51 protein-coding genes and 4 tRNA genes (1 of these 55 only partly in view) are annotated in these 57,671 nt (G+C 53.7%); 37 read left to right on the top strand and 18 right to left on the bottom strand.

All coding sequences use genetic code 11. The features are described 5' to 3' along the window. A protein-coding gene (gene ilvC, locus ACLBVC_RS20415; RefSeq protein ID WP_410151145.1) for a ketol-acid reductoisomerase crosses the window boundary here: on the top strand, positions 1 to 1,046 show its 3' portion. Its footprint begins 430 nt before the window's first position; only the last 1,046 of its 1,476 coding nucleotides appear in the window; its start codon lies off the left edge, out of view; it ends in the stop codon at positions 1,044 to 1,046. 103 nt (positions 1,047 to 1,149) lie between these two features. Here the strand turns inward: ilvC and ppiC are convergent, their stop codons facing one another. Next, positions 1,150 to 1,431 (bottom strand): peptidylprolyl isomerase PpiC, encoded by a 282-nt coding sequence (gene ppiC, locus ACLBVC_RS20410; RefSeq protein WP_015690589.1) that lies wholly within the window; start codon positions 1,429 to 1,431, stop codon positions 1,150 to 1,152. Between the two features lie 177 nt (positions 1,432 to 1,608). Between ppiC and rep the strand changes: the two genes are divergently transcribed. After that, positions 1,609 to 3,633 carry a DNA helicase Rep gene (rep, locus tag ACLBVC_RS20405; RefSeq protein WP_410151144.1) on the top strand — a complete coding sequence of 675 codons (2,025 nt, stop codon included), beginning with the start codon at positions 1,609 to 1,611 and terminating at the stop codon, positions 3,631 to 3,633. Between the two features lie 60 nt (positions 3,634 to 3,693). Here the strand turns inward: rep and gppA are convergent, their stop codons facing one another. Together gppA and rhlB are read right to left on the bottom strand one after the other, a co-directional pair. Then, positions 3,694 to 5,187: a guanosine-5'-triphosphate,3'-diphosphate diphosphatase gene (gppA, locus tag ACLBVC_RS20400; RefSeq protein WP_195816088.1), complete on the bottom strand. Its 1,494-nt coding sequence runs from the start codon at positions 5,185 to 5,187 to the stop codon at positions 3,694 to 3,696. 6 nt (positions 5,188 to 5,193) lie between these two features. Then, positions 5,194 to 6,486, bottom strand: coding sequence for an ATP-dependent RNA helicase RhlB (rhlB, locus tag ACLBVC_RS20395; protein WP_410151143.1), 1,293 nt, complete (start codon positions 6,484 to 6,486; stop codon positions 5,194 to 5,196). A gap of 118 nt (positions 6,487 to 6,604) precedes the next feature. Between rhlB and trxA the strand changes: the two genes are divergently transcribed. From trxA to ACLBVC_RS20310, 17 genes are all read left to right on the top strand, one after another. Beyond that, entirely contained in the window at positions 6,605 to 6,931 is a 327-nt protein-coding gene (trxA, locus tag ACLBVC_RS20390; RefSeq protein ID WP_013577537.1) for a thioredoxin TrxA, read from the top strand. A gap of 416 nt (positions 6,932 to 7,347) precedes the next feature. Continuing rightward, positions 7,348 to 8,607, top strand: coding sequence for a transcription termination factor Rho (gene rho, locus ACLBVC_RS20385; protein WP_195816086.1), 1,260 nt, complete (start codon positions 7,348 to 7,350; stop codon positions 8,605 to 8,607). Between the two features lie 288 nt (positions 8,608 to 8,895). Next, the gene (gene wecA, locus ACLBVC_RS20380; protein ID WP_152324758.1) at positions 8,896 to 9,981 is read left to right on the top strand and encodes a UDP-N-acetylglucosamine--undecaprenyl-phosphate N-acetylglucosaminephosphotransferase; all 1,086 of its coding nucleotides are present in this window, start codon (positions 8,896 to 8,898) and stop codon (positions 9,979 to 9,981) included. Between the two features lie 44 nt (positions 9,982 to 10,025). Next, positions 10,026 to 11,078, top strand: coding sequence for an ECA polysaccharide chain length modulation protein (gene wzzE / locus ACLBVC_RS20375; RefSeq protein WP_410151142.1), 1,053 nt, complete (start codon positions 10,026 to 10,028; stop codon positions 11,076 to 11,078). Then, positions 11,075 to 12,199 (top strand): non-hydrolyzing UDP-N-acetylglucosamine 2-epimerase, encoded by a 1,125-nt coding sequence (gene wecB / locus ACLBVC_RS20370; protein ID WP_410151141.1) that lies wholly within the window; start codon positions 11,075 to 11,077, stop codon positions 12,197 to 12,199. The genes wzzE and wecB overlap by 4 nt, the downstream gene beginning before the upstream one ends. A gap of 2 nt (positions 12,200 to 12,201) precedes the next feature. Then, on the top strand, positions 12,202 to 13,464 hold the full coding sequence (gene wecC, locus ACLBVC_RS20365) for a UDP-N-acetyl-D-mannosamine dehydrogenase (protein ID WP_410151140.1): 1,263 nt from the start codon (positions 12,202 to 12,204) through the stop codon (positions 13,462 to 13,464). 2 nt (positions 13,465 to 13,466) lie between these two features. Next, a complete protein-coding gene (gene rffC, locus ACLBVC_RS20360) occupies positions 13,467 to 14,156 on the top strand; it encodes a dTDP-4-amino-4,6-dideoxy-D-galactose acyltransferase (protein ID WP_410151157.1) in 690 nt (229 codons plus the stop codon). A gap of 4 nt (positions 14,157 to 14,160) precedes the next feature. Further along, positions 14,161 to 15,291: a dTDP-4-amino-4,6-dideoxygalactose transaminase gene (gene rffA, locus ACLBVC_RS20355; protein ID WP_195816081.1), complete on the top strand. Its 1,131-nt coding sequence runs from the start codon at positions 14,161 to 14,163 to the stop codon at positions 15,289 to 15,291. Between the two features lies 1 nt (position 15,292). After that, positions 15,293 to 16,543, top strand: a complete 1,251-nt coding sequence (gene wzxE, locus ACLBVC_RS20350; RefSeq protein WP_410151139.1) for a lipid III flippase WzxE — start codon at positions 15,293 to 15,295, stop codon at positions 16,541 to 16,543. After that, positions 16,540 to 17,622 carry a TDP-N-acetylfucosamine:lipid II N-acetylfucosaminyltransferase gene (locus ACLBVC_RS20345; protein WP_410151138.1) on the top strand — a complete coding sequence of 361 codons (1,083 nt, stop codon included), beginning with the start codon at positions 16,540 to 16,542 and terminating at the stop codon, positions 17,620 to 17,622. The genes wzxE and ACLBVC_RS20345 overlap by 4 nt, the downstream gene beginning before the upstream one ends. Further along, positions 17,619 to 18,992 (top strand): ECA oligosaccharide polymerase, encoded by a 1,374-nt coding sequence (gene wzyE / locus ACLBVC_RS20340; RefSeq protein WP_410151137.1) that lies wholly within the window; start codon positions 17,619 to 17,621, stop codon positions 18,990 to 18,992. The genes ACLBVC_RS20345 and wzyE overlap by 4 nt, the downstream gene beginning before the upstream one ends. Further along, entirely contained in the window at positions 18,982 to 19,722 is a 741-nt protein-coding gene (gene wecG, locus ACLBVC_RS20335) for a lipopolysaccharide N-acetylmannosaminouronosyltransferase (protein ID WP_410151136.1), read from the top strand. Before wzyE ends, wecG begins: the two co-directional genes overlap by 11 nt. A 255-nt stretch (positions 19,723 to 19,977) precedes the next feature. Then, positions 19,978 to 21,372, top strand: a complete 1,395-nt coding sequence (thrP, locus tag ACLBVC_RS20330; protein ID WP_218523030.1) for a bifunctional threonine/serine APC transporter ThrP — start codon at positions 19,978 to 19,980, stop codon at positions 21,370 to 21,372. A gap of 143 nt (positions 21,373 to 21,515) precedes the next feature. After that, a tRNA-Arg gene (locus ACLBVC_RS20325) sits at positions 21,516 to 21,592 on the top strand. A 63-nt stretch (positions 21,593 to 21,655) separates the two neighbouring features. After that, a tRNA-His gene (locus ACLBVC_RS20320) sits at positions 21,656 to 21,731 on the top strand. Positions 21,732 to 21,760: 29 nt separating this feature from the next. Next, positions 21,761 to 21,846, top strand: a tRNA-Leu gene (locus ACLBVC_RS20315). A 59-nt stretch (positions 21,847 to 21,905) separates the two neighbouring features. Continuing rightward, positions 21,906 to 21,982 (top strand) — tRNA-Pro (locus ACLBVC_RS20310). A gap of 608 nt (positions 21,983 to 22,590) precedes the next feature. Here ACLBVC_RS20310 and hemY read toward each other — a convergent pair. Genes hemY through hemC form a run of 4 tightly spaced genes read right to left on the bottom strand, consistent with a single transcriptional unit; the run spans position 22,591 to position 26,643 of the window. Continuing rightward, on the bottom strand, positions 22,591 to 23,787 hold the full coding sequence (gene hemY / locus ACLBVC_RS20305; protein WP_410151135.1) for a protoheme IX biogenesis protein HemY: 1,197 nt from the start codon (positions 23,785 to 23,787) through the stop codon (positions 22,591 to 22,593). Between the two features lie 3 nt (positions 23,788 to 23,790). Continuing rightward, positions 23,791 to 24,942: a uroporphyrinogen-III C-methyltransferase gene (gene hemX, locus ACLBVC_RS20300; RefSeq protein ID WP_410151134.1), complete on the bottom strand. Its 1,152-nt coding sequence runs from the start codon at positions 24,940 to 24,942 to the stop codon at positions 23,791 to 23,793. Between the two features lie 13 nt (positions 24,943 to 24,955). After that, positions 24,956 to 25,705, bottom strand: coding sequence for a uroporphyrinogen-III synthase (gene hemD / locus ACLBVC_RS20295; RefSeq protein ID WP_410151133.1), 750 nt, complete (start codon positions 25,703 to 25,705; stop codon positions 24,956 to 24,958). Continuing rightward, on the bottom strand, positions 25,702 to 26,643 hold the full coding sequence (gene hemC, locus ACLBVC_RS20290) for a hydroxymethylbilane synthase (RefSeq protein ID WP_410151132.1): 942 nt from the start codon (positions 26,641 to 26,643) through the stop codon (positions 25,702 to 25,704). Before hemC ends, hemD begins: the two co-directional genes overlap by 4 nt. A 330-nt stretch (positions 26,644 to 26,973) precedes the next feature. Between hemC and ACLBVC_RS20285 the strand changes: the two genes are divergently transcribed. From ACLBVC_RS20285 to uvrD, 7 genes are all read left to right on the top strand, one after another. Further along, positions 26,974 to 29,532, top strand: a complete 2,559-nt coding sequence (locus tag ACLBVC_RS20285) for a class I adenylate cyclase (RefSeq protein WP_195825718.1) — start codon at positions 26,974 to 26,976, stop codon at positions 29,530 to 29,532. A 158-nt stretch (positions 29,533 to 29,690) separates the two neighbouring features. Beyond that, positions 29,691 to 29,894 carry an LPS translocon maturation chaperone LptM gene (gene lptM, locus ACLBVC_RS20280; RefSeq protein ID WP_152324774.1) on the top strand — a complete coding sequence of 68 codons (204 nt, stop codon included), beginning with the start codon at positions 29,691 to 29,693 and terminating at the stop codon, positions 29,892 to 29,894. Between the two features lie 97 nt (positions 29,895 to 29,991). Next, on the top strand, positions 29,992 to 30,816 hold the full coding sequence (gene dapF, locus ACLBVC_RS20275; RefSeq protein WP_410151131.1) for a diaminopimelate epimerase: 825 nt from the start codon (positions 29,992 to 29,994) through the stop codon (positions 30,814 to 30,816). Then, complete coding sequence (locus ACLBVC_RS20270) at positions 30,813 to 31,517, top strand: DUF484 domain-containing protein (protein WP_101079448.1); 705 nt, start codon at positions 30,813 to 30,815, stop codon at positions 31,515 to 31,517. Before dapF ends, ACLBVC_RS20270 begins: the two co-directional genes overlap by 4 nt. Continuing rightward, positions 31,514 to 32,425 carry a tyrosine recombinase XerC gene (gene xerC, locus ACLBVC_RS20265; protein ID WP_410151130.1) on the top strand — a complete coding sequence of 304 codons (912 nt, stop codon included), beginning with the start codon at positions 31,514 to 31,516 and terminating at the stop codon, positions 32,423 to 32,425. Before ACLBVC_RS20270 ends, xerC begins: the two co-directional genes overlap by 4 nt. Continuing rightward, positions 32,425 to 33,141 carry a 5-amino-6-(5-phospho-D-ribitylamino)uracil phosphatase YigB gene (gene yigB / locus ACLBVC_RS20260; protein ID WP_410151129.1) on the top strand — a complete coding sequence of 239 codons (717 nt, stop codon included), beginning with the start codon at positions 32,425 to 32,427 and terminating at the stop codon, positions 33,139 to 33,141. Before xerC ends, yigB begins: the two co-directional genes overlap by 1 nt. A 96-nt stretch (positions 33,142 to 33,237) precedes the next feature. Next, positions 33,238 to 35,400, top strand: coding sequence for a DNA helicase II (uvrD, locus tag ACLBVC_RS20255; protein ID WP_410151128.1), 2,163 nt, complete (start codon positions 33,238 to 33,240; stop codon positions 35,398 to 35,400). Between the two features lie 141 nt (positions 35,401 to 35,541). Here uvrD and ACLBVC_RS20250 read toward each other — a convergent pair whose 3' ends face one another. Next, complete coding sequence (locus ACLBVC_RS20250; protein ID WP_410151127.1) at positions 35,542 to 36,018, bottom strand: WbuC family cupin fold metalloprotein; 477 nt, start codon at positions 36,016 to 36,018, stop codon at positions 35,542 to 35,544. A gap of 420 nt (positions 36,019 to 36,438) precedes the next feature. Between ACLBVC_RS20250 and corA the strand changes: the two genes are divergently transcribed. Together corA and ACLBVC_RS20240 are read left to right on the top strand one after the other, a co-directional pair. Next, positions 36,439 to 37,389 carry a magnesium/cobalt transporter CorA gene (corA, locus tag ACLBVC_RS20245; protein WP_410151126.1) on the top strand — a complete coding sequence of 317 codons (951 nt, stop codon included), beginning with the start codon at positions 36,439 to 36,441 and terminating at the stop codon, positions 37,387 to 37,389. Positions 37,390 to 37,528: 139 nt separating this feature from the next. Next, the gene (locus tag ACLBVC_RS20240; RefSeq protein WP_410151125.1) at positions 37,529 to 38,596 is read left to right on the top strand and encodes an AbrB family transcriptional regulator; all 1,068 of its coding nucleotides are present in this window, start codon (positions 37,529 to 37,531) and stop codon (positions 38,594 to 38,596) included. On the opposite strand, the gene rarD is transcribed toward ACLBVC_RS20240, so the two are convergent. Further along, positions 38,561 to 39,475 (bottom strand): EamA family transporter RarD, encoded by a 915-nt coding sequence (gene rarD / locus ACLBVC_RS20235; protein ID WP_410151124.1) that lies wholly within the window; start codon positions 39,473 to 39,475, stop codon positions 38,561 to 38,563. The genes ACLBVC_RS20240 and rarD overlap by 36 nt on opposite strands. 101 nt (positions 39,476 to 39,576) lie before the next feature. Next, positions 39,577 to 40,059: a thioesterase family protein gene (locus tag ACLBVC_RS20230; RefSeq protein ID WP_410151123.1), complete on the bottom strand. Its 483-nt coding sequence runs from the start codon at positions 40,057 to 40,059 to the stop codon at positions 39,577 to 39,579. A 251-nt stretch (positions 40,060 to 40,310) separates the two neighbouring features. Here ACLBVC_RS20230 and pldA point away from each other — a divergent pair, with 251 nt between their 5' ends. From pldA to rhtC, 3 genes are all read left to right on the top strand, one after another. Beyond that, positions 40,311 to 41,189 (top strand): phospholipase A, encoded by an 879-nt coding sequence (gene pldA, locus ACLBVC_RS20225; protein ID WP_410151122.1) that lies wholly within the window; start codon positions 40,311 to 40,313, stop codon positions 41,187 to 41,189. A 128-nt stretch (positions 41,190 to 41,317) separates the two neighbouring features. Continuing rightward, the gene (gene recQ, locus ACLBVC_RS20220) at positions 41,318 to 43,150 is read left to right on the top strand and encodes an ATP-dependent DNA helicase RecQ (RefSeq protein ID WP_410151121.1); all 1,833 of its coding nucleotides are present in this window, start codon (positions 41,318 to 41,320) and stop codon (positions 43,148 to 43,150) included. Positions 43,151 to 43,189: 39 nt separating this feature from the next. Further along, on the top strand, positions 43,190 to 43,807 hold the full coding sequence (rhtC, locus tag ACLBVC_RS20215; RefSeq protein WP_410151120.1) for a threonine export protein RhtC: 618 nt from the start codon (positions 43,190 to 43,192) through the stop codon (positions 43,805 to 43,807). Positions 43,808 to 43,870: 63 nt separating this feature from the next. On the opposite strand, the gene rhtB is transcribed toward rhtC, so the two are convergent. Next, positions 43,871 to 44,491, bottom strand: coding sequence for a homoserine/homoserine lactone efflux protein (gene rhtB, locus ACLBVC_RS20210; RefSeq protein ID WP_101079436.1), 621 nt, complete (start codon positions 44,489 to 44,491; stop codon positions 43,871 to 43,873). A gap of 121 nt (positions 44,492 to 44,612) precedes the next feature. Here rhtB and pldB point away from each other — a divergent pair, with 121 nt between their 5' ends. Next, entirely contained in the window at positions 44,613 to 45,605 is a 993-nt protein-coding gene (gene pldB / locus ACLBVC_RS20205) for a lysophospholipase L2 (RefSeq protein WP_410151119.1), read from the top strand. 48 nt (positions 45,606 to 45,653) lie between these two features. Continuing rightward, positions 45,654 to 46,457: a sugar/pyridoxal phosphate phosphatase YigL gene (gene yigL, locus ACLBVC_RS20200; protein ID WP_195816062.1), complete on the top strand. Its 804-nt coding sequence runs from the start codon at positions 45,654 to 45,656 to the stop codon at positions 46,455 to 46,457. 70 nt (positions 46,458 to 46,527) lie between these two features. On the opposite strand, the gene glpT is transcribed toward yigL, so the two are convergent. The 3 genes from glpT to ACLBVC_RS20185 all read right to left on the bottom strand — a co-directional run bounded on the left by glpT (position 46,528) and on the right by ACLBVC_RS20185 (position 49,486). Continuing rightward, positions 46,528 to 47,880 (bottom strand): glycerol-3-phosphate transporter, encoded by a 1,353-nt coding sequence (glpT, locus tag ACLBVC_RS20195; RefSeq protein WP_195825729.1) that lies wholly within the window; start codon positions 47,878 to 47,880, stop codon positions 46,528 to 46,530. A gap of 239 nt (positions 47,881 to 48,119) precedes the next feature. Continuing rightward, positions 48,120 to 48,683, bottom strand: a complete 564-nt coding sequence (locus ACLBVC_RS20190) for a DcrB family lipoprotein (protein WP_410151118.1) — start codon at positions 48,681 to 48,683, stop codon at positions 48,120 to 48,122. A 131-nt stretch (positions 48,684 to 48,814) separates the two neighbouring features. Next, a complete protein-coding gene (locus ACLBVC_RS20185) occupies positions 48,815 to 49,486 on the bottom strand; it encodes a 7-cyano-7-deazaguanine/7-aminomethyl-7-deazaguanine transporter (RefSeq protein ID WP_410151117.1) in 672 nt (223 codons plus the stop codon). 225 nt (positions 49,487 to 49,711) lie between these two features. Here ACLBVC_RS20185 and tusA point away from each other — a divergent pair, with 225 nt between their 5' ends. Then, entirely contained in the window at positions 49,712 to 49,972 is a 261-nt protein-coding gene (gene tusA, locus ACLBVC_RS20180; protein ID WP_410151116.1) for a sulfurtransferase TusA, read from the top strand. A gap of 17 nt (positions 49,973 to 49,989) precedes the next feature. On the opposite strand, the gene ACLBVC_RS20175 is transcribed toward tusA, so the two are convergent. From ACLBVC_RS20175 to rsmD, 4 genes are all read right to left on the bottom strand, one after another. Beyond that, complete coding sequence (locus tag ACLBVC_RS20175) at positions 49,990 to 52,359, bottom strand: zinc/cadmium/mercury/lead-transporting ATPase (RefSeq protein WP_410151115.1); 2,370 nt, start codon at positions 52,357 to 52,359, stop codon at positions 49,990 to 49,992. A gap of 116 nt (positions 52,360 to 52,475) precedes the next feature. Beyond that, a complete protein-coding gene (locus ACLBVC_RS20170; RefSeq protein WP_195816057.1) occupies positions 52,476 to 53,102 on the bottom strand; it encodes a lysoplasmalogenase in 627 nt (208 codons plus the stop codon). Positions 53,103 to 53,322: 220 nt separating this feature from the next. Then, positions 53,323 to 53,601, bottom strand: coding sequence for a DUF1145 family protein (locus tag ACLBVC_RS20165; RefSeq protein WP_152324792.1), 279 nt, complete (start codon positions 53,599 to 53,601; stop codon positions 53,323 to 53,325). A 1-nt stretch (position 53,602) separates the two neighbouring features. Continuing rightward, positions 53,603 to 54,214, bottom strand: a complete 612-nt coding sequence (rsmD, locus tag ACLBVC_RS20160; protein WP_410151114.1) for a 16S rRNA (guanine(966)-N(2))-methyltransferase — start codon at positions 54,212 to 54,214, stop codon at positions 53,603 to 53,605. Positions 54,215 to 54,440: 226 nt separating this feature from the next. Between rsmD and ftsY the strand changes: the two genes are divergently transcribed. Genes ftsY through ftsX form a run of 3 tightly spaced genes read left to right on the top strand, consistent with a single transcriptional unit; the run spans position 54,441 to position 57,501 of the window. Next, a complete protein-coding gene (gene ftsY / locus ACLBVC_RS20155; RefSeq protein WP_410151113.1) occupies positions 54,441 to 55,853 on the top strand; it encodes a signal recognition particle-docking protein FtsY in 1,413 nt (470 codons plus the stop codon). 5 nt (positions 55,854 to 55,858) lie between these two features. Beyond that, positions 55,859 to 56,521, top strand: coding sequence for a cell division ATP-binding protein FtsE (ftsE, locus tag ACLBVC_RS20150; RefSeq protein ID WP_195816054.1), 663 nt, complete (start codon positions 55,859 to 55,861; stop codon positions 56,519 to 56,521). Further along, positions 56,521 to 57,501 carry a permease-like cell division protein FtsX gene (gene ftsX, locus ACLBVC_RS20145; RefSeq protein WP_410151112.1) on the top strand — a complete coding sequence of 327 codons (981 nt, stop codon included), beginning with the start codon at positions 56,521 to 56,523 and terminating at the stop codon, positions 57,499 to 57,501. The genes ftsE and ftsX overlap by 1 nt, the downstream gene beginning before the upstream one ends. Positions 57,502 to 57,671 lie beyond the last annotated feature (170 nt).

Genomic DNA, 57,671 nt, shown 5'->3' with positions numbered 1-57,671 from the left:
GTAAAGACATCACCGTCGTGATGGTTGCTCCAAAATGTCCGGGCACTGAAGTTCGCGAAGAATACAAACGTGGTTTCGGCGTTCCGACGCTGATCGCCGTTCACCCGGAAAACGACCCGAAAGGCGAAGGCATGGCGATTGCCAAAGCCTGGGCAGCAGCAACGGGCGGCCACCGTGCCGGTGTTCTGCAATCTTCTTTCGTTGCAGAAGTAAAATCTGACCTGATGGGCGAGCAGACTATCCTGTGCGGGATGTTGCAGGCTGGTTCCCTGCTGTGCTTTGACAAACTGGTTGCTGATGGCGTAGACGAAGCGTACGCAGAAAAACTGCTGCAATTCGGCTGGGAAACCATCACCGAAGCGCTGAAACAAGGCGGCATCACGCTGATGATGGATCGTCTGTCTAACCCGGCGAAACTGCGTGCTTACGCATTGTCTGAACAACTGAAAGAGATCATGGCGCCGCTGTTCCAGAAACACATGGACGACATCATCTCCGGCGAATTCTCCAGCGGTATGATGGCTGACTGGGCGAACGACGACAAAAACCTGCTGACCTGGCGTGAAGAAACGGGCGCAACTGCGTTCGAAAACGCACCACAGTTCGACGGTAAAATTTCTGAGCAGGAATACTTCGACCACGGCGTTGTGATGATTGCGATGGTGAAAGCGGGCGTTGAGCTGGCCTTCGAAACCATGGTGGCTTCCGGCATCATCGAGGAATCGGCTTACTACGAATCACTGCACGAACTGCCGCTGATCGCCAACACCGTTGCGCGTAAGCGTCTGTACGAAATGAACGTGGTTATCTCTGATACCGCAGAATACGGTAACTACCTGTTTGCTAACGCAGCAGTCCCGTTGCTGAAAGAGTTCATGACCACCCTGCAGGTGGGTGATTTGGGTAAATCGGTTGCAGAAACTCAGGTTGATAACGCGCAGCTGCGTGACGTTAACGAAGCTATCCGCAACCACCCAATCGAGTCAATCGGTCGCACTTTACGTGGTTATATGACTGATATGAAACGCATCGCAGTAGCGAGCTGATCCCCTTCTTACTCGAATTCTTTAGAGTTTTCGGAATATAAATAAAAAGGGCACTGCATGAAAATGCGGTGCCCTTTCTTTTTTACTGCGCCTGAACGGTAACTCAGTTGCGGTACAGAATCTTAATGATGTGGTAGCCGAACTGGGTGTGCAGCGGGCCTTGTGGTTCGATTAGCGGCGCAGAGAAAACCACTTTATCGAAAGCTGGCACCATTGCGCCTTGCTTAAATTCACCTAAATGGCCGCCTTTTTTGCCTGACGGGCAGGTAGAGTGTTTTTTAGCCAGTTTTTCGAAATCGCCACCGTTCTTCAGCTGTTCCAGAAGATCGAGCGCCTGTGCTTCTTCCTTAACAAGGATATGCATTGCTGCGGCAGTTTTTGCCATGATTGAGACCTTTTATGCGAGAGTGTTTCCAGTGGCGTAATGTAACATCTGCAACGCCGTATGTGGACTCCGGCCTGCATTCCAGACATCACAAATTGCACCGTAAAGGCTGTCAATCTCAGGCGACGTTTCTGCTACAATCGCCGTCCTTGTCCATCAGGTGAGCAAAAATACGCCATGCGATTAAACCCCAGCCAACAACATGCCGTCGAATTCGTCACCGGACCCTGCCTGGTTCTGGCGGGGGCTGGCTCCGGCAAAACCAGGGTGATTACCAATAAAATCGCACACCTGATCCGTGAGTGCGGCTATCAGGCCCGCCACATTGCGGCCGTGACCTTCACCAATAAAGCGGCGCGCGAGATGAAAGAGCGTGTGGCGCAAACCCTAGGGCGTAAAGAATCACGCGGCTTGCTGATCGCGACTTTCCACACGCTGGGGCTGGAAATCATCAAACGCGAATTTGCCGCGCTGGGTATGAAATCCAATTTCTCCCTGTTTGACGATCAGGACCAGTTGGCGCTGCTCAAAGAGCTGAGCGAGAAGTGGCTGGAAAACGACAAAACGCTGTTGCAACAGCTGATCTCAACGATCTCAAACTGGAAGAACGATCTGGTTGATCCTTCCCGTGCGGCGGGCCTTGCGCGCTCGGAACGCGATCAGATCTTCGCGCACTGCTACGGGCTTTATCATGACCATATGCGCGCCTGTAATATTCTCGATTTCGATGACCTGATCCTGCTGCCGACGCTGCTGTTGCAAAAGAATGAAGAAGTGCGCGAGCGCTGGCAGAATAAACTGCGCTATCTGCTGGTCGATGAATATCAGGACACCAACACCAGTCAGTACATGATGGTGAAACTGCTGGTCGGCAACCGCGCACGTTTTACCGTGGTTGGCGACGACGATCAGTCTATTTACTCCTGGCGTGGTGCCCGGCCGCAAAACCTGGTGCTGCTGAAAGAAGATTTCCCGCAGTTGCAGGTCGTAAAGCTTGAACAGAACTACCGTTCCTCGCAGCGCATTCTGAAAGCGGCCAATATCCTGATTGCCAACAATCCGCATGTGTTCGAGAAGCGGCTTTTCTCTGAACTGGGTTACGGCGAAACACTGAAAGTGGTGACCGCCAACAATGAAGATCACGAAGCCGAGCGCGTGGTTGGCGAGCTGATTGCGCACCACTTTATCAACAAGACCGGCTATGGCGATTACGCGATTCTGTACCGCGGTAATCACCAGTCGCGCCTGTTTGAAAAAATGCTGATGCAGAACCGCATTCCGTATCGCATTTCCGGCGGTACGTCGTTCTTCTCGCGGCCTGAAATTAAAGATTTGCTGGCCTATCTGCGCGTCCTGACTAACCCTGACGACGACAGCGCATTCCTGCGTATCGTGAATACGCCGCGTCGTGAAATCGGTGCCGCGACGCTGCAAAAGCTCGGCGAGTGGGCAAATCAGCGCAACAAAGGTTTGTTCAAAGCCAGTTTCGATATAGGACTGAGCCAGTATCTGACCGGGCGCGGCCTGGAATCACTGCAACGGTTTACGCACTGGATGGGCACTATTTCTGAGCTGGCCGAACGCGAACCGGTCGCGGCGGTACGGGATCTGATCCACGGCATCGATTACGAAAGCTGGTTGTTTGAAACCTCGCCGAGCCCGAAAGCGGCCGAAATGCGCATGAAAAACGTCAATCAGCTATTCAGCTGGATGACCGAAATGCTCGAGGGCACCGATCTGGATGAGCCGATGACGCTCACGCAGGTGGTCACGCGCTTTACGCTTCGCGACATGATGGAGCGCGGCGAAAGTGACGAAGAGCTGGATCAGGTTCAGCTGATGACGCTGCACGCCTCGAAAGGTCTGGAATTCCCGTATGTGTTTCTGGTAGGCATGGAAGAAGGATTATTGCCGCATCAGAGCAGCATCGATGAAGACAATGTCGATGAAGAACGGCGTCTGGCGTATGTGGGCATCACCCGCGCCCAAAAAGAGCTGACTTTTACGCTTTGTCGCGAACGTCGCCAGTACGGGGAATTAATTCGTCCGGAGCCCAGCCGCTTCCTGCTGGAACTGCCGCAGGATGATTTGGCCTGGGAAAGTGAGCGCAAAGTGGTCAGTGCGCAGGAGCGTATGGTGAAAGGGCAAAGCCATCTGGAGAAAATCCGTGAGCAGCTGGCGAGAGCCAAAGGCGGAAACTGACAGGCAAAGAAAAGGCAGGGGATAAGCCCTGCCTCATTCGGTGCGTATTTTTACGAAAAATCAGAGCTGTTCTTCAACGAACAGCGGCCAGTGGACATAACTTTGCCAGTGGCTTTCCTGCTCCAGCTCTTCTGCCCGCAGCGGATGCTGAGCCAGCCAGCCCTGCGGCACAATCACATTCAGTTCATCGTCATTTGCCCGTAAACGCACCGCGGGCAACGTGTCGTCACGGCGGCGGCTGGCAAAGATAATCGCAAGCCGGAGAATGCGACAAAGACGTTGTGCCTGACGCGGCGGCACGGCGTTTTGCTCATTGAGCAACGGTAAATCGAGCGTCCCGTTCTGATTTTGCAGCAACGTCGCCAGCAGTTTTTTCTGCGCCGGCGTAAATCCCGGTAAGTCTAAATGACTGATCAGATAGGCTGCGTGCTGCGGCGCTTTTTTGAAATCAACGCTCAGCCCGATTTCGTGGATCAAACAGGCGCTGTTCAGCAACTCGCGTGCGCGGGCATCGAGCTTCCATTCCTGCGCCACCTGCAGCGAGAAATTCTCGGCAAGCTGTGCTACGCGCTGCGCCTGTTCATTATCAAGCAGATAGCGGCGTTGCAGATTTCGTAATGTGCGCTGGCGAATATCCTGTTCAATTGGCAGATGCAGCATGCCGTAAACCAGACCTTCACGCAGTGCGCCACCGGCCAGCGTCATGGTTTCGATATTCAGAGTTTTGAAAATGGCGATGAGAATCGACAAACCGCTTGGGAAAACCAGCGCACGTTCAAGCGTCAGGCCTTCAATTTCCAGCTCTTCCAGTTTGCCGCACTGAATCGCGCGCTGTTTGAGCTGTTGAAGTTTCGGCAACGTAATGCGCTCATCCATACCCTGAGCGACCATGATTTCCTGCAGTGCCTGAACAGTGCCTGAAGCACCGACACAAATTTGCCAGCCATTGGCGATCAATTGGGGAGCAACCGGAAGGATCATGTCGATCGCGGCTTGTTCAGCCTGATCAAAGTTTTCTTTTGCCAGATTTCGGTCGGTAAAATAGCGCTCCAGCCAGGTCACACAACCCATCGAAAGGCTGAACAGCGTGGTGGCCTGTGCGCCGATACCGGTGACCAGCTCTGTACTGCCGCCGCCAATATCGACCACCAGACGTTTATCCGGGCCGCCCGTGGTGTGGGCAACGCCGTGATAAATCAGACGGGCTTCTTCTTCACCGGCAATAACCTGAATCGGACAACCGAGGATTTCCTGAGCTTTACCCAAAAATTCGTCGGCATTGCTGGCAAGCCGCAGCGTTGCGGTGGCAACGACGCGGATTTGTTCGCGGGGAATATCCTGCAATCTTTCGGAAAACAGCTTCAGGCATTGCCAGCCACGCTGCATGGCTTCCTGAGAAAGCAAGTTTTGCTTATCCAGACCGGCAGCCAGACGCACTTTGCGCTTAATTCTGGCGAGGGTCTGGATACTGCCTGCCACCTCACGAACAACCAGCATGTGAAAGCTGTTAGAGCCCAAATCAATTGCTGCATAGAGTGAGGTGGAGCTTAGCATAGGTTATCAGCCCGGACGTTTACGGTTGCTACGTGGTGCGCTATTGCGACGTGAAGACGAATTGCTGTTACGACGCGGACCGTTACCGGTACGAGAGCGAGCCAGACGTTTCGGCGCAGGTAAATCAGTTAACAGCGCTTCGCTGCTGTATTTGCTGACAGGAATGCTGTGACCGGTGTAGGTTTCGATTGCCGTCAGGTTCAGCGCGTACTCTTCACAAGCCAGGCTGATGGAATGACCGCTCAGACCCGCACGGCCGGTACGACCAATACGGTGAACGTAGTCTTCACAGTCGTCAGGCAGATCATAGTTAAAGACGTGCGTAACGGCAGGAATGTGTAAACCACGGGCAGCAACGTCAGTCGCAACCAGAATATCCAGCGTGCCTTGTGTGAAGTCCTCGAGAACGCGCAGGCGTTTTTTCTGCGGGACATCGCCGGTCAGTAAACCTACGCGATGGCCGTCTGCTGCCAGATGGCCCCAGACGTCTTCACAGCGATGTTTAGTGTTAGCAAAAATGATGCAACGGTCTGGCCATTCTTCTTCAATCAACGTCTGTAACAGGCGCATTTTCTCTTCATTCGACGGGTAGAAGAGTTCTTCTTTAATACGGTGGCCCGTTTTTTGCTCCGGTTCGATCTCAATCGACTCGGCATTATTCATATTTTCGAACGCCAGTTCTTTCACACGATAGGAAAGGGTTGCTGAGAACAGCATGTTGAGGCGTTGAGTCGCAGGTGGCATCCGGCGGAAGATCCAGCGGATATCTTTGATGAAGCCCAGATCGAACATGCGGTCTGCTTCATCCAGCACCACCACCTGAATCGCGCCCAGGTCGATGTGGTTCTGTTTGGTGTAATCGATTAAACGGCCGGTGGTTCCGATCAGGATGTCCACGCCGCTTTCCAGCACTTTAAGCTGTTTGTCGTAACCGTCGCCGCCATAGGCCAGGCCTAATTTCAGCCCGGTAGATTCAGATAATGCTTCGGCGTCGGAGTGGATCTGCACCGCGAGTTCACGCGTAGGTGCCATGATCAAGGCACGCGGCTGGTTAGTCTGACGACCTTCCGCAGCAGGGTGAGAAAGCAGATAATGGAAAGTAGACGCCAGAAAAGCCAGCGTCTTGCCGGTACCGGTTTGCGCCTGACCTGCAACATCACGCCCAGCGAGCGTGATCGGCAATGCCAATGCCTGAATAGGCGTACAGTAATGGAACCCTTTCTTTTCAAGGGCTTCTACTGCCAGCGGGTGCAGGGCGAAGTCGGAAAACTTCTGTTCGGTCAAGTGTGTTTTGCTCATAGTGTGGTAGAATATCAGCTAACTATTGCTTTACGAAAGCGTATCCGGTGAAATAAAGTCAACCTACTGTTGGTTAATGCTACATCAACAAGGTAAAGATAATCCTTTGGAGTAGAACATGAGCGATAAAATTATTCACCTGACCGATGACAGTTTCGACAACGACGTATTGAAAGCCGAAGGGCTGGTGCTGGTCGATTTCTGGGCAGAGTGGTGTGGTCCTTGTAAAATGATCGCTCCGATTCTGGATGAAATTGCCACTGAGTTCGAAGGCAAGCTGACCATCGCGAAGCTGAACATCGATGAAAACCCAGGTACTGCACCTAAATACGGCATCCGTGGTATTCCTACCCTGCTGTTATTTAAAGGCGGCGAAGTCGCAGCAACTAAAGTTGGCGCACTGTCGAAAGGTCAGCTGAAAGAGTTCTTAACAGCTAATCTGTAATCGGTCGGGATGACCAAAGCCAGGGGTTTAGCGGGCTGCCGTGTTTTTCACATTGTCCGCTAGACGCCTGTCAAGAAGCGTGCTAAGTTTACGCTTACTGCAAATAGAGCTTACCTGTAGTTTGATTCTTACGTTTTACTCTGTTGTGTCAAAAACATCTGCCTATAAAGTTTCTTTGAATAATAATTAAATTGAACTGGCACTGTGCTTGACCATCTAACGGTTTTAACAAAAATCGGCTTTAAGACACCTTCAATATCATTGCCCCTCTAGAATATCGCCCGCGAGCGACTGCCTGCGGCTGGATTTCAAAGCTGTGATTTGAAGTGTCATACAATAAACAGGCATGGATGACCCTGCCATACCCATTCACGACAGATGTTCGAGACATACCCCGAGTTTAAGAACCCACCATTATGAATCTTACCGAATTAAAGAATACGCCGGTCTCTGACCTGATTGCACTCGGCGAAAATATGGGGCTGGAAAACCAGGCCCGCATGCGCAAGCAAGACATTATCTTTTCAATATTGAAGCAGCATGCGAAAAGCGGAGAAGACATCTTCGGTGATGGCGTACTGGAGATATTGCAGGATGGATTTGGTTTCCTCCGCTCCGGAGACAGTTCCTACCTCGCAGGCCCCGACGACATCTACGTATCTCCAAGCCAAATTCGCCGCTTCAACCTTCGCACTGGCGACACCATTTCCGGTAAAATCCGCCCACCTAAAGAAGGTGAACGTTATTTTGCCCTGTTGAAAGTTAACGAAGTTAACTACGACAAACCAGAAAACGCCCGCAGCAAAATCCTGTTCGAAAACTTAACCCCTCTGCATGCAAATTCCCGTCTGCGTATGGAACGTGGTAATGGTTCAACAGAAGATTTAACCGCACGTGTACTGGATCTGGCCTCTCCGATTGGCCGTGGCCAGCGTGGTCTGATTGTTGCTCCGCCGAAAGCGGGTAAAACCATGCTGCTGCAAAATATCGCGACCAGCATTGCGTACAACCATCCTGACTGTGTGCTGATGGTTCTGCTGATTGACGAACGTCCGGAAGAAGTGACTGAGATGCAGCGTCTGGTTAAAGGTGAAGTGATCGCTTCTACCTTTGATGAGCCGGCATCCCGTCACGTTCAGGTGGCTGAAATGGTCATCGAAAAAGCTAAACGCCTGGTTGAGCACAAGAAAGACGTCATCATCCTGCTGGACTCCATTACCCGTTTGGCACGTGCTTACAACACCGTGGTTCCGTCATCAGGCAAAGTTCTGACCGGTGGTGTGGATGCGAACGCCTTACACCGTCCAAAACGTTTCTTCGGTGCAGCACGTAACGTGGAAGAGGGCGGAAGCCTGACCATCATCGCTACTGCGCTGGTCGATACCGGTTCTAAAATGGATGAAGTTATCTATGAAGAATTTAAAGGTACCGGCAACATGGAATTGCATCTGGCGCGTAAAATCGCTGAGAAGCGCGTATTCCCTGCGATTGATTACAACCGTTCTGGTACCCGTAAAGAAGAGCTGCTGACCACGTCAGAAGAACTTCAGAAGATGTGGATCCTGCGTAAAATCATTCACCCGATGGGTGAGATTGATGCAATGGAATTCCTCATCAACAAACTCGCCATGACGAAAACCAATGACGACTTCTTCGATATGATGAAACGTTCGTAATTTGGTGTAAAACTCAAACTAACGCCACGCTAAGTCGTGGCGTTTTTTGCTTTTGGTAGCTACCATAATGCTACTTTGGTTAAATTGTCAGACTATTCGGATAATAGCTGATGGTTTTTCCAGTGCCCTTTCTTTATTTTATCGGTTTACTGCCCAAGAAATGGCAACAGATAAGGTCTTGCCTGAGACAAAACCATAACTGTCACCATAGAATTTGATTTAAGGCTGTGAGGTTTATGATGCTCTCGATTCCGCGCACCTTATTTTTGCAGAAGAGATCTCTTAACTGTGAATTTACTCAATATGAGTACTGAGCTTGCCATTGTTTTCGTATTTTCATTCCTGTTTCTGTTCGTTGCCCGGAAGGTGGCGAATAAAATTGGACTCGTAGATAAACCCAATTTTCGCAAACGTCATCAGGGTTTAATCCCGCTGGTCGGCGGTATTTCTGTGTATGCAGGGGTTTGTTTCGCTTTTCTTATCACCAGCTATGTCATTCCACATGGCAACCTTTATCTCGCCTGCGCGGGCTTGCTGGTACTGGTCGGCGCGCTCGATGACCGCTTCGATATCAGTGTAAAAACACGTGCGATGGTGCAGGCTGTGGTGGCGGTGGCGATGATGAGCTTCGCGAATCTTACGCTGAGGAATCTCGGGCATCTTATCGGCCCATGGGAAATGGCACTCGGGCCGTTCGGCTATCTTGTGACCCTGTTTGCCGTCTGGGCGGCGATCAACGCCTTTAACATGGTGGATGGTATCGACGGGTTGCTGGGCGGATTATCCTGCGTCAGTTTCGGTTCTTTAGGCATCATCATGTATGGCAGCGGGCACATGGAGCTGGCGCTCTGGTGCTTTGCCATGATTGCCGCCATCCTGCCTTATATCTTGCTCAATCTGGGCGTCTTCGGCCCCCGATATAAAGTGTTCATGGGAGATGCGGGCAGTACGCTGATTGGTTTTACGGTGATCTGGATCCTGTTGCAAAGCACGCAGGGCGAAACGCATCCGATGAACCCGGTAACCGCGCTCTGGCTTATCGCAATCCCTCTGATGGACATGGTTGCGATCATGTACCGACGTCTGCGCAAAGGTATGAGTCCGTTTTCTGCCGATCGTCAGCACATTCATCATTTGATCATGCGCGCCGGTTTTACTTCCCGTCAGGCCTTTATGTTAATTACCGTGGCTGCTGCGCTTCTGGCTGCTGTGGGCGTGATTGGCGAGCATCTGCCGTTCGTGCCTGAATGGGTCATGCTGGCTTTATTCTTTGTCGCTTTCCTGTTGTATGGCGTTTGCATCAAGCACGCCTGGCGCGTGGCCCGGTTTATCAAACGTCTTAAAAGGCGCTTGCGCCGTTCATCTCCTCAATAATTCCTCTTTTACACAAGGGCATACTGGCTGTGGATAAACCAGAAATGATAAGAAACCAGAATGGTCGTGACATCGAAAATGAACTCGATATTCGTGGTTTGTGCTGCACCTTATGGAAAGGTAAATTTTGGATTGCGGGCCTTGCAATACTTTTCGCGTTGGTGGCTTTAGGCTCCTCTTATCTGATGAAACAGGAGTGGAGCTCGACGGCCATTACTGACCGTCCCACTGTGAATAATCTCTCGTCTTATTTCTCACAAGCGCAGTTCCTGCGTAATCTGGATGTGCGCACTGCGTTACCATCGGATACCGGTCGTCCGCCGATCTCTGATGAATCCTATAATGAATTTGTGATGCAGCTGGCTGCTTACGACACCCGTCGTGATTTCTGGCTGCAAAGCCCTTATTACAAGCAGCGCCTGGAAAACGATGCGCGCGCGGATGCCGTTTTGCTCGATGATCTGATTAACGATATTCAGTTCACACCACGCGATGCAATGAAAGTCCCGAACGACATTGTGAAACTGACGGCGGAAGATGCCGCTGATGCCAACAAACTGTTGCGTCAGTATGTTAATTTCGCCAGCCAGCGCGCCGCGCAGCATCTTTACGATGAGTTGCAGGGCGCGTGGGCTGCCCGGACGCAGTCGATGAAAGCGCAGGTCAAACGCCAGGAAGAAGTGGCGCAAAGCATTTTCAATCGCACGGTGAATAACACCGAGCAGGCGCTGAAAATCGCCCAGCAGCAAAACATCACCAAAAGCGTGACGGACACACCAGCCGAAGAGCTGCCGGATTCCGACATGTTCCTGCTGGGGGTGCCTATGTTGAAAGCGCGCCTGGAATTATTACAGGCTTCCGGGCCGGGCTATGATCTGGATTACGACCAGAACCGCGCCATGCTGTCGACGCTGAATGTGGGCCCGACGCTGACCGCGAAATTCCAGACTTACCGTTACCTCAGAACGCCTGAAGAACCAGTAAAACGTGACAGCCCGCGCCGTGTGTTCCTGATGATCATGTGGGGGATTGTCGGTGGTTTAATCGGGGCAGGAGTTGCCCTGACGCGTCGTAAAAATAAGAGAAACACATTGTGAAAGTGTTGACGATTTTCGGCACCCGTCCGGAGGCCATTAAAATGGCGCCGCTGGTGCTTGCTTTGTCGCAGGATGCGGCTTTTGAATCTAAAGTTTGTGTCACGGCACAGCACCGTGAAATGCTCGATCAGGTACTGCGTCTGTTTGAGATTACGCCCGATTATGACCTCAATATTATGAAACCGGGGCAGGGTCTGACGGAAATCACCAGCCGTATTCTGACCGGCCTGAAGCCGGTGCTTGATGAATTTAAACCGGACGTCGTGCTGGTTCACGGCGATACCACCACGACGCTGTCCGCAAGTCTGGCGGCTTTTTATCATCAGATTGCGGTCGGTCATGTCGAAGCCGGTCTGCGCACAGGCGATCTTTCTTCGCCATGGCCGGAAGAAGGCAATCGCCTGCTGACCGGTCATCTTGCGCGCTGGCATTTTGCCCCGACGGAAAACGCCCGTTCGAATCTGACGCGGGAAAATATTCCTGAAAGCCGCATTTTCGTCACCGGCAATACGGTGATTGATGCGCTGTTGTGGGTTCGTGATCGCTTTAACAGTGATGCGTCTCTGGCGCAGCAGCTGGCCAATACCTATCCGTTCCTCGATTCCAGTAAAAAACTGATCCTCGTGACGGGCCACCGTCGTGAAAGTTTTGGCGGCGGTTTTGAGCGTATTTGCTCGGCGTTGGCCGATATTGCCCGCCAGCACCCGGATGTACAGATTGTTTATCCGGTGCACCTTAATCCTAACGTCAGTGAGCCGGTAAACCGCATTCTGGCAGGCATCGACAACATCGTGTTAATCGACCCGCAGGATTATCTGCCATTCGTTTATCTGATGGATAAAGCCTACCTGATCCTGACGGATTCTGGCGGTGTGCAGGAAGAAGCGCCTTCACTGGGGAAACCGGTGCTGGTGATGCGGGAAACCACAGAGCGTCCGGAAGCCGTTGATGCCGGCACGGTACGTCTGGTCGGGACTGATCCTGCAAAAATTGTTAAGGAAGTGAACCGTCTGCTGAGTGATGAAAACGAATACAACAGCATGAGCAGGGCGCACAATCCTTATGGTGACGGACACGCGTGTCGCCATATTCTTGATGCATTAAAAAATCATCGGGTATGACCATGAATTTCAATACTATTTCTGTAATCGGACTGGGTTACATCGGTTTGCCGACGGCTGCCGCCTTCGCCTCACGCCAGAAAAAAGTCGTGGGTGTGGACATTAATCAGCACGCGGTTGATACCATTAACCGCGGCGCCATTCACATCGTAGAACCTGATCTCGACACGCTGGTAAAACAGGCCGTAGAAGATGGCTTCCTCCGCGCTGTTATCCAGCCCGAACCTGCTGATGCTTTCCTGATTGCCGTGCCAACGCCTTTTATGGGCGAGCATCTGCCGGACATGAAATACGTGGAATCCGCAGCGCGTTCTCTGGCGCCGGTGCTGAAAAAGGGTGACCTGATCATTCTGGAATCCACGTCTCCGGTCGGCGCGACAGAGCAAATGGCTGCATGGCTGGCCGAAGCGCGCCAGGATCTGAGCTTCCCGCAACAGGCAGGTGAACAGGCGGATATTAATATTGCCTACTGCCCTGAGCGTGTTTTGCCCGGCCAGGTGATGGTTGAGCTGATCAAAAATGACCGCGTGATTGGCGGGATGACCTCCGTGTGCTCGCAGCGCGCCAGTGATTTGTACAACATTTTCCTGAAAGGAGAATGTGTGGTTACGAATTCGCGTACGGCGGAAATGTGCAAGCTGACCGAAAACAGCTTCCGTGACGTCAACATTGCTTTCGCTAATGAGCTGTCGCTGATCTGCGATGCGCAGGGCATTAATGTCTGGGAGCTGATCAGCCTGGCAAACCGTCATCCGCGCGTGAATATTTTACAGCCGGGGCCGGGCGTTGGCGGCCACTGTATCGCGGTCGATCCGTGGTTTATTGTGGCGCAAAACCCTGAACTGGCGCGGATTATCCGCACGGCGCGTGAAGTAAACGACAGCAAACCGTACTGGGTGGTTGATCGCGTGAAGGCCGCGCTGGCGGATTGCCTGACCACCACCGGCAAGCGTGCTTCCGAAATCAAAATCGCCTGCTTTGGTCTGGCGTTTAAACCGAATATTGACGATCTGCGCGAAAGCCCGGCCGTGGAAGTCACCCATCTGATTGCCGACTGGCATGCAGGTGAGACCTGGGCCGTTGAACCGAATGTTCATCAGCTTCCGACGTCGCTGGCAGAAAAAGTGACACTGCATTCTCTGGATGATGCCCTGAAAGAAGCGGATCTTCTGGTGATGCTGGTTGATCACGCCTCGTTCAAGGCGATCCCGGCCAGCACGATCCGTCAGTCCTGGATCGTGGACACCAAGGGTGTGTGGCGGTGATCCTGCCCGTCCACGGCAATATTGAACCGCTCGACTGGGAGAGCGATTTCTTCCAGTTGCGCAGTGCCAAATTGAGCCTGGATGCGTCGGCGGAAACCGTCGTAACGCTTGAGGCGCTGGCGCAATACGCGCTGGTGCAGGCAAAAGTGGACGCGGATCAGACCGAAATGCTGGATGTGTTATCCGCGTTCGGCTTTCGTCTGGCCGAAGGTGAAACCGATGTATGCGTTGCGGTGAGTCCGCAGGATATCGCGCTGCCCGCCGGGCGTCTGGCGGTACCGGAAGATATTGCGGACGTGGTGACGATCGCCCGTCAGGCGTTTCGCCTGAGCCGTTTTCGGTCGCCGTGGTATCAGCCGGATGACAGCGCGCGGTTTTACGCGATGTGGGCGGAAAAAGCGGTGCTGGGCACATTCGACCATCTTTGCCTGTGGGCCGATGACGCGAGCGGATTTGTGACGCTGCGTCAGTTAGCCAATGGCGAAGCAAGAATTGGCCTGCTGGCCGTCAGACCTGAATGTCAGGGGCGGGGAGTGGGCAAGACATTAATGGCGGCTGCGAAACAATGGTGTGCCGGTCAGGGCGTTTCGCGTATGCACGTCGCGACACAAACCGGCAACCTTCCGGCTTTAAACCTTTATCTCGCCAGCGGTGGCAAAGTCACGCGCACGGCGTACTGGCTGTACAGGTGAAACGATGATCCCTTTTAATGCGCCGCCGATTGTTGGCACTGAAATTGATTTCATGCGCGAGGCGATGAGCAGCGGCAAACTTTGCGGCGATGGCGGATTCACGCTGCGCTGCCAGAAATGGTTCGAACAGCATTTCAACTGCCCGAAAGTATTGCTGACACCGTCCTGCACGGCGTCGCTGGAAATGGCCGCATTGCTGCTTGATATCCAGCCGGGCGATGAAGTGATTATGCCAAGCTTCACGTTCGTCTCGACCGCCAATGCGTTTGTTCTGCGTGGCGCGAAAATCGTCTTTGTGGATGTCCGCCCGGACACCATGAATATCGATGAAACCCTGATTGAAGCGGCGATTACGGCTAAAACCAAAGTGATTGTGCCGGTTCATTACGCAGGCGTGGCCTGTGAAATGGACACCATCATGGCGCTGGCCGAAAAGCATCACCTGTTCGTGGTGGAAGATGCCGCGCAGGGCGTGATGTCGACTTACAAAGGCAAAGCGCTGGGAACGATCGGCCACATCGGCTGTTTCAGTTTCCACGAAACGAAAAACTACACCGCAGGCGGAGAAGGTGGTGCGACGCTGATCAACGATCCGGCGCTGATTGATCGGGCTGAAATCATTCGCGAAAAAGGCACCAACCGCAGCCAGTTCTTCCGCGGGCAGGTGGACAAATATACCTGGCGCGATATCGGCTCCAGCTATCTGATGTCTGATTTGCAGGCCGCGTATCTGTGGGGAAATCTGGATGCCGCTGAAAAAATTAATCAGCGCCGTCTGGCTATCTGGAATCAGTATTACGAAGCCTTGCAGGATCTGGCCGATGCGGGTCGTATCCAGCTCCCGGCAATCCCGCAGGAATGTGTGCAAAACGCCCACATGTTCTATGTTCGTCTGAACGATATCGAAGATCGCGATGCGTTCATCCGCCATATGAAAGCGGCCGATATCCTCACCGTATTCCATTACATTCCGCTGCATGCCTGTCCGGCTGGCGAAAACTTCGGGCGTTTCTCTGGTACCGACCGCTTTACCACGCAGGAAAGTGAGCGTCTGGTGCGCCTGCCGTTGTTCTATAACATGGCCGACGACACACAGCGCACTGTGATTGCGGCCATGCTGCAATACTTCGCCTGATATGTCGCTGGTAAAAGCGTCAGTCTGGACCGCCGGTTCCACGCTGATTAAAATTGGCGCCGGATTGCTGGTGGTCAAACTGCTGGCCGTGGCGTTCGGGCCGGAAGGCGTGGGACAGGCGGGTAATTTCCGTCAGATGGTCACGGTGTTGGGCGTGTTGTCCGGTGCCGGGATCTTCAACGGCGTCACCAAATATGTCGCTGAGCATCATGATCATCCTGAACGTCTTAAAGCCGTGCTCGGGACGTCTTCATCGCTGATCCTGGGTTTCTCTACGCTGCTGGCGGCACTATTTCTGCTGCTCGCCGGGCCGATCAGTACCGGTCTGTTCGGGCATGAGCGCTATCAGGCGGTCGTCCGCGCGGTGGCCTTTATTCAGATGGGCATCGCCTACGCCAACTATTTTCAGGCGATCCTGAAAGGGTATCGCGATGCGATGGGCAACGCGCTGGCGGTGATTGGCGGAAGCCTGATTGGGTTAGTTGCTTATCTGGTTTGCTTCAAACTGGGCGGTTACGAAGGCGCGCTGGCCGGTCTGGCGCTGGTGCCTGCGCTGGTTATCCTGCCCGCGGCTGGCATATTGTGGAAGCGCAAATCCTTTCCGCTGGAATACTTAAAGCCGGGCTGGGATCGTTTTATTGCCAGCCATCTCGGTAAATTTACGCTGATGGCGCTGATCACTTCCGTCACGATCCCGGTGGCGTATGTGATGATGCGAAATCTGCTGGCTGAACATTACAGCTGGAAAGATGTGGGGATCTGGCAAGGCGTCAGCAGTATTTCGGATGCTTACCTGCAATTTATTACCGCCTCATTCAGCGTGTACTTGTTGCCCACATTATCCCGGCTGGCCGATAAACGGGATATTTCCTGCGAAATCGTGAAGTCGCTGAAATTTGTCATCCCCGCCGTGGCCGCGGTCAGTTTCACGGTCTGGTTACTGCGAGATTTTGCTATCTGGCTGTTGTTTTCAAAACAATTTATCGCGATGCGCGATTTGTTCGCCTGGCAACTGGTGGGCGATGTACTGAAAGTCGGCTCGTATGTTTTTGGGTATCTGGTGATCGCCCGCGCGTCTCTGCGTTTTTATGTGCTGACAGAAATCAGTCAATTCGCGCTGCTGACCGGTTTTTCACACTGGCTGATCCCGATTCACGGTTCTCTGGGCGCTGCGCAGGCGTATATGGCGACGTATATCGTCTATTTTGCCGCGTGCTGCACTGTATTTGTTATCTATCGTAGACGAGCATGACAACGCTGATTCACGTTTTGGGATCTGACATCCCTCATCATAATGTAACCGTACTGCGCTTTTTCAACGACGTGCTGGCTGAATGCACGCCTGAAAAGCGGATTTGCCATTTTATGGTCGCGGCGGTGGATGCTTCGGCGTTTGCTGAGTTTACGCGCCTGGATATTCGGGTTTATCCGGACAAAAAAACGCTGGCGGCGGCGGTGATTTCCCGCGCGCAGGACCGGACGCACCACTTTTTCTTCCACGGGCAATTTAATCCCACACTCTGGCTGGCGCTGCTGACGGGCAAAATCAAAGCCTCGCAGGCGAGCTGGCATATCTGGGGCGCAGATTTGTATGAATCTGCCGGAGGCCTGAAATTCCGCCTGTTTTATTTCATGCGCCGTCTGGCGCAGGGACGTATTGGGCATGTCTTTGCCACGCGCGGCGACCTGATTTATTTCCATCAGCGCTACCCGCGTACGGCGGCTTCTTTACTTTATTTTCCGACGCGGATGGATCCGGCGCTGACTCAACCCGCTGATCTGCCTGAACCTGAAGGCCCGATGACGGTGCTGGTGGGAAATTCCGGTGACCGCAGTAACCGCCACATTGAAGCACTGCGTACGCTGCGTCAGCAGTTCGGTAGCGGTATCCGCGTGATTATCCCGATGGGATATCCGGCAGATAATCAGACTTATATTGAGCAGGTTCGCGCCGAAGCTTTCACACTGTTTGCGCCCGAAAATGTTGACCTGATGACCGGCGCCATGGCGTTCGATGATTATCTGAATGTGTTGCGTCACTGCTCGCTGGGCTATTTTATTTTTGACCGTCAGCAGGGCATCGGAACGCAATGCCTTCTGATTCAGTTCGGCGTGCCGTTTGTCGTCAGCCGTCAGAATCCTTTCTGGCAGGATCTGGCCGAGCAGCATCTGCCGGTGCTTTTCTACGGCGATACGCTGGATGAAAAAGTGGTCGTTGAAGCGCGGCGTCAGTTACTGAATGCTGATCGCAAAAACATCGCCTTCTTTAATCCGAACTATATTTCGGGCTGGCAGCAGGCGTTACTGCTCGCGGCGGGAGAAACATCATGACGCTGGCACAGTTAGGCGGCCTGACCGTCGTTTACGTGCTGTCGCTGCTGTTTATTCTCACGCTGACGTACAAAGAGTTCCGGCGCGTACGTTTCAACTTTAACGTCTTATTTTCGTTACTGTATCTGCTGACGTTCTACTTTGGTTTTCCGCTGACCTGTCTGCTGGTTTTCCAGTTTGACGTCAAAGTGGTGCCGGTAGAAAACCTGTTGCAGGCGATGCTGGCCGCGACCTGTTTCTATGGCATTTATTACGTTTGCTACAAAACGAGGCTAAAGGCTAAACACGACGGCCCTTCACGACCGCTGTTTACGATGAACCGGGTCGAAACCCATCTGACCTGGATGTTGCTGGCGCTGATTGCGGTAGTCACCGTTTCTATCTTCTTCATGCACAACGGTTTTTTGCTGTTTAAGCTGAAATCCTACAGCCAGATTTTCTCCAGTGATGTCTCTGGTGTGGCGCTTAAGCGCTTCTTTTACTTCTTTATTCCGGCGATGCTGGTGGTGTTTTTCATCAAACCGGATGTCCGCCGCTGGCTGTTTTTCCTCGCCAGCACCGTGGCTTTTGGTTTCCTGACGTACGTTATCGTCGGCGGGACCCGCGCCAATATCATCATCGCTTTTGCGCTGTTTTTATTTATCGGCATTGTGCGCGGTTGGATCAGTCTGTGGATGCTGGCGGTGGCTGGCGTGCTGGGCATTGTCGGCATGTTCTGGCTGGCGCTTAAACGCTATGGCCTGAACGTCAGCGGCCCGGAAGCGATTTATACTTTCCTGTATCTGACGCGCGACACGTTTTCTCCGTGGGAAAATCTGGGGCTGCTGTTGCAGAACTACGACAAAATCAGCTTCCAGGGTCTTGCGCCGATTGTGCGTGATTTCTACGTTTTCATCCCGACCTGGTTGTGGCATGACCGTCCGGGCATCGTGCTTAATTCTGCCAACTATTTCACCTGGGAAGTGCTCGACAACCACTCCGGTCTGGCGATTTCCCCGACACTGATTGGTTCTCTGGTGGTGATGGGCGGCGTGTGGTTTATTCCGCTGGGCGCCGTCGCCGTGGGCATGATCATGAAATGGTTTGACTGGTTATACGAAAAAGGGAAAGCGGACGCGAATCCTTATAAGGCCGCCATTTTGCAAAGTTTCTGCTTTGGTGCGGTGTTTAATATGATTGTGCTGGCCCGTGAAGGTGTGGATTCCTTCTTCTCACGGGTGGTGTTTTTCTGCCTGGTCTTCGGCGCGTGTCTGGTTGTCGCCAAACTCCTGTACTGGATGTTTGATGCAGCCGGGCTTATCCGTGTCAAAATGCCGCGCAGAAAAAACCTCATGGAGCCTGACTCTGGCAGGAATTTGAATGAACTCTGAGAATAATGTTCCACAATATGATATCCGCGGGATCCGACTCTGGGGCTTCCGCGATATGGCGCATTTTATTGATTATCTGTTTGCCGATAATCAGGTGAAAACCGGTTCGCTGGTGGCGATGAATGCCGAGAAAGTGCTGACCATCGAAAGTAATCCTGAAATGAGCGCGCTGATTAAAGTGGCAGAATATAAATATCCCGACGGCATCAGTATTGTGCGCGCCATTCGCCGCAAGTATCCCGGGGCGAAAATATCGCGCATCGCCGGTGCGGATTTGTGGGAAGGGTTGATGCAACGCGCCGGTGCCGAAGGGACGCCGGTGTTTCTGATTGGCGGTAAACCTGAGATTCTTCAGCAGACCGAAGAGAAACTCCGTGCGCGCTGGAACGTCAATATTGTCGGCAGTCAGAACGGCTATTTCACGCCGGAACAACGCGATGCATTATTCGAACGGGTAAAGGCCAGCGGTGCGGCGATTGTGACGGTAGCAATGGGGTCGCCGAAACAGGAAATCCTGATGCGCGATTGCCGTCTGATTCACCCTGATGCGCTGTATATGGGGATCGGTGGGACGTATGACGTTTTCACCGGCCACGTAAAACGCGCGCCTAAACTCTGGCAGAAGCTGGGGCTTGAATGGCTGTACCGCCTGATTTTGCAGCCCAGCCGTTTACGCCGTCAGCTCAAATTGTTGAAATTTGTCCGCTATTACTACACCAACCGTCTGTAAATCCTGACCGCCTTAAAACCGTCGCCGCCCAATCTCTCAGGGCGGCGAGCGACCTCTCATTTTTGCCTTCCTTTTGCTTCCGTTTGCAGTCTGTCTTGTCTATCAATGCGTATCTTTCTCAATTGTGGTTTGCAACTCGTTAGAAAATACGAAACCATAACGCCGTTTTTCCGTCTTCAGCGGGAAATATCACAATAAAAATAACAATTCGGTCACTCCGAAAGGCAAACACAAATACAGAGAAATTGAGGATCTATGGCGAATCAAGAAGAAAAAGGTGGGCTACACCGGGGGCTTGAAGCGAGGCATATCGAGCTGATTGCACTGGGTGGCACCATCGGTGTCGGGCTGTTTATGGGCGCGGCGAGCACGCTCAAATGGGCGGGCCCGTCGGTATTGCTCGCGTATATTCTGGCGGGTGTTTTCGTCTTCTTTATCATGCGTTCAATGGGTGAAATGCTGCATCTTGAGCCGGTTGCCGGTTCGTTTGCGGTTTACGCGCATAAATATCTCGGGCCGTACTACGGCTATCTGACGGCGTGGAGTTATTGGTTTATGTGGATAGCGGTGGGGATTTCTGAAATCACCGCAATCGGCGTCTACGCGCAATACTGGTTCCCCGAACTTCCTCAGTGGATCCCGGCACTGATTGCCGTGGCGATTGTGGCGTCGGCGAATCTGGCCGCCGTTAAGCTTTATGGCGAAATGGAGTTCTGGTTTGCGCTGATTAAAATCACCACCATTATTGTGATGATTGTGGTCGGGCTGGCGGTGATTTTCTTCGGCTTTGGTAATCACGGCGAACCGGTGGGATTTGCAAACCTGACGGCGCACGGCGGCTTCTTTGCTGGCGGCTGGAAAGGGTTCCTTTTTGCGCTGTGTATCGTCGTGGCGTCGTATCAGGGCGTTGAACTGGTGGGGATTACTGCCGGTGAAGCGAAGAACCCGCAGGTGACGCTCAAACGCGCCATTAATAATATCCTGTGGCGTATCCTGATTTTCTACGTGGGCGCGATTTTCGTCATCATCACGATTTTCCCGTGGAACGAAATGGGCACGCACGGCAGCCCGTTCGTTTTAACCTTCGCGAAAATTGGTATTGCCTCTGCGGCCGGTATCATCAACTTTGTGGTACTGACGGCGGCGCTGTCGGGCTGCAACAGCGGCATGTACAGCTGCGGACGTATGCTTTACGCCTTGTCAAAGAACCGCCAGTTGCCTTCGTTCCTAAGCCGGGTTTCTAAAAGCGGCGTCCCGGTTTATGGCATCGCGATTACGATTTTATGTCTGCTGGTGGGTTCATGCCTGAACTATGTGATCCCGAATCCGGAGAAAGTGTTCGTTTATGTCTACAGCGCCAGTGTACTGCCGGGCATGGTGCCGTGGTTTGTCGTGCTGATAAGCCAGCTGCGTTTTCGCGACGCGCATAAAGAGAAACTGAAAAACCATCCGTTCAAATCCGTTTTGTTCCCTTACACCAACTATCTGACGCTGATTTTCCTGGCGTGCGTGCTGGTGGGGATGGCAATTAACCCGGATACACGTGTTTCTCTGCTGGTTGGCGGTATTTTCATCGCGGCGGTGTCACTGATATACTTCGGCCTGGGCATGCATAAGCGTGCTGCACTTACGGCGGAAAAGGTAAAATAACGTCGTAAGTTATGGGTGGGGAAGGGAAGGCGCTTACTTTTAATGCTGATTGGATAAAGCGTAATCAAACGCAATATTTCTGATAAAAAGCACTAGACAGCTTGGCGTTAAAACCGTAGTATCCCCACCCGCAACGGCGCTAAGCGCCCGTAGCTCAGCTGGATAGAGCGCTGCCCTCCGGAGGCAGAGGTCTCAGGTTCGAATCCTGTCGGGCGCACCATTAGTTTGCGCTAGAGTTGCGGTGAATTGTTGAGTTAAACATTTCACGTTAGTTAGAGATATGGTGGCTATAGCTCAGTTGGTAGAGCCCTGGATTGTGATTCCAGTTGTCGTGGGTTCGAGCCCCATTAGCCACCCCACTCTAAAAATGATTTTGTGATTGTGACATGCGATGGTGGCGGAATTGGTAGACGCGCTAGCTTCAGGTGTTAGTGTCCTTCGGATGTGAGGGTTCGAGTCCCTCCCTTCGCACCACACACAAAATTCATTTAAATGATGCAGTTAGCGTCATAAAGTAGTAAGATGCATGACATCGGCGAGTAGCGCAGCTTGGTAGCGCAACTGGTTTGGGACCAGTGGGTCGGAGGTTCGAATCCTCTCTCGCCGACCAATTCGAATAAAGAGCCCTGCAGAAATGCGGGGCTTTTTGTTATCTGCGATTTGATCAATTCCCTTTCCAAACCTGTTGTTGCTTTTCGGCGACTTCATACCTTGTTTTTGTCTCTGTATTGAGACGCTTATATCATTGATAAAAATAGTGTAATTTCATTTTCATTCTGTGGTGTCGTCATCAGGAGACAGATCAGGGGCTATGGCAGGAGATTCGCGGAGGTTTGAAAAAGTACACGTGTTTAACGAATAATAAAAACCTTGATAATCATAACGATAAAATATTTCGCCTCAGGTCTTGCCAGAGTGGCACGCCTCCTGCAATATTCCCGCCGTAGATGCTCATTCCACCTATTATGTTTGCTCCGGCTTCATAAACCTGGGAATGATGCAGAGCCAATTTATAGTGCCTATTGTCATCCTGACCGATAACGCTGATGCGCTATCAACCAGAAGGCAAAACGTTGAGTGAGGCACTCATCTGTTGTCCTGGACCTGATTGTTTTATACACCTGCTTATAATGCAGGTGTTTTTTTATGTGCGATTTGCACCAGACGTAAAAAAGGCTCCCGAAGGAGCCTTTTGCATAATGTCAAATCCGGTTCTGATTAAAGCTGCTGATCGTTATTGAGCGTCAGCATCAGCCCTTCACGGCGCATCTCCGCTGCTTCAGCCGGTTTATGCAGTTTATCCAGTGCATCAGCCAGCCACGCATAATCGTAGGCGTCAGGGCGCTGTTTGAGCGCCTCACGGAAAGCCTCGCTCGCTTTCAGCCATTCGCCATGCTTCATCAGCAACTGCCCCAGCGTACTGCTCAGCAGCGGCGACGGACCGTTTTGTTTAATCAGCTGATACAGCGTTTTTTCCAGTTGCTCCGGATTACCGGAACGCAGCTTAGGCATCAGCGCAACCAGACGATCATCATACTGGCGTTTCAGGCCGTCAAGGATCACTTCCTGCGCCAGATCCTGATCGTTGCATTCAATCAGGTGTTTCGCCATCGCGACCTGCAACGCCACTTCATGACGGGTCTTGCGACTCTGATCTTTCCACCAGCGCTTGAGGCCGTCGCTGCCTTCTTCTGCCATCAGCTGGTTCATCATGCCGATATATGCCTGTTCCTGAAGAACGCGCAGTTCGTCGTCGGTATGAATATCTGCTTTCGCCATGGAAGGTAAAATTTCCAGCAGCGAACCGTAAGCGCCGGTGCGAAGATAAGCCTGTTCCGCCAGACGTAAAATTTCCGGATGGCGCGGCGACTGCCCGAGCAACCGGTCAACGCCGTGGCGTGCAGCATGGATTTCTCCTTGTGCAAGCTGGATACGGACACGGGTGATATCCACCGGCATCTGGTCGGTATCGGCAATTTCTGCCGCACGTTCAAGATACTGATTCGTGCGGATATCATCGCCACGCTGTTGCGCTGCTTCGGCGGCGAGCAGGTAATTCACCACCGGCTGATCGGCGTGATCGGCATTGCGGGCCAACAATTTTTCCATCTGACGATGATCGCCTTCTGCCAGTTTCAGCATCGCGGCTTTGGTCTGCTTGCGCGCTTTGGAGCTTTTACGTCCGGCAAACCAGCCGCGTGTCCGTGCTCCAGTGCGCAGAACGCGGCGAAGGATCCACTCGATGAAAAACAACACCAGAATCAGGACGATCAACATGATGATCAGACCGGTGACGCTGGTTTCAATGTTGTAATTGTCCGTCTGGATCAGAACGTAGCCCTGATGGCCGGCCAGTATCGGGCCGACGATGATCCCGGCAAACACAATCAGGAACAGCACGAAAACTCGTAACATGCGTTATTCCCCCTGTGTGGCGGCGGCGGGCTGCTGAAGCAGGTTACGCACGCGGGTCTGCATCAGTTTTTCCAGCATCGGCTGGCTTTTCAGCTCATCCGGCACATCCATCGAAACGGATTGCTGGCTGAGGTTGTCCAGTTCTTCCAGGAATGCTTTGGTCGACGGATCTGACGTATCAAAGTAGGCGCGAACCCAGGTCGATACGCTTTCCAGCGACTGTTTATAGACTTCATCCTGATGACGTGGAACGGCTTGCGCGGCAATCAGCAGGCGTGAGCGGATATTTTCCCGCAGATACACATCCTGATTGGGCGCCAGCAGCGGTTCTGCGCTGGTATCACGACGGCGGATGGTGATGAAGTCATCCATAAAGTTGTGCCAGCTTTTGGTCAGGTTCTGACGCCATTCTGACAGTGAGCCGGACAAACTCGAACTGTCACTGTCCATCGGCGAATCGTCGGTGTCATTGTCTGCCAGACGCAGGTTATCCACCTGATTCGATAGCTGATTCAGCTTCAGAATAATTCCGTCGAAATCGACCTGAGCCACAGCGGACAAACTGCCGACGTCTTCGTTCAGCGCGCGACGAACATCAATCAGGCTGGGATCGTTCATATCAGCCAGGCTTGCATCAGCACTTTTCAGCAGCGCGGCGGCAGTCGTGACATCCTGATCGCTCCAGAGTTTACGGCCCGCCAGTTTCACCAGATAGTCGGCTTGCGCCAGTAACCAGGTTTTGGCATCGCTGCCGGAAATGCTGGCCACTTTGTCCTGCAATTCGTTCAGCTGTCGGCCGAATGACGCCTGCTGACGCTCGGCGTCCTGCCGGGTTTTGTCCTGCTGAGCGAGCAGGGCAGCAATTTGCTGTTTATCCTGTTGCTGGTTTTTTTGCAGGGCATCGAGTTGTTCAGAAAGCGCTTCGTTGGAAGCCGCCTGAGCCAGTGATTGCTGATGGCTGTGGTAATAAAGACCTGCGCCAAGCGCAATCACTAAGACAATCGCGATAGCGCCTAACACCGGCGCGGTACGTTGCTTTTTACGCAACGATTTCAGCTCCAGGTCGCGGCCGGAGGCGTCTGGCTGGGGGCTCTCAACCGCGCCGGAGATCATCACTTCATCATCCGCAGCGGAAGGATTTTTTTGTTCCGTCATTTTGGCACATCCCTTAGTCAGGTAGTTGTAATGCGCGGATCAGCGCATCATTATCTGCATTATCGGCAACCCGAATGGCGCTCCAGCCAAGCTGGCGGGCAAGGGTTGCCAAACGTTCGCTGACCACCACCAGATTACAGCGCAGTAACCATGAATTTCGGTAGTAATCAGGAACTAACTGGTACAGCTGTTGCAACATTTCTCCGCTGGTGACCACCAGCGTGTCAATACCGGCACGTTGCCATTGGGCGCTTTGCTCGCTGGCATCGTAGTGAATCGGGCTGCGCTGATAGCATTCGCAATACGTCACGTCGACGCCCCGTTCATTCAGCGTTTCTGCCAGCAATTCACGCCCGCCGTTACCGCGCAATATCAGCGCTTTTTTGCCTTCGAGGCGACGCAGCGTCGGAAGATTGAGCAGCATTTCGCTGGTTTCACCGTCCTGCGGATAAAGTACTGGCAGGCTACTGACCCGGTGAAACAGCAGGCCGGTGGTTCGGCCAATCGCGTAATAATTGAGGTCGTCCGGCCAGCGAACCGCAGCCTGACGTATTGCGCGATCGGCGTAATTCACGGCATGTTGTGAGAGTACAAACACCAGATCCTGCTGATTTAATGAGGATAGCAGGTTCGGCAACATTGCGAGATGGTTCCCCGGTGCAAATTCAATCAGCGGGGAATGGAAAGCCACCCGGCCTAAAGTACGCAACCGGCTGACCAGTGCTTCTCCTCCCGGAGAGGGGCGGGTGACCAGAATGGTCATTTAGGGGAGTTCCCCTGATAGACCTCATGCAGAATTTCACGGGCACCGTTGGCCAGAAGCTCTTCGGCCAGATCAACACCCATGCTTTCGGCATTTTCAGAAGGGCCGCGACGTTCTCCGCACACCATCTGGCTGCCGTCCGGTGCGCCAACCAGAGCACGGAGCCACAGTTCATTGCCTTCCAGCTCGGCGTAGCTGCCGATAGGCACCTGACATCCGCCTTCAAGGCGCATATTCATGGCGCGTTCGGCCTGCACGCGCAGCGTGGTTTCGCGGTGCGCCAGCGGCGCGAGTAAATCCCGTGTTACCTGGTCATCAAGGCGACATTCGATACCGACAGCGCCTTGTCCGACGGCGGGCAGACATTCTTCCGGCGTCAGGGCGGCGCGGATACGGTCTTCCAGACCCAGACGTTTCAGCCCGGCAACGGCCAGAATAATGGCATCGTATTCGCCGTTATCAAGTTTGGATAAACGTGTGCCGACGTTCCCGCGTAAATCGCGGATTTGCAGGTCAGGACGTTTCTGACGCAGCTGGCACTGGCGGCGCAGGCTGGACGTTCCGACGATGCTGCCGTGCGGTAAGTCGGCCAGACTGGCGTAATGATTGGAGACGAAGGCATCCCGTGGATCTTCGCGTTCACAAATAGTGACCAGACCCAGCCCTTCGGGGAATTCAACCGGTACATCTTTCATGGAATGCACGGCGATATCTGCACGCCCGTCCAGCATGGCAAGTTCAAGTTCTTTAACGAACAAACCCTTGCCGCCCACTTTGGCCAGAGGGGTATCTAAAATGATATCTCCCTTCGTCACCATTGGGACCAGTTCCACCTGTAAACCGGGGTGACAGGCCATCAGCCGGGTTTGAACATATTGTGCCTGCCACAAAGCCAGAGGGCTCTGCCGGGTGGCAATTCGAATGATTTTGTCTAACATGTTTGTTACCGTTTAACTGTCTCTGCGACCATCCTACCACTGACAATAGAAAGCTGTCAGCGTAAGAAGGCATTCGTAAAAGAGGGTTAACGATGATGAAGGTCATTTGTTCCATTCAGGAACAGGCGGTAAAATCCAGAGAAGCGGAAGAGTAATTGTGGTGCGTTACTTTCTTTACGGTCAATCAGCAAGGTGTTAAATTGATCACGTTTCCAGCAATTATTCGTCAACTATTTGCACAATCGCGGTTGTTCAAAGCATAAGCATCACGATAAATGACGGATTTGGAACGGGGTTATTTCCAGACACTGTATAATCAGGCGAAACGTCTTGTACCTCTACATCGAGACATTGAAGCAAAGATTGGATGCGATCAACCAGTTACGCGTCGATCGCGCACTGGCAGCAATGGGCCCTGCGTTTCAACAGGTCTATCAGCTGCTTCCTGTCTTTCTACATCAACATCACCCTCTGATGCCGGGATACCTTGAAGGTAAGGTTCCGCACGGTATCTGCATTTTCACGCCTGATGAATCCCAAAACACCTATTTAAATGACCTCGAAGATAAATGGGGAAGCGCACTCGAACCTCTGGCGAAAGGCGAATTGCCGATCACCGGCGTGTATTCGATGGGCAGCACTTCCTCTATAGGTCAGAGCCAAAGCTCAGATCTCGATATCTGGGTATGCCACCAGTCCTGGCTCGATAACGAAGAACGTAACCGCTTACAGCAAAAATGCAGCCTGTTAGAAAAATGGGCCGCGTCGCTGGGCGTTGAAGTCAGTTTCTTCCTGATTGATGAAAACCGCTTCCGCCACAATGAAAGCGGCAGTCTGGGCGGCGAAGACTGCGGTTCAACGCAGCACATTTTATTGCTCGATGAATTCTACCGTACGGCAGTCCGTCTGGCCGGTAAACGTATTCTGTGGAATATGGTGCCTGGCGAAGAAGAAGGGCATTACGATGAATATGTTCTTTCTCTTTATGCGCAGGGCGCGCTGACGCCTAACGAATGGCTTGATCTCGGTGGCCTCAGTACGCTGTCGGCAGAAGAGTATTTCGGCGCGAGCCTCTGGCAGCTTTATAAAAGTATTGATTCGCCGTACAAAGCTGTGCTGAAAACGCTGCTGCTGGAAACCTACTCGTGGGAATACCCGAAAACACAATTGCTGGCGATGGATATTAAACAGCGCCTGCATCAGGGGGAGATCGTCTGCTTCGGTCTTGATTCCTATTGTATGATGCTCGACCGCGTGACCCGTTACCTCACCCAGATTGAAGATTTTACCCGCCTCGATTTAGTCCGCCGCTGCTTCTATTTAAAAGTCTGCGAAAAGCTGTCCCGCGCACGTGCGTCGGTGGGCTGGCGTCGCGAAATTCTCAGCCAGCTTGTGGCGGAATGGGGCTGGGATGAAGAGCGTCTGGCGATCCTGGATAACCGGGCGAACTGGAAAATCGAGCGCGTGCGCGAAGCGCATAACGAACTGCTCGATGCCATGATGCAAAGCTATCGCAACCTGATCCGCTTTGCCCGTCGCAACAATTTAAGCGTCAGCGCCAGCCCGCAGGATATTGGCGTGCTGACCCGTAAGTTGTACGCCGCATTCGAAGCGCTGCCAGGCAAGGTCACGCTGGTGAATCCGCAGATTTCCCCTGACCTGTCCGAAAACGATTTAACCTTTATTCATGTGCCGATTGGCCGTGCGAACCGCACCGGCTGGTACCTGTATAACCAGTCGCCGTCGATGGAATCTATCGTCAGCCATCAGCCGCTGGAATATAACCGTTACCTGAATAAACTGGTGGCGTGGGCATATTTCAACGGCCTGCTGACATCGACCACGCGCCTGCACATTAAAAGTGGCAGTCTGTGCGACATCGCCAAACTGCGCGAGCTGGTGGCGGATGTGTCCCACAGTTTCCCGCTGCGGTTACCGGCTCCGACGCCAAAAGCGTTGTACAGCCCGTGCGAAATCCGCCATCTGGCGATTATCGTTAACCTCGAACACGATCCGACTGCCGCATTCCGCAATCAGGTGGTTCATTTTGATTTCCGTAAACTGGACGTTTTCAGCTTCGGTCAGAATCAGGAATGCATGGTCGGCAGCATTGATTTGCTTTACCGCAACTCGTGGAATGAAGTGCGTACACTGCATTTCAGCGGTGAGCAGGCGGTGCTGGAAGCGCTGAAAACTATTCTGGGCAAAATGCATCAGGACGCCGCGCCGCCGGAATCGGTGGAAGTGTTCTGCTACAGCCAGCATTTGCGCGGGCTTATCCGCACGCGCATTCAGCAACTGGTATCGGAATGTATTGAACTGCGCCTGTCGAGCAAACGTCTGGAACCGGGTCGTTTCAAGGCGGTACGCGTTTCCGGCCAGACCTGGGGACTGTTCTTCGAGCGTCTGAGCGTTTCCGTGCAGAAACTGGAAAATGCCGTCGAGTTTTACGGAGCCATTTCCAATAACAAACTGCACGGTTTGTCGGTGAAATTGCAGACCGATCAGGCGCATCTGCCCGCGGTCATTGACGGTTATGCGAGCGAAGGGATCATTCAGTTCTTCTTCGAAGACAGCGCCGACGATATCGGCTTTAACATCTATATTCTGGATGAATCGAACCGCGTCGAGGTGTATCACCACTGCGAAGGCAGTAAAGAAGATCTGGTGCGCGACGTCAGCCGCTTCTATTCTTCATCACATGACCGCTTCACCTACGGCTCGAGCTTCATCAACTTCAACCTGCCGCAGTTCTATCAGATTGTGACGCTTGATGACCGTATCCAGGTGATCCCATTTCGCAGCAACGCGTTATCTGCGACCTGCGCCGTTATCCCGGAAAGCGACGCGGAACCCTCCCGCCTGAAACAGCAATTCCAGCTGCATTAGAAAAAGTGTTCCTCTGGCGGACTCGCGGCAGAATATCCGGCTTTCTTTCCCTTTAAATCCCAAAAATGTGCCTGCGGGTTTTATCGATTCCTGTTGCTTTTCATGATCCACCTGCGATGATAGAGAGCTTGGTCGCATGAATTACAGGCATTCATAAAATGAAAAACGTTTTACGCTGGTCACTGGCCGCGACGATATTATTTGCTCTCTCCGGTTGCGGGCTGAAAGGGCCGCTGTATTTCCCACCACCGGAAAAAGCCACAAAGCAAAAAACCAGCAATGTACCGGGTACTGCTAACGACGGTTCTTCGCAGCAGAAAGGTGTTTCACCCGAAGATCTCACGACGAACTCCAGAGATTAATCAACACTTTGTGTCGGCGTACCGGCGGCTTTGTGCCGGTTCGTATCATGAAGGGATCATCGCGACTGGATTTGACCAGCGGTAAACGGAGTCAGTTATGCAGTTCTCCAAAATGCACGGCCTGGGCAACGATTTTATGGTCGTTGACGCCGTCACTCAAAATGTCTATTTCTCTCCTGAGTTGATCCGTCGTTTGTCCGATCGTCACCGTGGCGTGGGTTTTGACCAGCTGCTGGTGGTAGAGCCTCCTTACGATCCCGAATTAGACTTCCATTACCGTATTTTCAACGCGGATGGCAGCGAAGTAGCGCAATGTGGTAACGGTGCGCGCTGTTTTGCCCGCTTTGTCCGCATTAAAGGCCTGACGAACAAACGGGACATTCGCGTTAGTACGCAGACGGGCCGTATGACGCTGACTGTCACGGAAGATGAAGAAGTTCAGGTCAATATGGGTGAGCCGGTTTTCGAACCGCAGCAGGTTCCTTTTCGTGCAGCAAAACCGGAAAAGACCTATATTCTGCGTGCGGAAGAGCGCACAGTATTTTGCGGCGTCGTGTCGATGGGAAACCCGCACTGCGTATTGCAGGTTGAGGATGTTCTGACTGCCGAAGTCGAAATTCTCGGCCCGGTGCTGGAAAACCACGAGCGTTTTCCTGAGCGCGTGAACGTCGGGTTCATGCAGATTGTCAGTCCGGAAAGCGTCAAACTTCGCGTTTTTGAGCGCGGAGCAGGCGAAACACAGGCATGCGGAAGCGGTGCCTGTGCGGCAGTTGCTGTAGGAATTCAGCAAGGTTTACTTGCAGAAGAAGTTCAGGTGGAACTGCCGGGAGGCAGCCTCGATATTCGCTGGAAAGGGCCGGGTCATCCGCTGTATATGACCGGACCAGCCACTCATGTTTACGACGGATTTATTCATCTATGAACAATCTTGATGACCAGATTGAACCGGTGATTGCGCTCGACGATGACAGCGTCATGCAATACCTGCTGCAAAACCCGGATTTCTTTATCCGCAATGCCCGCAGCGTTGAACAGATGCATGTTCCGCACCCGGTAAAAGGCAGCACTTCGCTGGTGGAGTGGCAGCTCGGACGTCAGCGTCATCAGATTGCTCAGCTTGAAGAAGAAATTACGTTGCTGATGGAACAGGCGTCGATCAACGAATCGTTGTTCGGACGCATGATAGAACTTCAGGCCACGCTGGCCGCCGCCAGCAGTTTGCAGGATATGCTCAACCGACTGCAACGCTGGGCGCGCAGCCTGGGGCTGGCCGGTGCGAACGTCCGTCTGTTCAGCGAGGGCTGGCGCATCGGCGCGCCGTCTGATTTCACCCACCTTGCCGTCAGCCGTAGCGCTTTTGAATCCATGCGCATTCAGCGTCTGGGCGAAACCCCGCATTATCTCGGTGGCCTGAATGGCCCTGAACTTTTGTTATTGCTGCCGCAGGCCAAAGCCGTCGGTTCCGTTGCCTTATCGCTCATGGGCGAGCAAGGCGAACTGGGCGTGCTGATTTTCAGCAGCCGCGACCCGCAGCACTATCAGCCGGGAATGGGCACCGTATTACTCGACCAGCTCGCCAAAATGTTACCCGGCCTGCTGGAACGTTGGATTGAACGGGTATGAGCCCGTCTGAATCGCCTCTGTATCCCGCAGTCGAGGCGTTTCTGCGTTATTTGCACGTCGAGCGTCAGCTCAGTCCGTTAACGACCACCAATTACAGCCGCCAGTTAGACGCCCTGATCGTGATTGCTGGCGAGATGGGTATTGCTCACTGGCAACAGCTTGATGCGCCGAAAGTGCGCATGTTGCTGGCACGCAGTAAACGCGCTGGTCTCGGCGCATCCAGTCTGGCCTTGCGCATGTCTTCGCTGCGCAGTTTTCTCGACTGGCTGGTGCGTCAGGGCGTGTTAAGCGCCAATCCTGCCAAAGGGATTTCCACCCCTCGTTCTCCAAAACATCTGCCGAAAAATCTCGACGTCGATGAAGTGAATAAACTGCTGGAAATCGATCTCGACGATCCACTTTCCGTGCGTGACCGCGCGATGCTGGAAGTGATGTACGGCGGCGGGCTGCGTTTATCCGAACTGGTGGGCATCGACTGCAAGCATATTGATATGGCTTCAGGCGAAGTGCGTGTTCTGGGGAAAGGCAGCAAAGAGCGTAAAGTGCCTATCGGGCGAACGGCGGTGACCTGGCTGGAACACTGGCTGGAAAGACGTGCCCTGTTTGGCCCGAAGGACGACGCGATGTTTCTGTCGAGCCAGGGCAACCGGATTTCCGCCCGCAACGTACAAAAACGCTTTGCCGAGTGGGGCGTGAAACAAGGCGTGAACAGCCATATTCACCCGCATAAACTGCGTCACTCTTTTGCGACGCACGTGCTGGAATCCAGCGGTGATTTGCGCGCAGTACAGGAATTACTGGGCCACGCCAACCTGTCCACCACGCAAATCTATACCCACCTCGACTTTCAACATCTGGCGACGGTTTACGACGCCGCGCATCCCCGCGCAAAACGAGGAAAATCCTGATGAAGTTCTATCGTCCGCTGAAACGCATTGAAGCGATCACTTTCGATTTAGACGACACGCTGTACGACAATTATGACGTCATCCGCCGTACCGATTCTGAAACCCTGAAATTTATTCAGGGTTACCATCCGGCGCTGGCGGATATGGCGCCGGGCGCTATCCGCGATATGCGTAACGAACTGCTGGCCGAAGACGCGGAGATTTATCACGATGTGACGGAATGGCGTCGTCAGGCCGTACATCTTGCCATGACCCGCGCGGGTCTCGGTGAAAGCTATGCAAAACAGGGCACGAAAGCTGCCATGGAAACCTTCGCTTTATGGCGCAGCCGTATTTATGTTCCGCAGGAAAACCACGATGCGCTGGCGGCTCTGGCAGAACGCTGGCCTCTGGTGGCGATCACCAACGGTAATGCCGATCCGCACGCCTGCGGTCTGGCGCAGTATTTCCAGTTCACGTTACGCGCCGGCGATCATGGCCGCGCCAAGCCTTATGCCGACATGTATAAAAAGGCGGCGATGAAACTGGATTTACCGCTGGAGCAAATTCTCCACGTGGGTGACGATCTGACTACCGACGTCGCCGGTTCCGTGCGTTGCGGAATGCAGTCATGCTGGATTAATCTGCGCGAAGGCGACCTGATGCACATTCAGGATGCCCGTCTGTTACCGCATATTGAGATTTCGCAGTTGGCATCGCTGACAGCATTGCTATAATCCCTTCTTAAATTACTCTGTATAAATTCACAGTAGAAATGCGTTCACGGCGGCACAGACCCCGTGAATGTTTTCTCATCCTGACAAACGGTGCCTATGGACGTTTCTGACCTGCTCGACAGCCTGAATGAAAAACAACGTGAAGCCGTGGCCGCGCCGCGCAGCAATCTGTTGGTGCTGGCCGGGGCAGGCAGTGGTAAAACCCGCGTGCTGGTGCATCGCATTGCGTGGCTCCTGGCGGTAGAAAATTGCTCGCCGTACTCCATCATGGCGGTGACGTTTACCAACAAAGCCGCAGCGGAAATGCGCCACCGTATTGATCAGCTGATCGGCACCAGTCAGGGCGGTATGTGGATCGGGACTTTCCACGGGCTGGCGCACCGTTTGTTACGTGCGCACCATCTCGACGCCAACCTGCCGCAAGATTTCCAGATTTTAGACAGCGACGATCAGATGCGCCTGATTAAGCGCCTGATCAAGGCGCTGAATATCGACGAGAAACAATGGCCGCCGCGTCAGGCGATGTGGTACATCAACGGCAAAAAAGACGAAGGCCTGCGGCCGCAGCATGTTGAAACTTATAACAATCCCATTGAAGCGACATGGTTACGTATTTATCAGGCATATCAGGAGGCCTGTGACCGTGCCGGGCTGGTGGATTTCGCCGAATTGCTGTTGCGCGCTCACGAGTTGTGGCTGAACAAGCCGCATATCCTCCAGCACTACCGCGAACGTTTCACCAACCTGATGGTGGACGAATTCCAGGACACCAACAGCATTCAGTATGCGTGGATCCGTCTGCTGGCGGGCGACAACAATAACGTGATGATTGTCGGCGACGATGACCAGTCGATCTACGGCTGGCGCGGCGCACAGGTCGAAAACATCCAGCGCTTCCTGAAAGATTTCCCGAATGCGGAAACTATCCGCCTTGAACAAAACTACCGCTCCACCAGCACCATTCTGAAAGCCGCTAACTCGCTGATTGAGAATAACAACGGTCGTATGGGGAAAAACCTGTGGACCGAAGACGGCGCGGGCGAGCCGATTTCGCTGTACTGCGCGTTCAACGAACTTGATGAGTCGCGCTTTGTGGTCAGCCGGATTAAAACCTGGCAGGACAACGGCAACGTGCTGAAAGATTGCGCCATTTTATACCGCAGCAACGCCCAGTCGCGCGTGCTGGAAGAAGCATTATTGCAGATGGCGATGCCTTACCGCATTTACGGCGGCCAGCGATTCTTCGATCGTCAGGAAATCAAAGATGCGCTGGCGTATCTGCGTCTGATGTCCAATCGCAATGACGATGCCGCGTTTGAACGTGTGGTGAATACGCCAACGCGTGGCATCGGCGATCGTACTCTGGATGTGGTTCGCCAGACCGCGCGCGACCGTCAGATGACCATGTGGCAGGCGACGCGCGCACTGTTGCAGGACAAAGTGCTCGCGGGCCGTGCGGCTTCCTCGCTGCAACGTTTTACCGAACTGGTGGACGCGCTGGCGCATGAAACTGCGGATATGCCGCTGCACGTACAGACCGACCGCGTGATCAAAGATTCCGGCCTGTTCATCATGTATGAGCAGGAAAAAGGCGAAAAAGGTCAGGCACGAATCGAAAACTTAGAGGAACTGGTGACGGCAACGCGCCAGTTCAGCTATCAGGATGAAGACGAAGACCTGATGCCGTTGCAGGCATTTTTGTCCCACGCCGCGCTCGAAGCGGGCGAAGGACAGGCGGATGCGAATCAGGATGCGGTGCAGCTGATGACGCTTCACTCGGCCAAAGGGCTGGAGTTTCCGCAGGTCTTTATCGTCGGCATGGAAGAAGGCATGTTCCCGAGTCAGATGTCGCTGGAAGAGGGCGGGCGTCTGGAAGAGGAGCGTCGTCTGGCGTATGTGGGCGTGACCCGCGCGATGCAAAAACTGACGCTGACGTATGCGGAAACCCGCCGTCTGTATGGCAAAGAAGTGTCGCACCGGCCTTCACGTTTTGTCGGCGAGTTGCCGGAAGATTGTGTCGAAGAAGTGCGGCTCCGCGCCAATGTTTCACGCCCGATGAGCAACCGCAGCATGGGCACGCCGACCAACGTCAGTGACACCGGTTTCAAACTCGGCCAGCGCGTTAATCACCCTAAATTCGGTGAAGGCACCATCGTCAATATGGAAGGCAGCGGCGAACACAGCCGTCTGCAAGTCGCGTTCCCGGGAGAAGGGATCAAGTGGCTTGTTGCGGCCTACGCGAAACTCGAGCCAGTCTGATTTTTAACTCCCTCCCCTGCGAAGGGGAGGGTTGGGGTGGGGTATTAAGGTCAAAAACCAAAGTTTAATCGCGTATAATTCATTGTTTTATAGGTAAAACCCCCTCCCAGCCTCCCCCTTCGCAGGGGGAGGAGCAAAGAATCAAAGGGCAAAAATCTCGCCTTCTTCCGCTTTCGCATACCATTCCAGCGTCGCTTTTACGCGTTCGTCGCCTTCAGGTGGAGTGCCTGGCAGATAATCCTGTTCCAGCACCGGCTGGTATGCACCGTGCTTCACTTCAAAGATTACGCCGCCTTCATCAAGCGATAATACGCTGTGCCAGGTATTGGCCGGGATTTCCAGCAGACGGGTTTCTGCGCCGAGCCACAGACGGTCGGTCACTTTTCCGCTGGCATCATAAATCAGTACCAGAAAGCGTCCGCGCAGGGCGGTCAGCAGTTCCCAGGTGTGCGGATGACGGTGAATACGCACGTAAGTGCCCGGTTCCATGGCGATCGCCAAACGCTGAACCTCGTCTTCCGGTGCCGGATGCATATTCAGGTTCTGACGCAGTCTTGGCGAGTGAGCCGCTTTAGTGATCAGGTCGCACAGCGTGTCTTGGTTAATCTGCTTAATCATTAGGGCCATCTGAAAAGTTTGGGGAAATCAGGTCTCTGAGTGTAGCCAAAAAAACGGCTGCGCATAAGCCGGGAAACGTTGCTAACAACGCCTGAAATTTATGCATAAATGTTGCCAGAATAGATTTACTGGCGGTTGACAGTCTTTTTATTCCCGGCGTAACATGCGCGCACTATTATCAATGAGGAACTGCGCCTTGGACACACCCAGTAGATACTGGCTCAATAACCTGTTCATTAGGTACCACTTCTAAGGCCCTCCTCTTTGCTGATGGCCTTAGTGGTTGTCAGCGACCCCCGTTTTGTCGCTGTGAGTCAGATCTGAATTTGGTCTGAATTGCGCCGGTGACATCTCTCACCTCGTGATTTTCTGTGCTTCAACGCGTTGTCCACTTTCCGTAATTTTTGGGAGAACGGGCACATGCTGAGTGCTTTTAAATTAGAAAACAGCCGCTTATCCCGTTTAGAGCTGGACGAGTCAGACGATCTCAAAACCTCATTGTGGGTCGATTTGGTTGAACCTGACGATCAGGAGCGCGAACGCGTTCAATGTGAATTAGGGCAAAGCCTGGCCACGCGGCCTGAACTGGACGATATCGAAGCTTCCGCACGTTTCTTTGAAGATGACGACGGCCTGCATATTCACTCCTTTTTCTATTATGAAGACGCTGAAGACCACGCGGGCAACAGTACCGTCGCCTTTACCGTGCGCGAAGGGCGTCTATATACCCTGCGTGAGCGCGAATTACCGGCATTTCGTCTCTACCGTATGCGCGCCAGAAACCAGAAACTGGTCGATGGCAACGCGTATGAACTGCTGCTGGATTTGTTCGAAACCAAAATCGAACAGCTGGCGGATGAGATTGAAAATATCTACAGCGATCTGGAAAAACTCAGCCGCGTGATCATGGAAGGGCATCAGGGCGACGAATACGACGCCGCGCTTTCCACGTTGGCGGAGCTGGAAGATATCGGCTGGAAAGTTCGGTTGTGTCTGATGGATACCCAGCGCGCACTGAATTTCCTGGTGCGTAAAGCGCGCCTGCCTGCGGGCCAGCTGGAACAGGCGCGTGAAGTGTTGCGCGATATCGAATCCCTGTTGCCGCACAACGAATCTCTGTTCCAGAAAGTGAACTTCCTGATGCAGGCGGCGATGGGCTTTATCAACATCGAACAGAACCGCATCATCAAGATCTTCTCGGTGGTTTCGGTCGTCTTCCTGCCGCCAACGCTGGTGGCATCCAGCTACGGAATGAACTTCGAATTCATGCCGGAACTGAAATGGTCATTCGGTTATCCGGGCGCGATTGCCCTGATGATCCTCGCCGGACTGGCACCTTACCTGTACTTCAAACGTAAAAACTGGCTATAACCGGTCAGACAAAATATCCCCCTCTTGCGCCTCGTCGCGGCGGGGGATTCCATCTTTGTTGTGTCTTTGCGGTTCCCTCTCCTGTTTAAAATATGTTAATAAAGAGCGCTGAATTCTCTTAAAAAACAGACCAACTGCCATGTTAATGGAAAGGATGGCTCCGGCGGGCCAGTGGATAATCCTCGTCGTTTCCTCGCTGATTCTCGGTATTATTTTTCAAACATTCCATGTTCCGGCCGCGCTGTTACTCGGGCCGATGATTGTCGGCGTGCTGATGGGGTTGCTGGGCGCCAGTGTGCGCATTCATCCGCTGTTCTTCAAAATCTCGCAGGGCGTGTTGGGCTGCATGATTGCACAAAGCCTTTCGCCGTCAATTTTACCTCCGCTTCTGAATGACTGGCCGCTTGTGCTGATGGTGCTCGTGGCGACGCTGCTGGCCAGCGGGTTGTCCGGCTGGCTGCTGGTGCGGTTTAGTCAATTACCGGGGCCGACCGGCGCGTGGGGTTCTTCCCCCGGCGGTGCCAGCGCAATGGTGGCGATGGCCGGTGATTTCGGCGCGGACGTTCGTCTGGTCGCGTTCATGCAGTATCTACGGGTGTTGTTCGTTGCCACGGCAGCGGCGTTCGTGGCACGTGTGAGCATGGGCGACAGTGCGTCGCTGGCGGCGGCCGTTGTCTGGTTTCCGCCGCTGACCTGGCGGTTCTTCGCCACCGTTTTTCTGGCGCTGGCCGGTGTCTGGCTCGGGCCGCGTTTGCGTATTCCTTCCGGCGCACTTCTGCTTCCGGCCGTCGTCGGCGCGGTGCTGCATTCCACCGGCACTGTCACTTTAGAAGTACCCGAATGGCTGCTGGCGATGGCGTACACGCTGATTGGCTGGAGCGTCGGCCTGCGCTTCACCCGGCCTATCTTCAAACTGGCGCTGCGCACATTGCCGCAGATGATTGCGTCGATTATCGGCCTGATGCTGATTTGCGGGGGAATGGCGTGGGTGCTGACGAAGTTACTGCATGTGGATATGCTGACGGCGTATCTGGCGACCAGCCCCGGAGGGCTGGACACCGTCGCGATTATTGCAGCGGGAAGTCACGCGGATTTGGGCTTTGTGATGGCGATGCAGACGTTGCGTCTGATCACCATCCTCGTCACCGGCCCGGCGATGGCGCGTTTTATATCACGCAGCGCTGTGTCCGCATCTTCCTCGTCTTAAGCGGCCTTGCGTGTAAAGTGCATCGCCGATAAAGCACAGCAGTCCGACCCAGATAAAGCCGAACGTAATCAGCTGGGAAGGGTGAACGGTTTCGCCGTAGAACACCACCGCCAGCAGGAACATCAGCGTCGGGCCGAGATACTGGAAAAAGCCCAAGGTTGAAAGCTTCAGGCGCGCCGCAGCGGCGGTAAAGAACAGCAGCGGAATGGTGGTAATAATCCCGGCAGCCATCAGCAGTAAATCCAGCGACCACGGATTTGCCGCCAGGTTACTGGTCGGGCTGTGGGCGATAAAGAACAGATAAATCGCCGCCAGCGGCAGCAACCATAGCGTTTCAATCAACATACCTGTCTGGGAATCAACGCCAATTTTCTTACGCAGCAAACCGTAGAACGCGAATGTCAGTGACAATCCGATCGCGATAACAGGTACGGAGCCAAATATCCAGACTTGCACCAGAACACCGGCGAAGGCCAGCGCCACGGCAAACCATTGCAAACGGCGGAACCGCTCCCGCAAAAACAGCATCCCCAGCACCACGTTGACCAGCGGGTTGATAAAATAGCCCAGGCTGGCTTCCAGAATATGGTCGTGATTAATGGCCCAGATGAAAATCAGCCAGTTCCCACCGACAAGCAGCGCGGTGATGAGTAACATGCCGACTTTCTTCGGTTGTGCGAGCACCCGATGGACATCGCTCCAGCTGCGGCTGACCGACAGAAGCACTAGCATGAAGAAGAATGACCAGATCACCCGGTGCGTCAGAATTTCATCCGCAGGAACCTGTTTGATGAGCTTGAAGTACGCCGGAGCGATCCCCCAGATCAGATAGGCAACAAAGGCAAAAATAATGCCCTGCCGGGTACGGTGTGCGTCCATGTGGGTGCCTGAAAAAGATAAAGAGAAAAGAAGCGCAAGTTTACCTGATTTATTGCAGCAGATTGCGCTTCTGATGCGCTGAAAGCACAACGCGCTTAGCGTCAGCCCACCATGTAAGTGGCGGTAGTGGTGGCGATATGAACGCCGGTATCGCTGTGCAAATCCACGCGTGCTACCGAAATTTTGTTCCCGGCGCGGATCAGGCTGCTGGAGGCGATGAAGAACTCGCCGCGTCCCGGACGCAGATAATCCACGCGCAGGTCAATGGTGCCCATTTTTGATAAACGCTGGCGCATCTCGGCTTCCAGCAAAGGATGATCGGGTTTATCGCGGCGGATCAGAGAACTGGTCACACACACCAACCCGGCGGCGACGTCCAGAACGGCGGCAATCACGCCACCGTGTAAGATTTTTTGTGCGGCGTTACCGACCAGCTTGGTCTGATTGGAAAATTTCAGCTCAGCGTAATTAACGTCGAGGCGTTTCAGTTCGAGCCCAAGTTCGCGGTTAAACGGCATGTCATAAACGAAAATATCGCCGATCAGTTGCAGGGCAGCCTCGTGGCTGAGGGATGAAGCAGGCATGGAGTGATTCCTGACGAAAATGTAAGACGCTTATGTTCGCCGAAAAAGTTAACGGGATGTTGATTTTAGGTGCGGGAGAAAGGGAATTCCAGAGTGCGACCGATAAATGTATTCAGTGGTCATGTTGAAATGTATTTGTGTGTAAAATGTTCCGCTTTGGATTTCCGGACTTAAGTCAGCAGGAAACCGGCCAGGTAGCAGGCCAGTAAACAATAACTCTTTTTAAAATTTTAGGGCGAGGGTAAGGAAAAATGCGTAAAAATTGGGCTGTCGGTGCCGCCATTCTGGCGTTGCCAGCGTTGGGCTATGCGGCTGAGGCCACCATTCAGGAAGTGCATGATAAACCGGCCGTTCGCGGCAGTATTATCGCCAGTATGTTGCAGGATCACGACAACCCGTTCACGCTTTATCCTTACGAATCAAACTATTTGCTGTATACCGACACCAGCAATATTAACAAAAAAGCCATTCAGTCTTATGACTGGGCGGACAATGCCAAGCACGATGAAGTTGAGTTCCAGCTGAGCCTGGCATTCCCTCTGTGGCGCGGTATTGCCGGGGATAACTCGGTGCTCGGCGCGTCTTATACGCAGAAATCGTTCTGGCAGCTTTCCAACCGTGGCGAGTCTTCACCGTTCCGCGAAACTAACTATGAGCCGCAACTGTTCCTGGCCTGGGCGACGGATTACGACTTCCTGGGCTGGACGTTACGCGAAGCCGAATACGGCGTTAATCACGATTCCAACGGGCGTTCTGACCCGACTTCGCGCAGCTGGAACCGCGTCTATGCGCGCTTTATGGCGCAACATGGCAACTGGCAGGTCGATGTCAAACCCTGGTATCGCCTGCCGGAAAGTGACAAAAATGACGATAATCCGGACATCACCAAATACATGGGGTATTACCGTCTCAAAGTCGGTTATGCCCTCGGTGACAGCGTGTTCAGCGTCGAAAGCCGCTACAACTGGAACACCGGCTACGGCGGCGCGACTACGGGCTGGAGCTATCCGATCAGCAAACACGTTCGCTTCTACACGCAGGTGTTCAGCGGTTACGGTGAATCGTTAATCGACTACAACCACAAGCAAACTCGCGTCGGTGTCGGTATCATGCTTAACGACATGATGTAATATCCGTCATACTCAGGTTGCATGCCCTTTGGCTGCAACCTGAATTATTTAGGGTATATTATGTCGGTGCAGTACAGCCCCGGCGGCTTTAGGGTTTAGCCGGGTGGTTTGAACAGTTGGGGAATTGAGTGTCTACGGCGGCAGTGATAAACAAAGAAGAGCTGGCTCATCAGGTATTACGCGATACCTTCGGCTATCAGCAATTCAGACCAGGCCAGCAAACTATCATCAATACCGCCATTTCTGGCCGGGATTGTCTGGTTGTGATGCCGACCGGCGGCGGTAAATCGCTGTGCTACCAAATCCCTGCGCTGGTGATGGACGGCCTGACGCTGGTCGTTTCCCCGCTCATCTCTCTGATGAAAGATCAGGTTGATCAGCTGATGGCGGCAGGCGTTGAAGCGGGATGCCTGAACTCCACGCAAACCCGCGAGCAACAGCAGGAAGTGATGACCGGTTGCCGTACGGGCCGTATCAAAATGCTGTATATCGCGCCGGAACGCCTTATGATGGGCGACTTCCTCGAACAACTGCAACAGTGGAATCCGGCCATGCTGGCCGTCGATGAAGCCCACTGTATTTCCCAATGGGGCCACGATTTCCGTCCGGAATATCGCGCGCTCGGCCAGCTGAAGCTGCGCTACCCGCAATTACCGGTGATCGCGCTGACCGCGACCGCCGATGAAGCCACCCGTAACGACATTGTTCGTCTGCTTGAGCTGAACGATCCGCTGATTCAGGTCAGCAGCTTCGATCGCCCGAACATCCGTTACACGCTGGTGGAAAAGTTTAAACCGCTCGATCAGCTGATCCGTTTTGTGCAGGACCAGCGCGGTAAAAGCGGCATTATTTATTGCAACAGCCGCGCCAAAGTTGAAGACACCGCCGCGCGTCTGCAAAGTCGAGGGCTGAGCGTCGGCGCGTATCACGCCGGTCTGGACAATGAAACCCGCGCCCGCGTGCAGGAAGGTTTCCAGCGCGATGACCTGCAAATTGTGGTTGCGACCGTCGCATTCGGAATGGGCATCAACAAACCGAACGTCCGTTTTGTGGTTCACTTTGATATTCCGCGCACCATCGAGTCTTACTATCAGGAAACCGGGCGAGCAGGACGTGATGGTCTGCCTGCCGAAGCGGTGTTGTTGTATGACCCGGCGGATATGGCGTGGCTGCGCCGCTGTCTGGAAGAAAAACCGGCCGGTGCGCAACAGGATGTGGAACGCCACAAACTGAATGCGATGAACGCATTTGCCGAGGCACAAACCTGCCGCCGTCTGGTGCTGCTTAACTATTTTGGTGAAGGCAAACAGAACGCCTGCGGCAACTGCGACGTCTGCCTTGACCCGCCAAAACGCTACGACGGCCTGCTGGACGCGCAAAAAGCGCTGTCGGTGGTGGCGCGCGTCGGGCAACGCTTTGGTTTGGGTTACGTGGTCGAAGTGCTGCGCGGATCGAACAACCAGCGTATCCGCGAATACGGGCACGAAAAACTGACCGTCTACGGCATCGGTAAAGAGCACAGCAACGAGCATTGGACCAGCGTGGTACGCCAGCTGATCCATCTCGGGCTGATTACTCAGAACATCGCCATGCATTCGGCGCTACAACTGACCGAATCTGCCCGTCCGGTATTGCGCGGCGAAATTCCGTTGCAACTGGCGGTGCCGCGTATTCAGACGCTGAAAATTAAAAGCACATCACGCCAGAAAACCTATGGCGGAAATTACGATCACAAGCTGTTTGCCAAATTGCGCAAACTGCGTAAATCGCTGGCGGATGAAAATAACGTGCCGCCGTACGTGGTCTTTAATGACACGACGCTGCTGGAAATGGCAGAACATCTGCCAGTCAGCCCGAGCGATTTGCTGGACATTACCGGCGTCGGTCAGCGTAAGCTCGAGAAATTCGGGCGGCCATTTATGACGATGATCCGCGACCATATCGATAACGGCGACGAGTAACAGAATTCAGTTCCCTACACATAAAACAGAGAGTTAATCATGCTGATGCTATTCCTGACGGTTGCGATGGTCCATCTGATCGCGCTGATGAGTCCGGGGCCGGACTTCTTCTTTGTCTCGCAAACGGCGGCCAGCCGTTCACGCAAAGAAGCCATGATGGGTGTGATTGGTATTACGCTGGGTGTGCTGGTCTGGGCGGCGGTTGCGCTGATGGGCTTACACTTGATTCTGCAAAAAATGGCGTGGCTGCACCAGATTATCACCGTCGGCGGTGGCTTGTACCTGTGCTGGATGGGTTGGCAGTTGCTGAAATCTGCACGGGCTAAAAAGCAGAATGACGATGAAACGCCAGTGGTTCTGCCCGCGCGTGGCAGGACTTTTATGCGTGGCCTGCTGACTAACCTCTCGAACCCGAAAGCCGTGATTTACTTCGGCAGCGTGTTTTCTATGTTCGTTGGTGACAGCGTCAGCGGCGGCGAGCGTCTGGGTATCTTCCTGCTGATCGTGGTGGAAACGCTGGCGTGGTTCTCTTTAGTGGCGATGGTGTTTGCGTTGCCGAAAATGCGCCGTGGTTATCAGCGTTTGGCGAAATGGATCGACGGCATAGCGGGTGTGGTTTTCGCTGGCTTCGGCATTGCGCTGATCGTAAATCGCTGATTAAAACGCTCTGCACAAAAAAGGGTCCGGTGATTTGCCGGACCCTTTTTGCATTTCAGGGATTTACACTTTTCGCGCACTGGCCAACAAAACGCCAACCAGCATAAACAGCGAACCGAAAATCCGGTTCAGCAGCTGCATTTGCTTTGGGGCTTTTACCCAACCGGCGATTCTCGTGGCTAGCGTGGCGTAACCGATCATCACAATGATATCGACAACCACGGTGGTGACGCCCAATACCACGTATTGTGCAGCCTGCGGCTGGTGCGGAATGATAAACTGCGGGAATAGTGCGGCCAGAAACACAATGCTTTTGGGATTGGTCAGATTCACCAGAATGGCGCGTTTAAACAAACGGCGGCGCGGCATACTGCTGGCGAGTGCGTTCAGATCAATCGCACCGGCAGAACGCCACTGGCAGATACCCAGCCAGATTAGATAGGCGGCACCAAACCATTTCAGCAACTCAAAGGCGAGCAGTGATTGCGAAATCAGCGCGCCCAGCCCGATGCCGACCAGAACGATGTGGATCGACAAACCGAGCTGTAAACCGGCAATCGACGCCACTGCACCGCGGTAACCGTGGCTGATGCCGGTACTCATGGTGTTAATCGCGCCGGAACCCGGGGACAAACTTAAAATAGAAGTGGTGAGCAGGTAGGTTAACCACCAGTCCAAGGTCATTGTGAGACTCCCTGAATACGTTTTGTGTTGTTTTATGGCACAATACGCCATTGTCTATAATTGCGCTATAACTCACAAATAACACTTTCTTCCTCCCCGCCATGCGACTTTGGATTATTGAATGCCTGTAAATATTGCGAAGTGGTTAACACGTGAGAAAGAGTTCTCCGCCTTTGCGACCGGGCCTTTGCTCGATTTCTGGCAGCAACGCGAAGAAGGTGAGTTTAGCGGCGTCGATGACGTCCCGATCCGCTACGTTCGTTTCTGTTCGCCCTCACACGATAAAGTCATCGTGGTGTCACCGGGGCGTATTGAAAGCTACGTAAAATACCCGGAAGTGGCTTACGACTTATTCCACTGTGGTTACGATGTCATGATTCTCGATCACCGCGGTCAGGGGCGTTCGGGACGTATGCTCGAAGATCCGCACTGCGGCCATGTTCAGCATTTCGACGACTATGTTGACGATTTCGAAACTTTTTATCAGCTTGAAATCGCGCCACGTCAGTACGTGAAAAAGTTCGCGCTGGCCCATTCAATGGGGGGGGCAATTCTGGCGTTGTTTATGGCGAAGTATCCTGAGCGCTTCGATGCGGCGGCGTTATTAGCGCCGATGACGGGTATCTATCTGCCGATGCCGGGATGGGTTTCGCGGCGCATTCTCAACTGGGCGGAGAATCGTCCGGTTCGCCGTGATGGTTACGCGCTGGGTACCGGTCACTGGCGTCCGCTGCCGTTTGTGGTGAATCAGCTGACGCACAGCCGCGAGCGATATCGCCGTAATCTGCGTTTTTATGCGGATTACCCGGAACTCCAGGTCGGCGGACCTACGTATCACTGGGTGCGCGAAGGCATTGAGGCGGGCATGCACATCCTCAAAGAAGCCGAAAAAATCACGACCCCTGTTCTTTTATTGCAGGCGAGCGAAGACCGGGTGGTAGACAACCGGTCGCACCTCGCTTTTTGTCAGGCCATGGCCGCTGCGGGGCACCCTTGTGAAGGGGGAAAGCCGCTGGTCATCGAAGGCGCGCGCCATGAGATCCTGTTTGAGCGGGACGACCTGCGGGCACAGGCGCTGGACGCCATCATGCGCTTTTTTGCGCGACAGCATTAATCCGCGGTTCGCCGCGCACAACTCCATCAGAGGTTAGAACCTAACGCTATGTACCCTGTTGTTGCTTCCGATTTAGATGGCACACTGCTATCACCTGACCATACCCTGAGCCCGTTCGCGAAAGAGACGCTGAAATTGCTGACCCAGCGCGATGTGCATTTCGTGTTCGCGACCGGACGTCACCATATTGACGTTGCGCAGATGCGCGACAATCTCGAGATCAGCGCGTACATGATCACCTCAAACGGTGCGCGTGTGCATAACACCGACGGAGAGCTGATTTTCGCCCATAATCTCGATGAAGACATTGCCAAAGACCTGTTTGGCATCATGCACAACAATCCGGATATCCTGACCAACGTTTACCGTAACGACGACTGGTACATGAACCGTGACCGCGCCGATCAGGATGATTTTTTCCGTGAATCCGTTTTCAAATACAAACTTTATGAACCGGGTTTGCTGGAAACTGACGGCATCTGCAAAGTGTATTTCACCTGTGAAGATCACGAAAAATTGCTGCCACTCGAAGAAGCCATTAATGCGCGCTGGGGCGATCGTGTAAACGTCAGCTTCTCACTGCCGGTTTGTCTGGAAGTGATGGCGGGCGGCGTATCGAAAGGTCACGCGCTGGAATACGTGTCTAAACTGATGGGTTATACCTTGAAAGATTGCATCGCGTTTGGCGACGGTCTGAATGACCTGGAAATGCTGTCGATGGCGGGTAAAGGTTGCCTGATGAGTGGCTCATTGCCACGTCTGAAAGCGGCAATGCCGGATGCGGAAATCATTGGTTCCAACGCCGACGACGCCGTGCCGCATTACCTGCGCAAAATGTATTTGTCTGAATAATCGTTTCCTGAATCGTCATTGAAAAAGGCACCTTCCGGTGCCTTTTTGTTTTCTATGCTTTCAGCCTGAATCAGGCGTTTTTCGCCAGCTGCGCTTTGTGTTTATTTTCACTCAGCATCGTCAGTACCAGCAGAAGCACCGCCAGCACGCACCCGGCGATCATCACGATAAAGCCGCCATCCCAGCCGAAGAAATCAACGGTATAGCCGACGATAGCGCTCGCCGCCACTGAACCGCCGAGATAGCCAAACAGGCCGGTAAAGCCCGCCGCCGTCCCCGCCGCTTTCTTCGGTGCCAGTTCCAGCGCATGCAAGCCAATCAGCATGACCGGGCCATAAATCAGGAAGCCGATGGTGATCATACAGGCCATGTCGATACCCGGATTACCGACCGGATTCAGCCAGTAAATCACGGTGGCGATCGTCACCAATACCATAAAGAACACGCCGGTTGCGCCGCGATTTCCTTTGAAGACTTTATCCGACATCCAGCCGCACAGCAGCGTGCCCGGAATACCGGCATATTCATACAGGAAATACGCCCACGAGGATTTATCCAGCGCGAAATGTTTCACCTCTTTCAGGTAAGTCGGTGACCAGTCCAGAATGCCGTAGCGCAGCAGGTAAACAAACACGTTGGCCAGCGCGATATACCACAGCAGCTTGTTGGGCAAAATGTACTGCATGAAGATCTGTTTTGCCGTCAGCTCCTGCTCGGCGGATTCTTTCACGTAGTCCGGCGGATAATCGTTTTTGTATTCTTCAATCGGCGGGAGACCACAGGACTGCGGGGTATCGCGCATCGTCATGAACGCGAAAACGGCCAGCAAGATTGCGCCGAACGCGGGCATATACAGCGCCGCGTGCCAGTCGTTAAACCAGGCCATGCCCAGCAGGAACAGCAGCGGAGGAATGCCGCCGCCGACGTTATGCGCGCAGTTCCAGACGGAAACAATGCCGCCACGTTCTTTCTGCGACCACCAGTGAACCATCGTGCGTCCGCACGGCGGCCAGCCCATGCCCTGAAACCATCCGCACAGGAACAGCAGAACGAACATGATGGCGATGCTGGACGTGGCCCAAGGCACAAAGCCCATAAACAGCATTACGGCGGCGGCGAGGATTAAACCCGCAGGCAGAAATACGCGTGGATTCGAGCGGTCAGAAACCGATCCCATGATGAATTTAGAAATGCCGTAGGCGATAGAAATCCCGGACAACGCAAAGCCTAAATCACCCCGCGAAAAACCCTGATCGATGAGATAGGGCATCGCTAATGCGAAGTTTTTACGAACCAGATAGTAAGCGGCATAGCCGAAGAAGATCCCCATGAAAATCTGCCAGCGGAGACGGCGGTAGAGCGGATCAACGTGGTTTTCATCCACGGGCGCTTTATGGGGCGCGGGTTTGAAGATACTGAGCATAAATGCCTCCGATGGCATAAATCAGGTCTGACTCCTCATGAGCCAATGACGTAAGGGCGGTGCAAGGGTGTTCCAAAACGAACATGATTTTAGCAATTCGCGCACAAACGAACTGTGATTTATGACCGAAATGTTACATTTTTATTACAGGAGAGGCGGGTTTTGTGAGGGTGGGTAACAGCTTGGGACAAAAAAAGGCGAAGCCTGAGCCCCGCCTGATATTTTCGCAACATCTGAATTTACTGAATTTTCAGTGTATTAATAATTGCTTCGGCATCCGTCTGCGCCTGTTGCTGATTATCCGCTGGCAACGTGATTTGCAGCGTCAGCAGGTGGCTGTCGACCTTGCCCAGCACGATAGAGGAATACGCTTTCTGACCAGCAGAGGTGATGACGCTGTCGTACTGCTGCAACGTTTGACCGTTCACCTGAATCGCTTTATTAGTGACGACTTGCAGATTGGTATCGCGCGCTTTTTGCTGGTCCTGTAAACGACCCGCCAAAACGTCCAGTGACTCCGTGGTGTTATCACCCAGGATCACAATCACCGCTTTCTGGCCGGTGCTGTCTGCGTAGACGTGCATATTGTTTGCCTGAGTGCCCAGCTTACCGCTCTGGTCGCTCATTCCCTGCGGCAGGGAGAACGTCACTTTGCCATCCAGCAGACTGACTGGTGTGGTCGCCGTTGCGGCGGCGGCAGGTGCGCCTTTATCTGCAGCTGGCGCGTCTGTTGATTTACCATCACACGCAGCCAGACCGGCGATCAGTACTGCCATTCCCATCATTTTTGCGACATTACGCATCGGGCTTCCTTAAGTGGCCTGTCTATCAGGCTTACATGTTGACTTAACAGTCGTTATGGCAACCTATTCAGGCCACAAATGCAAGTCAGATTATGGCGCGATTTGTGTCATCTGAGACGCCGTCGTCACTCTTAGTGCGCGCTGACCGCGGAAGCCTTGTGATTTCCTTGCGCCGACAGCCGCTTAAGCAACATGTTGAGCAGCATGCCGTACATCGGCAGGAAGAACACCAGACAGATCAGCACTTTGAAGCTGTAATCCACCAGCGCGATTTCTACCCAGTGCGCTGCCATAAAGGCATCGGTACTTTTGTAGAACGCGATGAAGAAGAAGGACAGCGTATCGCTGATATTGCCGAGGAACATCGAGGCGACCGGCGCAATCCACCAGCGGCGGTTCTGGCGCAGGCGGTTAAATACGTGAACGTCGAGGATTTGTCCCAGCACGTAAGCCATAAAGCTGGCGGTCGCGATGCGGGCGACCATGATGTTCAGGCTGCTGAGCGCTTCAACGCCCTGCCACTGTGCTTCAAAGAACAGTGCGGAAATCACGTAAGAGATTGCCAGTGCCGGGATCATGACGGAAAGGATAATCCGGCGTGCCAGCGGTGCGCCAAAGATACGCACCGTGAGATCGGTAGCCAGGAAAATAAACGGAAAAGTGAACGCGCCCCAGGTGGTATGGAAACCAAAAATGGAGACAGGCAGCTGAACCAGATAGTTGCTGGACGTAATGATGGCGATGTGGAATAGCGAAAGCCATATCAACGCGGAAAACCGCTGTTGAGCAGTAAAAGAGTACATAGATGTGACCTTTTTTTATAAAAAAATTGGGGTGAGGGAACCCAAACGTATTTTTACTTCTGCACTGACTGAGTTATCACGTGCGGCGCGCATAGTACCTGTTTGCGCACCGTTTGCGCAACAGATTAGATGGTTAATTTTAGCGCAATGCGCCTTGTTTGTTGCACCAGAAAACCAGCGGGTTAAACTGTCGCGCATTCACGTATGAAGATGTTGAGACACGAAATGACCGACCCCTTTATCAATCCCGACCATCAGCTTGATGCGCTGGGTCTGCGTTGCCCGGAACCTGTGATGATGGTTCGCAAAACGGTGCGCACCATGAAAGATGGCGAAACACTGCTGATCTTCGCCGATGATCCGGCAACGACCCGCGATATTCCCGGTTTCTGCCGTTTTATGGAACACCGCCTGTTAGCGTCGGATACAGAAAACCTGCCGTACCGCTATTTGCTGTGCAAAGGTCTGGTGGAAAAGCAGGGCTGATTGCTCAGCCCTGACGGTCAGTGTGATTTCTTGCGCAACAGCCGCAAGGCATTGGCAGTGACTAACGCCGTTGCGCCGGAATCGGCCAGCACCGCCAGCCACAAACCGGTCAGCCCCATAATCGTGGTCACCAGAAATATCGCCTTCAGCCCCAGCGCAATGGTGATGTTCTGACGGATATTCGCCCGCGTTGCGCGTGATAAACTGATCATCTGCGCCAGCCCGCTCAGACGGTTGTGCGTCAGCGCCGCGTCGGCGGTTTCCAGTGCCACGTCGGTGCCACTTCCCATCGCAATTCCGATCGTAGCGGCTTTCATGGCGGGCGCATCGTTAATGCCGTCGCCGACCATTGCGACCGGTTTAACCGCATTCAGCGCGGTGACTGCCGAGACTTTGTCCACAGGCAATAAGCCCGCGCGGAACTCAATCCCAAGACGATCCGCGATAGTTTTCGCTGCACGCGGGTTGTCGCCGGTCAGCATCACCGCAGACACGCCCAGCGCTTTAAGTTTCTGCAACGCATTCACTGCATCGTCACGTAAACGATCCTGCATCGCGATGAGCCCGACCGCTGTTTCATCTTTTAAGACCACAACGACCGTTTTGCCGGTTGATTCCCAGTCCGTGATTTGCGCGCGGGCCTCCTGTGTCAGTACCGGTTCCGCAACACGCACTGGCGCGAGAACCTGAACCTTACTGCCAGACACCACGCCTTCCACGCCGGAACCGGCCAGTGCGCGGCGGTTCTGCGCCGTCATTGGAACCGGATTACTTTCTTGTGCACGGGTCAGAATCGCCTGCGCCAGCGGATGATGCGAACCTTCTTCAACGGCGGCCGCCAGGCTTAACAGTTCCTTTTCGCTGGTATCATTGAGCGCGAAAACGTCCGTAACTTCGGGTTTGCCTTCGGTCAGCGTGCCGGTTTTATCCAGCGCGACCGTTTCAATCAGCGCCAGCTGTTCCAGCGCCGCGCCTCCTTTGATTAACGCGCCCTGACGCGTTGCCGCCGCCAGACCGGAAGTAATCGCTGCCGGCGTGGAAATCACCAGCGCGCACGGGCAACCAATCAGCAGCAGCGTCAGGCCACGGTAAATCCAGGTTTCCCATGACAAGCCCATCGCCAGCGGCGGAATGACAATGACCAGCAGCGACAGCAGCATGATGACCGGTGTGTAATAACGGCTGAAGGTATCAAGGAAACGCTCGATCGGCGCACGGCGCTCATCGGCTTCTTCGATCAGTTGCAGTATGCGGTCAATCGCGCTGCTGCCGGGCGCGGAAGCCACTTCAAGGCGCGCCAGACGGTCAACGCACAGGCTTCCCGCCGGGATTTTTTCGCCGGGCTGATGTTCAACGGGTACTGATTCGCCGGTTAATGCGCTTTCATCGAAACTGGCGTGGCCTTGTAAAATGGCGTCTGCTGGCAGGCGCGCGCCCGCCGCGATTTCAATGATATCGCCGGGGCGCAGGCTGCTGACCGGCACCGTTTCTGTTTTGTCGTTCACCACGCGTACGGCGGTATCCGGGATCAGCGCCATCAGGGATTTCACGCCACTGCGTGCGCGGCTCGAGGCGAAGGATTCCAGACGCTCGCCCACCATAAACAGCAGCAACACCATCGCGGCTTCGGCGGTCGCGCCTATGAACAGCGCACCCAGCGCCGCAATGCTCATCAGCGTTTCGATAGCGAAGGGCGAACCGGAACGCGTCTGGCGGATGGCCTGACGCAGCACCGGCCACAGACCGACCAGCGTGGTGGCGATAAACGCGATTTCACCCCACTGCGGACTGACGTGATCGAGCGCCCAGCTCAGCAGCATCAGTACCGACAGGGCGATCAGCGGCAGCATTTCCTTCAGGCGGGAGGCTTCCGGTTCGGGCGCAGCGGTTTTTTTATCGAGAGATTGCAGGGTAAAACCTGCGGCGATGACGGCTTGCTGAACATCTTGTGAAATGTCATATCCCGCATCAATGACCAGTTTTTCTGTCGTAAATAACACTCTGGCGCGGCTGACGCCCTCGAGGCCGGAGACGGCATTTTCAATTTTACGGGCGCACGCGGGGCAATCCATTCCGGCGACTTTCCAGCTGTACTGTAAGTCACCGGAATGCGCGGCTTCGGGGGCATCTTCCCCCGGCGAGCCTTCTGCATTGCCGTCGCCAGAAGTGTGGGAGTGCTCACCTGACTTCGGTTTGCAGCAGCTTTCGGTAGTGCAACTGTCTGTGGCAGCGCTGGCCGAAACTGGCAGCGTTGTACGCGTGTCACAGCAGCCCGCAGGATGTGTACCGGGCTGAACTGGCGCGCTGATTTTATTGATACGCAGCGCGGGGCCGCGTTTGGCCTGACAGCCGCAGCTGCATCCGGTGTTTTTTTGAAGTGGGGTCATAGTGCCTCCGGTTTAAAACCGAGTGGAATTGCACTCAGTGTAAACGTTGGAGCCAGCTCTAAGGTCAAGAGGAATTTAAAACGGCAGATCCGGAACAGACCTGCCATAAGGAAGAATCACAAATACAGCGAGCGGACAATCAGGAAGTGGCCGCCGAAATAACACGCGGCAACCAGCGCGTCGGAGGCGCGGAAAGTGAAGCGATAACGGCTGATGAGCCAGAAAATATTCCCCAGCAACAGCAGCGCAGCGCCGCAAAACAGCGAGAATGCCATGTCGGTGCTGCGTGCGAAATACTGTTCACCCGCCAGCCAGACCATCAGCAGCGTCATCGCGATGTAAGTGGTCACTGCCCAGCGAAGTTCCGCAAGCCGCGTCCAGATTACCGCCAGTAATATCGCGCCGATAATCAGCAGCGTCAGCGGCAAAGGCCAGAAGAACGTAATCGTCATCTGGCTGGCAAAACTGAGCGTATACAGCAGATGCGAGAGGAAAAACGCCCCGATGGCGTACATAAACCGCTCTTCCGGCAGTAACAGCAGACCGTCTGCGACCAGCGTCGCGGCCAGACCCAGCAGGATCAGATAGCTGTAAACATTGAGCGTCGGTGCCTGCCAGGCGAGTAAAAGCAGCAATAATAAGGTGACGGGTTTGAATACCCAGCGTTGCCAGCGCGGGCCGCGATAGCTGGCGTCAACGAACAACCAGCCTGAGAAAAATACTGCAAGGAATGGCCAACTCATTGTTTATCCTTTTATATTTAAAAACAGAAGATAAAACCAACGCAAGGATCTGCCCTCAGAAAAACACATCCTGTTTTCCCGTACTTATTCTCAGTGTAGGAGAGGCGCGGTGCCGCAGACAATCAGAAATAACCTTATCAGGCCGTCTGTTCAGGCTGAGTTGAAGAATAGCAGCCGCAAAGGGGCTTTTTACGGCGCAGGACGCACCGTAAAACGGGGATTACTTTTTGGTGGGCAACGGAGGCTGTTTTTTCTGCCAGGCCAGCAATTCAAACACGCCGAACAGGAAAATACGGGTTTGCAGCCAGCCGCCAATGGTGTCTTTTTCCTTGCCCTGCGTGGCTTTCAGCAACATCACCTGCAAGCCGTGCATGAAGAACATGAACACAATCGCCACGTCTAAAAAGTATTTGATCGGCTTCGGGAAAGGGTGAATCAGGTTGAATGCCAGAAACGCCCAAATACACAACATCAACAACCGACCGATATTGATCAACATCTTACTGCTCCTGTTCTGGTGAGCCGGTTTCAGGCTTCACATCGCGATGGTATAGGCGATAAGCAACTTGTCCGGCGACTTTCTCACGGTGCAAACGCCAGCTGGCGGGGACATCCAGCGTGTCGTGTTCGGCTTCTGTTTCGACATAAATCCAGGCTTCGTCTGCCAGCCAGTTATTTTGCTCCAGCAGATTCAGCGTGTCTTGCAAAATACCTTTACGGAAAGGCGGATCGAGGAAAACCACATCAAAGGCATTCCCGGCTTTTGCCAGCCAGTTCAAAGTATTGACGTTAAAGACTTGCGCATCTTTGGCGTTTAGCAGCGCCAGGTTTTTCTCTAACTGTTGCGCAACCGGGCGCTCAAACTCCAGCAGTGTGGCGCTGGCGGCGTAGCGCGATAACGCTTCCAGACCGAGTGCGCCGCTGCCTGCAAAACAGTCCAGACAATGTGCGCCCTGCAAAACCGGCGCGAGCCAGTTAAACAGCGTTTCGCGCACGCGATCGGTGGTCGGGCGCAGTCCCGGACTGTGTGGAACCGGAAGTTTGCGTCCGCGCCAGAGACCGCCAATAATTCGGATCTGGCCTGCGGCTGGAGTGTTGGGTTTCTTTGCCATAGTTCGCTTGTGTAATCCAAAGCCGTCGGGCTTCGTTGCATATCGTTTGGAGGGCTATTCTACCGGTGTGCGGGCAATGGGCAAATGTTTAACATGGGCGATTGAAAAACCACCGGAATTCAATACGCGGGCGTGTTGCCGGAAGGGGAAAGTGATAGACTGCCCGACCATAACCCTATTAATAATCCGTTCGCCAATCATTAGCGGCGAGGAGTGAAGTTGTAAAATGGCAAAAGATAAAAAACGCGGTTTCTTCTCCTGGTTTGGCCGTGGCCGTCAGGAAGAAGAGCAGCAGAAAGAAGAAACACGCGTAGAGCCGCCGGTTGCCGAAGCGCCGCTGAGTGATACGCCTGCGCAGGAAGCACCTCCGGCCGCTGAAGAACCTCGCGAACAGGCAGCGGCTGAACTGGCTGAAGAAATTGTTCACATCACCGAACAGGTCGCGGCGCAGCCGGTCGTTGAAACTACTGTCGATGAAGTGCCGGTCGTTGCAGAAGTCATAGCCGAAGAACCGGTGCTTGTTCAAGAACAGGTTGTTGAAGACGAATTCGTTGAGTCAGCCGTTGAGATTGCAGAAGACGCCCGCGAAGATTCTCTCGACGCTATCGACGACAGCCTGGTTGTCGAAGAAGAACCTGTTGAAGAGGCGCCGCTGCCCGTTGCGCTCGATCCTATCGTTGTGCTGCCTGCCGCTGAAACTGAGCAGGAACGTCCGACGAAAGAAGGTTTCTTTGCCCGCCTGAAACGCAGTCTGGTTAAAACTAAGCAGAATCTCGGCTCCGGTTTTGTCGGCCTGTTCCGTGGTAAAAAAATCGACGACGATCTGTTTGAGGAACTGGAAGAACAGCTTCTGATCGCCGACGTGGGTGTTGAAACCACGCGTAAAATTATCACTTCGCTGACTGAACACGCTTCCCGCAAGCAGCTGAAGGACGCCGATGCGCTCTACGGCAAGCTGAAGGAAGAAATGTCCGAAATTCTGTCGAAAGTGGACGAGCCGCTGGATGTCAGCGGAAAAACCCCGTATGTCATTCTGATGGTTGGCGTGAACGGCGTCGGTAAAACAACCACCATCGGTAAGATGGCGCGTCAGTTTGAAGCGCAGGGCAAATCTGTAATGCTGGCGGCGGGTGATACTTTCCGTGCGGCGGCCGTTGAACAGTTGCAGGTCTGGGGGCAGCGCAACAAGATCCCGGTTATCGCTCAGCATACCGGTGCCGATTCCGCTTCCGTGATTTTCGATGCCATTCAGGCGGCGAAGGCCCGTAATATCGACGTCTTGATCGCCGATACCGCAGGGCGTTTGCAGAACAAAGCGCACCTGATGGAAGAGCTGAAGAAAATCGTCCGCGTGATGAAGAAACTCGACGAAGACGCACCGCATGAGGTTATGCTGACGCTCGACGCCAGTACCGGCCAGAATGCCGTCAGCCAGGCAAAATTGTTTAACGAAGCGGTCGGGCTTACCGGCATTACGTTGACTAAACTGGACGGCACCGCCAAAGGCGGCGTGATATTCGCCATCGCCGATCAGTTCAGTATTCCGATCCGTTATATCGGCGTCGGTGAAGGTATCGAAGATTTGAGGCCATTTAAGGCAGACGATTTTATTGAGGCACTTTTTGCCCGAGAGGATTAATACGGATGATTCGCTTTGAACAGGTCAGTAAAGCTTATCTGGGCGGACGACAGGCGCTTCAGGGCGTCAATTTTCACATCCAGCAAGCGGAAATGGCATTTCTGACCGGTCACTCTGGCGCGGGTAAAAGTACCCTGCTGAAGTTGATCTGCGGCATTGAGCGCCCGAGCGCCGGGCAGATTTTGTTTGGCGGGCACGACATCAGCCGTCTGAAATCCAGCGAAGTGCCGTTTTTGCGCCGTCAGATCGGCATGATTTTTCAGGATCACCATCTGCTGATGGATCGCACGGTATATGACAACGTGGCGATGCCGCTGATTATCTCCGGGGCCAGCAGTGAAGATATCCGCCGTCGCGTTTCGGCGGCGCTGGATAAAGTCGGGTTGCTGGATAAAGCCAAAAACCTGCCGATCCAGTTGTCCGGTGGTGAACAACAGCGCGTGGGCATTGCCCGCGCCGTCGTGAACAAGCCTGCGGTGCTGCTGGCGGATGAACCGACCGGTAACCTCGACGGCGAACTGTCGGAAGGCATTTTGCGTTTATTCGAAGAATTTAACCGGGTTGGCGTCACTGTCCTGATGGCAACGCATGATGTGGGCCTGATTGCCCGCCGTAATTACCGCACGCTGACGCTGAGTCAGGGGCGTATGTCGGGAGGGGTTTACTAATGGCAAACAGCCCAAACCCGGCGAAAACCGCAAAAAGCGCCCGCTCTGCCAAAAGCAAAGCGTTGCAGGGTGGCTGGCGCGAACAGTGGCGTTACGCGTGGATGAACGCACTGGCGGATATGCTCCGTCAACCGCTGGCAACCTTGCTGACAGTCATGGTCATCGCGATTTCCCTGACATTGCCAAGCGTGTGTTATCTGGTGTGGAAGAACGTCAGTTCGGCGGCTGAGCAGTGGTATCCGACGCCGCAGCTGACGGTATATCTCGACAAAGCGCTGGATGACGACGCGGCTGAAAATGTGGTGAAAACCCTCAAAACTGAAGCGGGCGTGGATAAAGTCAATTATCTCTCCCGTCAGGAAGCAATGGGCGAATTCCGCAACTGGTCAGGCTTTGGCGGCGCAATGGATATGCTCGAACAGAATCCGCTGCCTGCCGTGGCGATCATCACACCAAAAATGAATTTCCAGGACTCAGCTACGCTGAATACCCTGCGCGATCGCGTGGCGGCCGTTCACGGTGTGGACGAAGTGCGTATGGATGACAGCTGGTTTGCCCGCCTTGCGGCGCTAACCGGTCTGGTGGGGCAAATTGCCGCGATGATTGGCGTGCTTATGGTGATCGCCGTCTTCCTGGTAATTGGTAACAGTGTGCGACTGAGTATCTTCAGCCGTCGCGATACCATCAACGTTATGAAGCTTATTGGTGCGACCGATGGCTTCATTTTGCGGCCATTCCTAAACGGTGGCGCGATGCTCGGTTTTACCGGCGCGCTGTTGTCGCTGATCCTGTCGGAAGTGCTGGTACTGCGCCTTGAGAGCGTGGTGACGCAAGTCGCGCAAGTGTTCGGCACGACCTTTGATCTGCACGGTTTGGGCTGGGACGAAAGTCTGTTGCTGCTTATCGTATCCGCAATGATTGGCTGGATTGCGGCGTGGCTGGCGACCGTTCAACATTTACGGCGATTTACACCACAGTAGCGAGAGTTTGCTATAATGTCCCCCTGCTGCTCAGTAATTGTGTCTCAGGGGGAAGCTGTTTTCGGCCTTTCCGCCACATCATTTCCCTGCTTGCTCCGCAATGGCACAAATTCACTATCCAATAGTCAGTCTGTCACATACAGTCGTCAGACTGTTGAATCCGGCCGTGA

Origin of the sequence: Rahnella selenatireducens (genome assembly GCF_046449555.1) — a bacterium.
In the GTDB taxonomy this organism is placed as follows: Bacteria; Pseudomonadota; Gammaproteobacteria; order Enterobacterales; family Enterobacteriaceae; genus Rahnella; species Rahnella selenatireducens.
The sequence above is the reverse complement of the archived record's forward strand: the minus strand, read 5'-3'. Positions and strand labels throughout refer to the sequence as shown.

Bases quoted from the DNA above. Each gene is read 5' to 3' on its own strand.
- ppiC (WP_015690589.1), bottom strand. From the start codon at position 1,431: ATGGCAAAAACTGCCGCAGCAATGCATATCCTTGTTAAGGAAGAAGCA.
- rep (WP_410151144.1), top strand. From the start codon at position 1,609: ATGCGATTAAACCCCAGCCAACAACATGCCGTCGAATTCGTCACCGGA.
- gppA (WP_195816088.1), bottom strand. From the start codon at position 5,187: ATGCTAAGCTCCACCTCACTCTATGCAGCAATTGATTTGGGCTCTAAC.
- rhlB (WP_410151143.1), bottom strand. From the start codon at position 6,486: ATGAGCAAAACACACTTGACCGAACAGAAGTTTTCCGACTTCGCCCTG.
- trxA (WP_013577537.1), top strand. From the start codon at position 6,605: ATGAGCGATAAAATTATTCACCTGACCGATGACAGTTTCGACAACGAC.
- rho (WP_195816086.1), top strand. From the start codon at position 7,348: ATGAATCTTACCGAATTAAAGAATACGCCGGTCTCTGACCTGATTGCA.
- wzzE (WP_410151142.1), top strand. From the start codon at position 10,026: ATGATAAGAAACCAGAATGGTCGTGACATCGAAAATGAACTCGATATT.
- wecC (WP_410151140.1), top strand. From the start codon at position 12,202: ATGAATTTCAATACTATTTCTGTAATCGGACTGGGTTACATCGGTTTG.
- rffA (WP_195816081.1), top strand. From the start codon at position 14,161: ATGATCCCTTTTAATGCGCCGCCGATTGTTGGCACTGAAATTGATTTC.
- wzxE (WP_410151139.1), top strand. From the start codon at position 15,293: ATGTCGCTGGTAAAAGCGTCAGTCTGGACCGCCGGTTCCACGCTGATT.
- ACLBVC_RS20345 (WP_410151138.1), top strand. From the start codon at position 16,540: ATGACAACGCTGATTCACGTTTTGGGATCTGACATCCCTCATCATAAT.
- wzyE (WP_410151137.1), top strand. From the start codon at position 17,619: ATGACGCTGGCACAGTTAGGCGGCCTGACCGTCGTTTACGTGCTGTCG.
- wecG (WP_410151136.1), top strand. From the start codon at position 18,982: ATGAACTCTGAGAATAATGTTCCACAATATGATATCCGCGGGATCCGA.
- thrP (WP_218523030.1), top strand. From the start codon at position 19,978: ATGGCGAATCAAGAAGAAAAAGGTGGGCTACACCGGGGGCTTGAAGCG.
- hemY (WP_410151135.1), bottom strand. From the start codon at position 23,787: ATGTTACGAGTTTTCGTGCTGTTCCTGATTGTGTTTGCCGGGATCATC.
- hemX (WP_410151134.1), bottom strand. From the start codon at position 24,942: ATGACGGAACAAAAAAATCCTTCCGCTGCGGATGATGAAGTGATGATC.
- hemD (WP_410151133.1), bottom strand. From the start codon at position 25,705: ATGACCATTCTGGTCACCCGCCCCTCTCCGGGAGGAGAAGCACTGGTC.
- hemC (WP_410151132.1), bottom strand. From the start codon at position 26,643: ATGTTAGACAAAATCATTCGAATTGCCACCCGGCAGAGCCCTCTGGCT.
- lptM (WP_152324774.1), top strand. From the start codon at position 29,691: ATGAAAAACGTTTTACGCTGGTCACTGGCCGCGACGATATTATTTGCT.
- dapF (WP_410151131.1), top strand. From the start codon at position 29,992: ATGCAGTTCTCCAAAATGCACGGCCTGGGCAACGATTTTATGGTCGTT.
- ACLBVC_RS20270 (WP_101079448.1), top strand. From the start codon at position 30,813: ATGAACAATCTTGATGACCAGATTGAACCGGTGATTGCGCTCGACGAT.
- xerC (WP_410151130.1), top strand. From the start codon at position 31,514: ATGAGCCCGTCTGAATCGCCTCTGTATCCCGCAGTCGAGGCGTTTCTG.
- yigB (WP_410151129.1), top strand. From the start codon at position 32,425: ATGAAGTTCTATCGTCCGCTGAAACGCATTGAAGCGATCACTTTCGAT.
- uvrD (WP_410151128.1), top strand. From the start codon at position 33,238: ATGGACGTTTCTGACCTGCTCGACAGCCTGAATGAAAAACAACGTGAA.
- ACLBVC_RS20250 (WP_410151127.1), bottom strand. From the start codon at position 36,018: ATGATTAAGCAGATTAACCAAGACACGCTGTGCGACCTGATCACTAAA.
- corA (WP_410151126.1), top strand. From the start codon at position 36,439: ATGCTGAGTGCTTTTAAATTAGAAAACAGCCGCTTATCCCGTTTAGAG.
- ACLBVC_RS20240 (WP_410151125.1), top strand. From the start codon at position 37,529: ATGTTAATGGAAAGGATGGCTCCGGCGGGCCAGTGGATAATCCTCGTC.
- rarD (WP_410151124.1), bottom strand. From the start codon at position 39,475: ATGGACGCACACCGTACCCGGCAGGGCATTATTTTTGCCTTTGTTGCC.
- ACLBVC_RS20230 (WP_410151123.1), bottom strand. From the start codon at position 40,059: ATGCCTGCTTCATCCCTCAGCCACGAGGCTGCCCTGCAACTGATCGGC.
- pldA (WP_410151122.1), top strand. From the start codon at position 40,311: ATGCGTAAAAATTGGGCTGTCGGTGCCGCCATTCTGGCGTTGCCAGCG.
- rhtC (WP_410151120.1), top strand. From the start codon at position 43,190: ATGCTGATGCTATTCCTGACGGTTGCGATGGTCCATCTGATCGCGCTG.
- rhtB (WP_101079436.1), bottom strand. From the start codon at position 44,491: ATGACCTTGGACTGGTGGTTAACCTACCTGCTCACCACTTCTATTTTA.
- pldB (WP_410151119.1), top strand. From the start codon at position 44,613: ATGCCTGTAAATATTGCGAAGTGGTTAACACGTGAGAAAGAGTTCTCC.
- yigL (WP_195816062.1), top strand. From the start codon at position 45,654: ATGTACCCTGTTGTTGCTTCCGATTTAGATGGCACACTGCTATCACCT.
- glpT (WP_195825729.1), bottom strand. From the start codon at position 47,880: ATGCTCAGTATCTTCAAACCCGCGCCCCATAAAGCGCCCGTGGATGAA.
- ACLBVC_RS20190 (WP_410151118.1), bottom strand. From the start codon at position 48,683: ATGCGTAATGTCGCAAAAATGATGGGAATGGCAGTACTGATCGCCGGT.
- ACLBVC_RS20185 (WP_410151117.1), bottom strand. From the start codon at position 49,486: ATGTACTCTTTTACTGCTCAACAGCGGTTTTCCGCGTTGATATGGCTT.
- tusA (WP_410151116.1), top strand. From the start codon at position 49,712: ATGACCGACCCCTTTATCAATCCCGACCATCAGCTTGATGCGCTGGGT.
- ACLBVC_RS20175 (WP_410151115.1), bottom strand. From the start codon at position 52,359: ATGACCCCACTTCAAAAAAACACCGGATGCAGCTGCGGCTGTCAGGCC.
- ACLBVC_RS20170 (WP_195816057.1), bottom strand. From the start codon at position 53,102: ATGAGTTGGCCATTCCTTGCAGTATTTTTCTCAGGCTGGTTGTTCGTT.
- ACLBVC_RS20165 (WP_152324792.1), bottom strand. From the start codon at position 53,601: ATGTTGATCAATATCGGTCGGTTGTTGATGTTGTGTATTTGGGCGTTT.
- rsmD (WP_410151114.1), bottom strand. From the start codon at position 54,214: ATGGCAAAGAAACCCAACACTCCAGCCGCAGGCCAGATCCGAATTATT.
- ftsY (WP_410151113.1), top strand. From the start codon at position 54,441: ATGGCAAAAGATAAAAAACGCGGTTTCTTCTCCTGGTTTGGCCGTGGC.
- ftsE (WP_195816054.1), top strand. From the start codon at position 55,859: ATGATTCGCTTTGAACAGGTCAGTAAAGCTTATCTGGGCGGACGACAG.
- ftsX (WP_410151112.1), top strand. From the start codon at position 56,521: ATGGCAAACAGCCCAAACCCGGCGAAAACCGCAAAAAGCGCCCGCTCT.